Origin of the sequence: Halorubrum sp. ARQ200, from assembly GCF_005435115.1 — an archaeon.
GTDB classification, from domain to species: Archaea; Halobacteriota; Halobacteria; order Halobacteriales; family Haloferacaceae; genus Halorubrum; species Halorubrum tropicale.
In genome coordinates, this window is record NZ_SGTZ01000006.1 from 57,672 (window position 1) to 115,342 (window position 57,671).

Consider the following 57,671-nt stretch of genomic DNA (forward strand, 5'->3'; position numbering starts at 1 on the left):
CGGCGAGTGCGCCATCTGTCTTGGCTGTTGTTCGGTCAAGCGCGTACTCCGCGAGTCGACGGTTCAGCTGCCCGGAGAGGGGTTGAATCGGACCGTGGAGCTCCTCGTACCACTCCCGAACGACTGCGTCGAGCGTCTCGGCACGAAGACTGAGGGGGTCATGTGTCGTAACCCAATTGTCCTCAACTTCACTTCGACGAGCGTCGTTCCGGGTGATGTAGAGAACACTCCCGAGTGAATCCTCAGCAATCTCCGCAGCCCGTTCAAAAGCAGCCTGCTCTAAATGTGCATGCTGAGAACCAGTTAGGAGCGTAGAGGTCATCGAATACAGTCCTCAAGATATCGCTCTCACTTCATTTTTATTGGTTACTCTATGCGTCATTCGTCTTTAGTTAAGCTTGTCAGTAATACACTTGGTTAGAAATATGCCCGATAGTATTGAATTATACTGATCAACCGAGCCAAACATTGTATCCACTGAAATCAAGCAATAAACCGACTCTAGAAACACGAATTTCTCGCCGTAGCGGGAGTAAATCGGAAGAATTCGAACAGAACTTGAGCCAAGACAGCATTACTGAGAGTATTAACTAAAGACGAATGATTGGTTACACAGAAAGAACACTGACTCGAAAAGGACTCGAAAATCCTCTCGAAGTTGTTATGCTGTTGGGTCAGTGATGTTTATTTCGAGAGTTGCACCGGTATCGTCATCACTACCAGCAGTGACCGTGACAGTACGTGAATCTGCTGCCCCTGCGCCGACTTTCACGTTGCTTGGGGCATTCGCGAATGCGATATTACTGCCGTCAACGCTAAACCCAGTTGTGTCAAACGAGAGTGAGTGCTCGCCTACTGTCTCACTACCGTTCGAGTTAACCAGTGAGATCAGGTCCGCAAACTCTACGCTCGCATTCGCCAAGAGTCGGGTGTCATTCCCACCATTACCGGTTTTATCAAATCCGAACACAAGTTCCACGTCGTTTTGAAGCAAACTGACGTATTGACTCCCAAAAGCAGGGCTTGAGTAGTTATCACTGCTCGTTGGGAACAATCCAGACCCATCCGTGTTTAGACTACCGTCACTCTGCTTAACAGCGACTTCATCATAGCCGCCGACATCAATCAACACGTCTGCGAAATTCTCTGAAGCACCGAGTTCGGTATTCGCGATAACATTCACGTTAACTGTCCTGTCTGCGGACACGGTCGTGAAGGCACCCGAACCGAGGATGCCGCCACCTGCTAATGCGAGTCCGCCCATTGCCGCCAGTGTGTTTCTACGATTGAGATCCATGTGTATGGTCCGTGTGTACTTTCGGTAGTACTCATCTACCTATTGTGAACAGGGGATATTATTATTAGGCCGCATTACCTGCGCTAAAGCCCATCTTGAGGTAGTAAAGCCCATCTTGAGATGCTGAAAGGGATTCATAAATATACCCCCAGGGGGGCAATAGAAGATTATGCCTACAAACAGGCGAAACGTGCTAATCGGACTTGGAGCGAGCGCAACAGCGGTCGGCGGGATCTTCGGCTCGGGCGCTTTCACGAGTGTCGAGGCAGAACGGACAGTGGCTTTAGAAACCACTGGGGACGCAAGCGGGCTGGTCACGTTCGTTGGAAGCGATGAGGAGATCATCCAGAATGAGTCTGTTGGGGCCACCCCAAACAATGTCATCCAATTTAACCAAACCGCACTCAACGAAGTGGCGACCACCACGTATTCAAGCGTGCTTACGGTCACAAATAACGGATCAGAGGCTGTTGGACTGTCAGTTGACGACAGCCAAGGAACAGATCCCAACAATCTAGTTGGTAGCGCCCTAGATGTTCAAGACTCTAGTGGTAATTCGATTGTAGACAGCACTGGCAATAAAGCGATCAATCTAAGTGCCGATGGTGGCTCGAAGACCTTGTCTATAATTATTGATCTCCAAAACAATTCTACGGCAGACCTCAGTACGATTGGCTCAATTGTTTTTGCCGCTCGAACCAGCGACTCTGCCTGAACAGTTCCAGGCAAGTATTATTCCGAAGCCGCAGACGGCGTGACAAATAAGGACACATATGAAGCGATCCACACAAATCATAATTGTACTCACAATCTGTGCTCTAGGAGGTGTAATAGCGACAGGTGCGACCCCATCTAGTAGCAGCGGCAATCCTGTTGACCAAATCAATGATAGTGATCGGACGCTGATTAGTTTAACGCCGGCTGATTCACCAAACGGCGATGAGTACGCCAGCATTACGAATGGAGAGCTGGTTATTTCTGTTGATACAATTACAAATGTCCAAACAGACTATGACACTCTATTCGTGGTTACATTTGCTGGAGTAGATGGATCTACTGACCCAGCACAGGTGTGGATCAACAGTTCAACGGAGCAGATGGATTTCTACCGGATGGATACGAAGAGCACAATTACTGATGAAAACAATACTGTCGAACTGGAGCCCGGTGAGTCTGTTGAGGTGGGGATGAGTGTTGGTGGAGACGAACCTGTAGAGAGTAGTTTCACACAGACCGTGACATACAACGCGAAGATCCCCAGTACTGATGGTGGCGATGGGAGTGATGGTGACGATGGTGGCGATGGGAGTGATGGTGACGATGGTGGCGATGGGAGTGATGGTGACGATGGTGGCGATGGGAGTGATGGTGACGATGGTGGCGATGGGAGTGACGGGAGTGATGGTGACGATGGGAGTGACGGGAGTGATGGTGACGATGGGAGCGACGAGAGTGATGGTGGCGATAGTGAAACAGAGCCACCAGTTGAAGAACCGGCAAGAACCATGATATGGTATATCTTGCCGCTGGTAGTGCTCGTAGGCCTCATCATGTACTATGTTGTGGCCAGCAGGCGGAGACGTGATCAAGATGAAGACGCCTGAATTGAATTTGGCTCCGGCTCAGGTAAACTGAGTTGGATAATAAACACTTGTCCGCTAAAAATCACATCCGTTGATGCTTCGAGATTATATAAGCAATTTACTGATCGTTATTGTGGTTATAATGACATTGCTGCTTGTTATCGGGTCTATACTGGGCCAACCAATACTGCTAAGTTTCGTCACGTCGGATAGTATGTCCCCAACTCTTAATGAAGGAGATGGGTTTGTCGCCATCCCAGCGCAGGTGTCTGGAGAAGTCCAACCCGGCGATGTTGTGGTATTTACCGCTGAGGAACTTAGTGGCGGGGGACTCACCACACATCGAGTCGTGGGTGAAACCAGCGAAGGATACATCACAAGAGGTGATAATAACCCATTTACCGATCAAGACAGCGGAGAGCCACCGGTGTCCGATCAAGATGTCGTAGCGACAGCCCTCCAGTTGAATGGCCAAATTATGGCAATTCCTACACTTGGAGCAACTATTCTTGAAATACGGACGACACTATTTGAGGTATATTCTGCGGTTGCAGACACACTCGGAGTTCGAGGATTAGATGATTCACGCCAAACTGGAACGGTGCTCGTAGCCATAGGCTCCATTATATTTTTGATTAACCTAGTTGGCAGTGTATTCACCAAACCGGGTCGAGACCGAACCAGAGACCGAAAACGAAGCAGAGAGACACAAGCGAGCTTCTATTTTACTATCCTCTTATTAATCCTCATCGTACTTATCCCCGCAAATGCAGCAATGTTACTTCCAAGCACAACTCATGAGATACCAGCTGGTGATATTGCTGATAAGAATAACATCAAGCCGGGAGAAATTGTTGATATCCCCGTGTCTGCGTCAAATGAAGGATTAATCACCGTATTTGTACTGCTTGAAACGTCAGATAATGCGAAAATTACTGATCAAACACTAGAAGTTGCTGGTGGAAAAAAGGCTACAGCGACTATATCTACGCCTGCCCCAAAATCCTCAGGAAAGCAAGTGGTAGTGGTGTCAGAAAACCGGTACTTGTTATTGCTACCAGCAGATGTGATTGTGTTGCTGTATGAAACTCATCCGCTGGCTCCGGTTGGAGCAATTAATTTGATGCTAATACTTGGTATCTCTACATTCACTCTCGGTATAGCCGGATCAAGTAACCGGCGCAAACGGGTAACTAACCGGGACGTTTCATTACGCTACCGAGTGAGACGGTATCTCCGAAAATTATACAGATAGTCTGACCGCCCTTCTTGTCGAGCTTGAAGCCAGACTGACTGTAGGTGAAACTGCGGAACTCTCGTGGCGGTTTCCACGTGAGTTGACCGACGCCGTATCCGTTCTCTTTGAGTTTGGAGAGTCCTTTGAGGTTGTCGAACAGACGCTCTACGACGGTTTGGAGAACTTTCGAGTACACGTCTGAGAGGCCGTCCCACCACTTCTTGACGTTGGGAAGTTCCGACCGTAGCGTGGCCATGGACGGCAGTTCGCTGTGTTCGTCTTGGTATCCCCGGCGCGAGGAACCCCCAGCGTTCACGCTGCGAAGGATGTTATTAATAAGAAAGAACAATTACTCTTGAGACTCTAGCAGTATTTATATGGATAAAACAGAAGACAATACCACACAGCAAGTACAAGCTGCGACAGAGATTCTCTCTTATAAGTGGCATGCCGTGGTAATTAAAATTGTTAAAGATTTAGATGGGGCGAGATATTCAGAGATTAATTCTAAAATTGACCAGATATCATCGAAAATGCTTTCAGATGCGTTATCTGAACTTACTGATCGAGGAATATTAAACGAAGTAAAAAACGCTGGTGAGGACAGCGGAGTCAATTACGAGTTAACTTTAGAAGGCAGGCATTTTGCTAAGGTGCTGGGAGTGCTGATCCAATGGCATACACTATATAATGAGCAACGTCCGTCCATTCTCATTATAGAGGATGATCCGATGGCATCATCGGCTCTATCAGACTATTCATCAAATCCGTTTAACGTGCGTACCGTCTCACGTGGCGAGGATGGTATTCGGCATTATACTAAAGATACTGACTTAGTCATTCTTGATCGCAAGTTAGATGACATCAGTGGTGATACGGTAGCTACAAAAATAAAAGAAAAAGATCAACACGCACTGATACTTGTTGTATCCGGTATTGACCCGAAAGATAATATACTAGATCTGCCGGTTGATTGCTACCTGAAAAAGCCCGTCAGCAGAACTGAGCTAAGAAGTCGTATCAGCGACATTCTTAACAGACAGGGTCTAGAGCTGGAACAGCGGGAGTATCTCGCACTGAGATCAAAACAGTCAGCGCTCATAGAAACGCATGGTGCGTCTGCACTTGGTCTTCAGTCATATGATAGGATTGAACAACGCATCAACAATATTGAGCTGTCGGAAAATATGATAGAGATACTAGAAGCAAATATGTTAGATAACCAGGAGAATTAAGTTATGTCGCTTTTTGGCACTTTTTGCTTGCTCAAGCGCGGGAATTTCTTCTTGATTCTCCCTGAAATATCAAATATCAAACATAGCTGAGACCCTTCCAGCTTCAGCCCGATAAGGATATCAACAGAGACATATTATATGAGATTGCCACAACAGATACGGCCGTCATTGGTAGATATCCTAATAATCGCATATAGACTGCTGGGAAGTTTGAACTAGTACAATAAGCAGCTGCGAACTCGGTCACGAGAGAGACCATGAGAACTGCTGTCAACGAGAGTAATAGTAGCCCTCGAATAGTCCCAAACGCGTTTATCGCGGCCAAGGCGATCGGATTCAACTCTACAACACCAGAGATTGTTAGAGCGTGAACTGTAATTATCACATCCAGTATTTGAGTAATTATAACTGCGCTAATTCCAAGCATACGCTGGGCTCCTCCGATCTGCTCAGCAATGTCCTCAACCCTATTCAAACGCAAATATTCATTTTTGATTGACATGTGGCCGTAATAATTGGTTATTTGCCATTTCGCCGAGCAGCGTGGCTATTCGACGAGTTAGCGATTGCTCGTGGTAACCCAATGTCAGGGTTCCGTTTCTGACCCGGGGAGTTGCCATCAAACGACTTTATTATAACCTGCTTGTCCGCGGTTAACAGCACAACCATGCTTTGCCATTTGAAACGGAGTGTTCCCGCCGCTGGCGGATTACGTAAAAATTTGTTAATAAGATCTCCATTAATATAGTCAGAAAGAGTAGGTAAATTGGTCGGGTCATTTCCGGTATGATTAGCGGCTAGTGTAATGAGAAAATCCAAAGGTGTTTGTGAACCTTCTTCGGGGTAATCTTTTCTTGTGACTCTGGCCATACACTAGAATACGGGATACGTGTTAATGTTTTTATGCTATCAACGGGCAAAGCATATGCTTTAATCGAAGTAACCTGTTCCTCGGTAAAGAAAGAATCCCAGCGTTTGCGCTAGGAGCGACCTCAAAAAAGCTAAGTTGAATTTTCAACCCTGAGAGCATAAAACCTCAGCGGATGAATCCTCGTGGTTCAGCGCGGGGAAGATGTCACTCGAAGATGTTGCCGCCCTTGCCACCGGCACTGGACTTGCTTGTGTCGAACAATCTCTGTACCTCAGACTCGCTAAGCGCACGGCCGTACACCTTCGGTTCGTCTATTGCGTTAGTCCACCTGAATGACAGATTGCTGCTCCCGTCCACAGCATTACCAACCCTAAATGGGGCTAAGGTAGCGGTCGGCAGCCCTAACGCGTCGCCGGTGTACACCTCTTTCACCTCACCGGGGGGGTCAACATGATTACCTCCATTAAACGCCGTATCGTCAATTGTCCTGTACACCCTGTTTTTCGGCGTGGCATTCTCGTCGTGAGCCCACACGATGTGTTGCCAAGCGGAGCCATTCGGATTCCACCTGGCTACCTCCTGTTCCTGTCCGTCGACAGATATGAACAAAAATCCTTTTCCACTGCCATTATTTTTTTCTCTGATAAACATTTGTAATCCATCTGTACCGGTTCCCGTCTTATCGAAGAGCATCTGATCGTTGTTCGCGGCCTCGGAGATGTTCGTTCCGAACGCAAATCCATATATCGATAGTGTGAATGCGCTGTTATTGATAAAGTCATACGCAGCGTCGTCCGGTATTTCAAGTACGTGAGACTGCTCCCTTATTCTAGCGATTGTCTTCCGATCAGGGCTGTTATCAACTTTCCCAGTATACGTGGCGTTGTTACCGATGATTCCGTCATCAGTGACTGGTTTCTCAGTCACCGTATTCTCGGCTGAACCACTTATACTATCGAAGTTCCAGTAGGAGCTCTGTAAGTCGATTAGGAGATCGACTGTTTCGGATACCGTGACAGACTGGCTGGATCCATTTGCCGAGATATCGAGTTGGACCGTCGCCGTATCACCGAGACTCGCTTGAGGATTGACATCGCCAAAGACCCCAATACTTTCTCCCGCAGAAACAGTGGTTGGTGATCCGGTGCTCGGGTCGACGCCCGTGATTAAGTCAATTCCAGTATTGTTATCCGCGTATCCAGTTACTTCAGCAGAGACGTCAGCAGCATTGTCGAATGTGTTCGTGACCGATAAGAGCTTCACAGCCCCACTATCGGCTCTTACTGCCCGCACGCTGTCTATCGTCAGGGCGTTTTCAGAGACACCGACTTCTGGGTCTTTGTTCCGAGCTGTAAAGACAATCGACTCAACCGAACTCAGGTCCGCAGTAGGGTACTCACGAAGGTTGACAACCACTGAGAGATCTTTTGACCCACCATCAGCCGCTAAAGTAATTGCAGCTGTGCCATTGTCATCAACAATTGAATTATCGCTACTATCCCTGATGTCGAGTGCAGTCCCAACCAAGCTGTTTGGGTCTATCCCTTGAGAACTGTCTACCGACAACCCGACATCTTGACTCCCGTTGTTCGTGACCGTAACAGCGTTATTAAAGATGGCCTCTGTCTTCTCGTTGAGGGCTGTCTGCTTGAGTTTGATCACGTTATTCGAATCGGACCCAACAACCTCGTCAGAAACAATATCAGTATTATTACCTGTGAATTTTATTAGTGCACTTGCGTCGCCAACAGCCCCAATATTGACTGTCCGCCCAGCTTCGACAGATGAGAACGCACCCGAACCGATAACACCACCAACGCCTATTGTGGAAATACTAAGATATGTGAATACTTCACGTCTGCTTGGATTCATCTTGATTATAGTAGAGAGCCTACCGGTCTTATTTATGACCCACATACAATCGTTAAAGCTGGGCTTTAGCTGGACGTGGCTCTGTTTAATATATTTCTTGACGCCTTCCTCACCCTTCACAGTAGTTGCCGAACCTAGCTGAGACTCTTGACGCTGGGCTCCATTGGTCGAGAAATGATCCAGACAGTTGAGGCGAAACAAGCGTGTCGTGCTGCTTCACCGCTGCTGTATCCACACTTAGAATTCGGTGTGAAACCATGCGTAGAGTACACGAGAGAGGATTTTATTGCTCTGATAGGGTGAAAGCCTGCTAAGTCCCCAGCGTGCGTGAAGAGGTACCGAGGTGGTTAAAGTCGATGATTCAACAGCGTCATAAGCGTAGTGTTCAGATAAGCTGGTTCCATGCGAAAGCGAACGATCTGAGCCACTCGTCAACAGTTTCTGCTTTGGCGTTGTTAAAGCAGTTTGAGAAACTGGTAGTTCTGCGTTTTACCTCACGAAAGACACGTTCGACGCTGTTCCGATTTCCATGTCGTTCGTATCTGAAATCGAGGTCATGTTTGCGACAGGCTCGCTGGAGTGAAGCTGATCCATCTACGAGAACTGTTGCGTCATCTATATCGTGTTTGTCACGGAGATCAGAGAAAAACCGATCTGCGAGAGCGTTATTCGTCGTCGGCTCAAGCTGTGTATGAAGCAGATCGTTCGTTTCCGGATCGACAGCAGCGTACAGCCAATATTGTTCGTCGTCAAGCCGAATCACAGTCTCATCAACCGCGACGTGATTCGGGCTCCGACCAGATTCTGGCTGTAGATCGGCTTTGTGAACCCAGTTGTGAACGGTGGATCGCGTTCGTTCAACACCGAATATTTTAAAGAACAAACAGCATTCAGAAGCGATGATTCTGCCAAATGAAGCCGAATACTGAGCTTCATCAACAGCCGCGGTGTTGCCTCTCGCTCCACAAACTCTAAGTTGATCTCGTCCAAACAGCCGTTGAGGCGGTCGTTTTCGGGCAGTCGGGTTAAGTTTGACGTGAATTGTGGTAGACGGCGAGGGCTTCGAGCCAATTTTGAGCTGTCTCTAGCGCGACATTACTGAAACTATTCACAAACGCTGATGTTCGTCGTTCTATTTCCCAAAAGACGCGTTCGATAGCATTCCGATTTCCATGTCGAATGAGTTGAAATCGATAGCCGTCTTCAGCGAGAACTGATCCGAGATAGTCTGCGTCATCGACGAGAAATACCACGTTATCGAGCTGATAGCGTCGGTGGAGCTCGGTGAGAAACCATCGCGTCATCTGTTTATTTCCGGTCGGATAGAGACTCACGTGAAGGATCTCGTTCGTAACCGGATCAACCGCGCCGTACAGCCAGAACTTCTGGCCGTGGAGGCGGATTATCTTTTCGTCAACCGCGAGCTGATCCTCTGAGACGGTCGAGATCGGCTGTATATCGGTTTTATAGACCCAGTTGTGAATAGCGACGTGACTCCGATCGATCCCAAACCTTTCGAGATGTTTACTTACCTCGCGGAGCGACATACCGGCCAAGTGACAGCGGATCCCTACTTCAATTGCCCAGCGCGGAGTTCGATCTCGCTCCACAAACGACAAGTCGATCCAAGCGATACGTTCGCTGAGGCGGTCGAATTCTGCCATAAGCACTCGGAACTCGTCCGCCTCATTCTCTAACTTTACGCGACCTTTCGGGCATGAATCACTTTGAAAACGCACCGCCTCACATTTCAATCCTTATCTGAACACCGCGGCGAGGATGACACTGCCTTGTGCGTAGGCCATCCTACGCGTTCTCTCCTAAATCCGGCGCGGCGTCGGCCCACTCGTCATCGTCGCCGTAGGCGTCATCGCCGTACTCGGTCTCGATCTGCTGGAGGCTCACTACGTTCGCAATCTCCGAGGCTGCGACGTCCTCGGCAACCGCCCAGTAGGAATCGACCTTCTGAACGAGGTCTTTCTCTCGGAGTCGAGAGAGGGTCTTGTGGACACTAGAATACGGTACGTCGGTCAGTTCTGTCAGTTCCTTCGGGCTGAACCCCATATCGGGATGGTCGAGCAACACTGTAAGCAGTTCGTGGGCGTTCGTCCCCGCTTTAACCGGCGGCGTGTCTTCTCCGCTGGAATCGATTCTGATTGGCATTACTGTCTGTCTATGTCAAAATTTGTCTGAGAACGTCATAAAGTTATTGCCGTTTGATAGGGATTATCGTAGCCACCCGGACTGTTTCGTTCAGCTCGTCAGTTCGCGTGTAACAGTCCCCACACTGAACTCTATGAAATTCTACGATAATCCCTATGAGTACACTCGTGATCAAAATCCGTACCGTGACTGCGTTTCTTTCGTAGTTTTCATCGACCGGCTGTTTCAGTCGAGAATATGACTAAAAATTAACATTTTAATAAATATCACTTGTCTATAAGTTCAACGCTTGTTATCTCAAACCGTGTTCCGCTGTCTGTTCCGTCAACAATGCGAATCTGCCAATCGTGAGCAGTGGCGATCTGCTTGACGATGCTCAGTCCGAACCCTGTACTATTCGTCGACCGCGAGTAGCCGGCCTCGAAGACAGCGTCGCGCTCGTCGGATGGAATCCCCGGACCATCGTCCTCAATGTAGAACCCGTCGTCTAGTTCTCCAATCGTCACAGTCACATCTTCCCGGCCGTGTTCAACGGCATTCCGAAACAGGTTCTCAAAGACCTGTTTGAGGCGGCTTCTGTCTGCCTGAACATCTCGATCGATAGTAGAAATCAGTTTTGCCTGATTCGTCTCAACGTTCTCCCAGCACTCGTCGGCTATCATAGCGAGATGGACTGGCTGAGCGTCGGTTACTGCTTTCCCTTCCCGGGCTAGCGTTAGGAGCTCATCAATCAGCGTCTCAATTCGGTTGAGCGCCCCTTCGAGATCGCCGAGGTGAGCGCTGTCACACTCTTCGGCTGCCAGTTCGAGCCGCCCGGTGGCGACGTTCAGCGGGTTTCGGAGATCGTGTGAGACAACACTCGTGAACTCTTCGAGCCGCTCGTTTGCACGCTTGACCGACTCACGTTCGCTGATGTCGATATACATCGCTACCGTTCCGATGACCTCTCCGTTGGCTGTCCGGCGCGGAACCGCACGCAGAAGCGCTTCGATGACCTCCCCATCGATAGTCAGTAGCTCGCGTCTCTCTCTGGTAAACTGTCCGTTAAGTGCCTGGCTGTACCCCTCCGATTGCAGTCTTTCAGCATATTCGGGCGTGTAGAACTCCGCGAGTTCACTGTCGATTATCGTATCCGCATCGTATCCAAGGGTCTCGGCGAACTGGCTGTTACAGTCATCGATGATCGGTTGGCCGTCCTCGGAGCGAGTAAGAATCGTCATTACCGGGGCCTCCTCGAACAGCGTTCGATACTGGGTTTCGTATTTCCTCGCCAATTGCTCCATTTCCTCAGTTTTGTGTTCCAGTTGCTGTTCGTGTTTTATTTGTTCGGTAATGTCGGTTGAAACACCGGCGAGCTGCGACGGGTCGCCGTTCTCGTCTGTAATCACGTCGAGGCGTGCCTGCACCCACCGCACACCACGGTCGGGATGGTCGATACGGAACTCTTGTTCGCGTGGCCAGTCGGACGTTTCGTCCTGCTGGGCTTCCATCTCCGCAAGTAACTCGTCCTTGTCGTCGGGATGGACGTGTCGGAGCCATGCCGTCGGGTCGTCGTATGCCTCTTCCGGGGTGATCCCGTAGATCGTTTCCACTGCCGGATTCACGTACTCGGTTTCGGAGTAGTCGGTCGGCAACAGGAAAAACGCGTCCTCAACGTTGCTCGCGAACCGCTCGAACCGTTCGCGGACCATTCGAAGCTCCTGCTCGCGCTCCTTGCGCTCGGTGATGTCTTGAAACGTCCCTTGAACGGCGATGAGTTCATCATCCTCATATGCCGGCTCTCCGAGCGCGCGAACCCAGCGCACGTCGTCGTCGACTGTGACGATCCGCAATTCCACGTCATACGGTTCGCCATCGGATGTTAGACGGTCGACAGCCTCCCGAATCGTGTCTCTATCGTCGGAATGATAGAACTCGATGGCGTCTTCAATTCTCACATCAGCATCCGGTGACAGTCCGTGGATCCGATACACCTCGTCCGACCACCACAGCGACTCAGACTGCAAATCAAGTTTCCATCCACCGATATGTGCGACTTCTTGTGTATCTCGCAGGAACTGACGGCTCCGGTCAAGTTCCTGCTTTCGCTGCTTGCGTTCTGTTACATCACGATATAGCCACAAGTGTGCCTCCCCCTCGGGCAGGGTGTACGGCACGTAATCGCGTTCGATCACGCGACCGTCTGCGAGTGGAAGTTCCTCGTTTTGAACCGGCTCTCGCCGTTCGATTCGGTCGGCAATCGATCGCATGAACCCCTCTGAACCGACGAACAGATCCGCGAGTTCTTCAGCCGCCGCGGCGCAGTCGCGTCCGACGAGTTCCTCGCTGTCCATCGGGACGCCGAGCGTGTCCCCTAACTGGTCGTTTGCCACGAGCACCTCGCCTTCCGCGTCTTCGACGAGTACGCCCATCGGCAGCGTTTCGGCGATCGTTCGGAGAACGGTATTCGTCCGTTTGAGCTCGGCTTCCCGTTCTTTGCGGTCAGTGATGTCGAAGAAGGATGCTACCACTCCGATCGGGGTCCCGTCGCCGTCCGTCAGGTGGCTGTTCACCCCGCGGGCGTAGAACGTTGACCCGTCCGCCCGAAGGGCTTCGAGTTCGTCCTCCCGACGCCCCCGTTCCGTGACCGTCTCCAGCACGGACCGCGCTTGCTCGGGATCCTTCCACAGCTCTGTGGCTGGACGTCCGATCACGTCGTCTTTATTTTCATACCTCCATAGATCGAGGAACGCAGGGTTCACATCGATCAGTTCGCCGTCGAGATCCGTTATTGCGATGCCGCTGAGCGCCGACTCGTACGAATACTTGTACCGTCGAAGCATCGCTTCCCGCTCCTTCCGCTCGGTAACATCACGCAGAATCCCGACGGACCCCTCGAAAGACTCCCCGTCGTACGGGAGGACGCCCATATGATCCTCACAGACGATCGGCTCACCCCGCTTTGGCTGAACCTCGATCTCGAACTGCACGCTGTCGGGGCCGTCCGACGAGAGAATCCGCCCGAGGTTGGTTTCGGAACGGTCGACAGCCTCCGGCGATTTGATGAGTGCCGGTGACGCTCCGACGACCGTCTCACGGTCGTATCCGATCATCTCGACGAACGCGTCGTTCACGTATTCGAACGCTCCCGTCTCGTCGAGAACGTAGACCGGGTCGTTGAGCGTCTCGACGACCGTTCGAAATCGGTCGAGTTCGACTTCCTGTTCCTGTTCCGCGGAACGATCCCGGACTGAACAGATCAGCTCACCGGTGTCGGTCTGTGCAACGGTGTGGTCTTCGCGAAAGGTCGTTCCGTCAGCCCGGAGGCCGATTGTTTCACCGCTCCAGTAGCCGTCCGCAGCGACCGTCGGCATAATCACATCCTGTGCGATTGCTGTCTCGCCGTCGGGACATGTCAGCTCCCAGTTTTTCCCGTTTATCTCACTGGGTTCGTGTCCGTATATATCCGCGTACGCCTGATTGACGTAGATGTACTCGCCGTCCTCACTGAGGATGCTGATGCCTTCCTGTGCCGTTTCGATGGCGTCACGCTGGCGCTTGCGTTCCTTCTCTGCACGATGTCGCTGGACGGCGTTTCGCAGTCGGTTCGCCAATACGGCGTACTGGTCGGTCCCACTCTTTTTTTGCAGATAGTCCGTCACGCCCGCAGAGATGGCTTCACCGGCGATCTCTTCGGAACCTTGGCCAGTGAACAGAAGAAATGGCAGGTCAGGGTACTTCTTGCGGACGGATTTGAGAAATTCGATCCCGTTCTGGCCAGGCATATCGTAATCAGAGATTACACAGTCGAAGTCGTCGTGAGAGAGATGCTCTAATCCCTCACTGGCACTCCTCACGGTCTTGACGGTGAAGCAATCGTCCTCCCGTTTCAGAAATTCCGCAGTCAACTCAGCGAGGGCTGGCTCATCGTCAACGTGGAGAACGCGGATATTCATTCCACGAGTCATACTCCAACTTCACAACCAGTCATAATAATACCACATCCACAGATGAAGATCAGAATTCTGTCACGTGGTGTCTTTACGGAGAATCAAGGAGAAAGCCTCGCGCTTCAGCGCGGGGATGAATCCGACAACTCTTCTCTAATCCACGGTTCGATGGGACGGCTGGATATTCCTCGCTACTCCGCCCCGAACCTTCAAGTTAGTTTGTCTACATAGGTTACGTATGGCGAAACAGGTCGTCACACGCACCTATACTGCTTCCATTCGGAACCAGTCACAGGTACAAGACGACCTTGACGCCCTCGGGTTCGCAGCCTCGAAACTCTGGAACGTTGGACGGTGGACATGCAGCCGGATTTGGGACGAAATCGGTCACATTCCAACTCACACCGAACTCACCGCGTACCTGAAGAGCCACGAACGCTACGATGACCTGCACTCGCAGTCAAGTCAGCGAGTCCTTCAAGAACTCGCTGAGGCGTTCAACGGCTGGTACGGAAAACTGCAAAACGGAGACACGAGAGCGAACCCGCCCGGCTACCGCAAACACGGCGACGAACACCCGCGTTCGACGGTCACGTTCAAATCTGCCGGCTTCAAACTCGACACTCAGTACAACCGCGTCCGGCTCTCCCAAGGGTCGAACCTCAAAGAGTATTGGTCGGATTTCATCCTCTGTAAATTCCAAACACGACCTGACGTTGACCTCTCCACTGTGGAGAACGTCCAACAAGTGAAGGTAGTTTGGACAGGCGATGAGTGGGAACTTCGCTTCGTCTGTAAGGTTGAGATTGATGTATCTGGGCCACCTGACGAACAAACCGTCGGTATCGATCTCGGCATCAACAACTTCGCCGCACTCGCCTACGAAGACGGTCACAGCGAGCTGTACCCGCTGAACTGTCTGAAGCAGGACGACTACTACTTCAGCAAGCGACTCGCTCGCTGTGACGATTCAAACTCTGAGCAGGCTACACGGTTGAATCAGAAGAAATCGAGTCGGCGCACGCACTACTTCCACACCCTCTCGAAACACATCGTTCAGCGGTGTGTAGAGGGGGGTGTAGGAACGATTGTGATCGGTGATCTCTCGGGCATCCGTGAGGCGAAGAACTGGGGCAAGCACGGCAATCTCGACTTGCACTCGTGGGCGTTCGACCGCTTCACGAAACTGCTCACCTACAAAGCCGAGATGGAAGGAATCACTGTCGAGGAAGTGTCTGAGCGCGGCACGTCGAAGTCGTGTTCGTGCTGTGGTCGCAAGCGTGGGGCAAACCGTGTCGAGCGTGGATTGTACGTCTGTGACGAGTGCGGGACGACGGCGAACGCAGACGTGAACGGAGCCGAAAACATTCGACAGAAAGTATCTCCGAGTTCACCGAATCTGTCGGTGAATAGGAGTAACGGCTGGTTGGCACAGCCATCGACGTTCCTGTTTGACAATGAAACTGGCGCGTTCGCGCCTCAAGAACAGGTAACGTCGTAAACCACAATATCCCAACTCAGCGGCGCGGTGCCGTGGGAATCCTCGTGCTTTAGTGCGGGGAGGATGTCAATACGTATCGACATCAATTCGACCAGCCCTGAGTGGTTACATATAACGAGTTGTCTGTTAAGTGACTAACCCGTTAGTCGGAGCCGATGTAACGTCAATGGGCTGTCTACACTCTCTGTCTTACACTCACTTTGTGATATACTCCGTTCAACATATCCGTCCAACAGTAGCAGTATATCAAGTCGGTTGTGAACATCCGTATAGTACATCATTATGCTCTGACTGCCGGGACAAATCCGAGCCTGACGACCGTCCCACGGGGCGAGTTGTCCTCGATTCGAATCTCACCGTCGTACTGTTGCATAAACTTGTTTACAAGATATAAGCCGATGCCTGTTCCGTCTGCATCGCCCGAATACGCTTTCTCTATCACGCTTGCTTTCGTCTCAGCAGGGATTCCTGGGCCGTTATCGGCGATGTCGACCCATACGTACTCCTGCTCGGCATCGCCCTCAATCGTTGTCGTTTCGGCATCGGTATCACCAGCGGTTGAGTGGTGAACGTCGATCTCGATGCTCGGAGTATTGGTGTCGTTGTGATCGACAGCGTTCAGCAGGACGTTCCGTAGCACTGTTCCGAGGAACTGGTTGGCTTTCACCGACGCGTCTGATGCATCGCCAGTGAGCGAGACGGACGCCGATTCGTAGTTTTCTCTGAAGTGAGTGACTTCGGCGTCCAATACCGCGCCAAGTTGAACGACGTCGAGTTCTGTTCGCTCGTCTTCGAGTGTGCTGATTAGCTCTCCGACGGACTCGGTAAGGGTCACAATGTGATTGCTGGCGTCTTCGATACGGTCGAGTGAGCGCTGTTCGCTCGGAGAGTCCGCCTCCAGCGCACTCGCCCAACCAAGGATGATCGAGGCGTCATTTCGGATTTCGTGGCGGATGAGCCAGTTGAGGACGCTCAGCTCGTTTCGCTGCCGCTCGATCTGTTTCGTTTGGGCCTTCCGTGTCTGCGCATAAGTAACAGTTTTGGCCAGCACTCGAGGCGTGACGTGGTCCTTGATCAAGAAGTCCTGTGCGCCCTTATCGACGGCTTCAGTACCGAGCTGTTGATCACCGACGCTGGTGAGAACGACGATAGCGACGTCAGAGTCGGCGTCGACGACCCGGTCGACGGTTTCCAGCCCCGTCGAGTCGGGAAGGTTCAGGTCCAACAGGACGGCATCGTAGGTCTGCTCCCGGTCGGTGAGTTCTGCAAGCCCGGGCTCGAGCGATGTGACTCGCTCGACTTCCGTCGGAGTCGCAGTCGGATTGTCGACCGTGTCTGCCTGCAGTTCCTGTAACATTGCCGCGTACAACTGCGCGTCGCTGTCGTTATCCTCGACCAACAGAACGCGTCTCGTACTCGGAGTCATTATGATTACTCTTATAACCTACATATATAAACAACCAGTGCGTTTCGACACGTCACCCCACCTCGCGGGACCGGGTCAGTCGTGCGAAAAACCCGCAAATACCAGCAATCCGGCGGCGGTACTCAGGGAACTCCATCGGCTTGTTCAAATAGAGGTTCGCTCCGAGGTCGTACGATCGGTGAAGATCAGCGTTACTCTCTCCCCCGCTGAACACAGCAACGGGGAGTTGTTCGGGTGAGTACGACTGTCGAATCATATTTAAAACTTCGAATCCGGATCCGTCCGGAAGGTTGATATCGAGGAGCACGGCCTCGGGTCGCACGGTCTCACCGGTGCCCGCCGCATCGAGATGGTCGAGAAACCCTGCGATACTGCTGTACCGGGTTAGGTCGTAGACGCAGTCACTCTGCTGAGCCGCCGTCTCGATCATCATGGCGTCAGCATCGTTGTCCTCGACGTAGGCGAGTCCCCCGCACTGTGGGCCGGAGCTCGTGGTGGATCGGTTCGTCACGGCGGTCTACTCGTGTGTGATTCCACTGGCGTCGGTAAGGAGCTCGTCAATTGACTCGGCCTCTTCCAGTGAGCGCCACGCATCCCGATCTTCGAGTTCGTTCTGCCACTCCTCCTGCAGGTCTTCGAGGGTCGCGTCTGCCCGCTCGTACGCCGGCGCTGTCTCGACGGCCGGTCCGCGTGTCTCCCTGACGAACTGAAGTCGATGCTCTCGAGCCCGGACCCGTCGCCCGAGCGCCGACAGCTCATTCATTCGGTAGAGTGTATTGACGGCCTCGAGCACTCTTTCGCGCGTCGCCGGCTTGCTGAGCAACAGGTCGGCAGGGAGTTCGGTGGCCGATACGGACACATCCGCCGAACTCAAGAATCCTGTCGGGGGGGATATCCCTGCCTGTCGAGCGTTTTCGACGATCTTCTCCCCGGTCGTGTCCGGCAGGTGTCGATCGAGGATCGCAACGTCGATACTCTCGTCGAGCGCAGCACGGGCTGCTTTGCTATCAGTTGCCGTGACGACATCGTACTCAGCACTGAGCCAAGAACTGAGCAGCTCGACCTGCCGTGGATCGTCGTCAACGATCAGTACCCGCGGCAGCCCCCGACTCTCGACGTATTCACCATCCCAGTCCGCCGTGGCGTCGATGAGTGCGTAGAGATTCTCCCCGGCGGGGGTTAGTGTGTATTCGACACGGCGGGGAGACTCCTGGAGCACCTCCTTGTGAAGCACGTCACGCTCGATGAGATCGTCGACGTTGTTCGAGAGGACCTTATTCGAGATTCCGTCGAGCCGGCCTTTGAGCCCACCGAACCCCGTGGGCTCGTTTTCGTGAAGCTGAACGATGATCCGTGGTTTCCACTTCGTACTGAGTAGTTCGAGCGCCACGGAGTCAGCTGGGTTTTGATTCGGGTCGGAGGTCATGACTTGTTGTGACTGTCCGTTATCGGTAGATGCTGGGTGTTAGTACTGGTGAGCACATAACCTGAGGGTAACTCTTTTTTGTTACTTCGAGGTAACACGTATAAGTATTTGATGCCGGTGACCCTAGTCCCACCCGAGCGCGTAACTTCGAGGTGTTGGTATGCAAGTGCCTCACGCTGAAGTAATCCCACCTGAATGGGTGCAACCACAAAAGAGGATTCGTCTGGCTCGCTCGGTGGGAGTGCCTCGACAATCCTCGTCGGTATCGTCGTCGGAAGCGCTCTCGCGCTGGCTGCCGAGACGTATCTCGCCCGCTCGCTCGCTCCGGAGGTGTACGGTACTGTCGCACTTGCGTATACGCTCATTTACGCACTCGGGTTGCTGCTCGGAAACGGCATCGGTGACGCCATCGCCCGGACGCTGAACGCCCGGTCGGGTGAAGCCCCTGGAGCAGTCGTCAGCAGCGGTCTCGTCATTGCACTCACCATCGGTGGATTGCTCGTGACGGTCGGGTACATTACCCGTCGTCCGTTGGCCGAGGCGCTGGGCGAACCCGCTCTCGCCACGTACTTGCCGTGGCTCCTTCCGTTCGGCCTGCTCTACCCACTCGGGCAGGTGGCCTTCGGAACGATTCGTGCCGATACCGGCTCGAAAGTAGCCGTCCTGGTCAGGGATTTCGCCCCCCGACTTCTCGGTATCGGTGTTCTGGTCGTCACCGCTGCGCTCGGCGCGAGTCTGCTCGGAGCCATCGCCTACTGGCTGATGTTCCCGAGCGGTATCCTCCTGTTCGGGTTCGGCTATCTACTGTTCCGACAGCGAAATCGCACGGAACCGTTAGTCGCATACCCGGATGATGACACGCTGCGGACGGTGTGGGGGCATGCGTGGCCACTCGCAGCCTCGGCGTCGATGTTTATGCTCCTTTCGACGCTGGACGTGTTGATGATCGGTCTGTTCGCGACGTCCAGCGAGGTCGGCTTCTATCGGGCGATTCAGCCGCTCCGACAGTCAACGACGTTCGTGCTCTCTGCATTCAGCTTCGCCTTTCTCCCGCTGGCGACCCGCCGGTTCAGTGACGGACAGCTCGACAGTCTCGGACAACTGTTCACTACCTCGACGAAGTGGATCGTGACAGCTACCCTCCCGCTTGCCCTCCTCTTTGTTTGCTACGCAGAGTCGGTCGTGGAATTGCTGTTCGGAGGGGCGTACGCTCCGGCTGCGCCCGCACTGGCTGTTCTCACGGCCGGACTGTTCTTTCGGGCGCTCACCGGACTGGACGGTGATCTGATAAAGGCTGTCGACCGCCCCCGAGTCGAGCTGTGGACGGCAGCCGTCGGCGTCGGCGTCAACGTGATCGTGAACGTGTGGGCGATTCCACGCTTCGGCATCGTCGGCGCGGCCATCGGGACAGCGGTCGGCTACGGCGCGTACAACGCGCTCGAACTGGTTGTCATCTACCGGACAGTCGGCGTCCACCCGTTCTCGAAGGCGACGACGGGCATCGTGTTTATAACGGTGCTAGTGGCACTCGTGGTTCGGCTCGTGACCGGAAGCGGTGTCAGCGTCGTCGTACTGGTCGCCGCCGGTGGCGCCATTGGACTGAGTGCGGTCGGCTCCCTGTTGCTCGTCGGTGATCTCTCCGACGCCGAGATACAGGCTCTCGAGCACCTCGAACGCCGGACGGGGGTTCACCTCCTGTGGCTCGTCCTGAAACGAAATCTCGGAGGAACGAACACGTGACCCAACAAGATGTAGACACGGAGGATGGCGCAGCGGCCGCAACGTGGCGACGGCGCCTTACGAAGTGGGGTAAGCCAGTCATCACCACTTCACTCATCGTCCTCCTGGTTGGAGCGGCTGCGTTCCCCTCGACTGCGGTGTCGTCCGCACAGCCAGAGACGGACGGGAGAGATGCAGAAACCAGCAACGAAAGCGAGGGGCTGTTCGGCGGTATCAAGACCGCCGTGGATCCGGTCTGGTGCTGCGCGTTCGGCTGTTCAAAGCCTGTCGTCGTCTCGCAAACTGAAACGGTCGTCGTTCAAGAGAGTGCCCCGACTCAGCAGGCAGAGGCGCCGGGCGCCCCGGCTAACACGACTGTCGATACGGAAGCGAACGCGAGCACGAACGCAACTATCGAGGCAGGCGGGAGCGGCAGCGTCGGAGAGACAGTATCTGACACCCCGGCGGGGGAGGGCGCTGAAGGAGTCGAGGGAAGAGACGGTGGTCAGCGACCCGCCACATCGCCACGGATTGTCCAGGCCGTCTCCGGTGGAGAGACGGCTACTGCTCCGTGGTGGTGGTTCCTACTCGTCAGCTTGTTCGGGTTTGTTACGCTTGCACTCGTCGGTCTAGCGCTCTATCGACGCCTCGGCCAAACAGACCGTACTACAGAGTCGTCTCCGTATCCCGCGACGCTCCGACCCCGCGTCGTGCGAGGGAAGGCTCACTACACTGACGACGGAACGAAGACGGCATCTGCCGGAGCGGCTTCCTCCTCCGAACCCGCCCGCGTGCGACTCACCAAGGCGAGAGCCGCACTCGACGATGGCCGGACGGACCAGAGCGTGACGCTCGCAGTACAGGCACTCGCCGATGCGTGTGTGCACGAAGAGGAGATACAGGGCCACGCGGCACTGTTCACAGCATGGGAACCGACCGCCGCTGAGCTACCTACCTTCCCTGCGACACTCGATCAACTCCACGGAGACTACGAGCAGGCCATCTTCAGTCCACAGTCCGTCTCTGAATCGGACGCAATGAACTGTATCGAGACGGCCGAAGTCCTTCTGACGGGCAGTGACACGTAGGTTACGCCCGTGTGTTACTCGCAGCTCTACACCGGCGGTTAACTGTGGCGTGTGTCGTCGGAAGTATGAGCAGTCACCCGGGACCTGATACTGCTAACGACAGCCACCAGACAGCCGAGACCACCGAGTCGACCGTCCACGGCACGACCGAAGACCGCAGCCACAAGGGGTCTCCCACGACGGGCTTCGACGCCACCGAGCCGAACCACGTCATCCTCCTCTCGATCGACGCGCTACGTGCCGACCATCTCGGCTGTCACGGCCACCACCGTGACACATCCCCGACCGTCGACCGGCTCGCGGCGGACGGCATCAGGTTCAGCCGGGCGTACAGCCCGAGTTCACACACCCGCGAGGCTGTCCCTGCGCTCCTCTCCGGGCAGTACCCGAGCGTCGCTACCACCGACCGCTTCCGACGGAATACACAGACGATTGGCCACCTGTTACAGGGCACAACGGCTCGCTCGGCTGGTATCCACTCCAACCCGTTCGTCTCCGAAGGGTTCGGCTTCGGTGATGGGTTCAACCACTTCGACGACGACATGCTCGTAGGCGGCCACTGGCTGACCGCGCTCGCACAACGAGCCGTGGACAAGCTCCGTAATCGCCACTACGCGCGGGCCGAGACGGTTACCGACCGCGGTATCGAGTTCCTCCGGTCACAGGCCGTCGATGGCGGTCGGCCGACGTTCACTTGGTTACACTACATGGATGTCCACGGCCCGTACGAGCCGCCGGCAGAGTTCAGTCGCAAGTACGTCGCTGATCGCGTCACCGATGCCGAAGCGGCTCAACTATACAAACGAGCGATTGCCGAGCCGGATTCGCTCAGCGAGCGCGAGCAGCAACGTCTCATCGACCTCTACGATGCCGAAATCAGGTATCTGGACGCCAACGTCGACCGTCTGCTGGATGAACTCTCCCGACTCGGCATCAGAGACGAGACGCTCATCCTGCTGACCGCCGACCACGGCGAGGCGTTCGGAGAGCGTGGCTACTACGAACACCCGCGATTCCTGCCACAGGAACTCACGCACGTCCCACTCATCGCCACCGGCGCAGGGGTTCGCTCCCAGCAGACGATTCGCGCGCCCGTCAGCACGCTTGACCTTGCTCCGACGATCGCGGAAGTGTTCGACGTCGAGTACGCAGGCCCCGGCCGGTCACTCGTTGCGACGGCAGACAGGCCCGACTCAGACCGTGTCGTGTTCGCACAGGCACGCGGCGAGGGCGAGGACGCCGGTGTCCACCGGTATGCTGGCTATCGGGGAGGTGGTGTCGCCTACGCCGACGTGGATACAGAGACTGGCGAGCGAACGTTCGACGCCGGCATCCAGTGCAGTTTGAAGCGGGCTCTCAACGGACATATTGACGCCGACGGCTACACCACTGCGACCGATACTGGACGGTCAGAGAGAAGTGAAACAGAGCGGACGACGGAGAAAGATGCAGAAGACGATGTGGCCCACCGCCTGCGCGCGCTCGGGTACGTGGAGTGATTCAGATGGACATTGCATTCGTCTCCAACGTGGTGTATCCCGACGTGACGGGCGGCGCGGAGAAACGTATCTACGAAATCGCCCGCCGCCTCGCTGCGGAGGGGCATACCGTTACCCAGTACAGCAGGCACTACTGGGAGGGCCCCAAGCGCATCGAGCGCGAGGGAGTCACCTATCAGGCTATTGCGCCGGGGAAGGAGCTGTACGCTGGCGACCGGCGCTCGATTACGGAAGCACTCGATTTCGGTGTTCGAACGATTCCCGCACTCCGTGGGGCGTTCCGCGACCACGACGTCGTCCATGCGTCGATCTTCCCGTACTTTCCCGTTCTCGGGGCAGCAGTTGCCAAGGCGGCGGGCCGAGCGGACGCCGCGCCACTTGTGACGACGTGGCACGAGGTCTGGCTGGACTACTGGGAGGAGTATCTCGGGCGACTCTCCCCGTTCGGTAAGCTCGTCGAACGGTACACCGCACGGGTCGACCAACATCCCATCGCTATCTCGGAACTGACCGCACGGCGGCTGAAGCAGGTGGGCCGCCCTCGCGAGCAGACGCACGTCGTTCCAAACGGAATCGATGTGGAGGGCGTCCAAACGGTGGAAACGGCCACAGACGGCTACGACGTGCTGTACGCTGGCCGGCTCATTCCCGAAAAGAACGTGGACGTGACTGTCGAGGGGTTCGCTCGCGCCGCACAGATCAACCCCGACATCCGCCTGGGTATCATCGGTGACGGCCCCGAGCGCGAGGCGCTCGAACAGCTCGCAGCGGGGATGGCCTGCCGGGAACGTATCGACTTCCTCGGGTTCCTCCCGGAGTACGAAGACGTGCTGGGGCACATGCACGCTGCTGACGTGTTCTGCTCGCCCTCCGAGCGCGAGGGGTTCGGCATTACGTACATTGAGGCGCTCGCGGCGGGGTGTACGGTCATCGGCGCCGACCACCCGCGAAGTGCGGCCTCGGAAGTTATCGGAGACGCCGGGCTGGCCGTTCGGCCGACGACGACGGCGGTCACACAAGCCCTCTCGCGGTCGCTGTCAGGAGTTGCGGCGACAACGCGCCCCGAGCAGCGGGCCGCACAGTTCGATTGGGATCGAATCGCGGCGCAGACCCTCGACGTGTACCGGGCGGTGCTAGACGAGACTCCGACGTCTCAGCAGTCGGAGCCCAGTCGAGCGAGTGTCGAGTCCACGGCACTGTCGGACTGACACGAAACCCCAACCCGAAAGCTCGGTGACCTCAAGTATGGCCCGACCGATTAGGTATATAATTAACAACGATGGAACGAACATACGTCGCGACAGGGGACTCGACACACGAGGCACTCGCTGGGCTGGCGGAGACGGAGAACGTCACGGCAGTCTTCGCACTCGTCGCAGCGTCGACCACGAAGCATCGAGAGGAGTTGGCCACAGCCGGAACCGAGACTGATCTCGCACTGTTCGGCGGCATCTTCCCACAACTCATCGTCGACGGTGTCGCCCATGAGGAGGGGACACTTCTGCTCGGCTTATCCCAGGTACCCGAGGTGACCTATATCACCGGACTGAGCGATGCCGAGCGAGGTTACACCGACCAGCTCCCCGACCTGCTCTCGCGAGGATTCAAAACGGCGTTCGTGCTGGTCGATGCGTTTGCCAGCCGGACGGACGTGCTCATCCGCGCCCTTTTCAACACCTACGGCGTCGAACTGAACGTCCTCGGTGGCGGCGCAGGGTCACTCTCGATGGAACAACAACCCTGCCTGCTGACCGATGAAGGCTGGCACGAGGACGGGGCACTCATCGCCGCCACGGAAGCGAACGGGAACGTCGGTGTGCGACACGGCTGGCAGGAGTTCGCCGGGCCGTTCCGCGTGACCGACGCCGAGGGGAACGTGGTTACTCTCCTCGGTGACGAACCAGCCTACGACGTGTATCGCGAAGTCGTCGAACCCGATGCCGGTGTCGAGATAGGTGCCGACAACTTCTTTGAGGTAGCCAAGTCCTATCCGCTCGGATTGAGCCGCTTCGACGCGGAGAAGATCGTCCGAGATCCGTTCGAGCCGACAGCCGAAGGCGGGCTCCGCTGTTTCGGCGATGTGCCGCAGGGGTCTTTCGTCCACGTTCTGAAAGGCGAACCGGCGTCACTCATTGAGGCGGCATGCGAGGCTGCGGATGCGGCCCGGGCAATCGAGCTTCCCGGCGGTGGCCCCCGGTCGACGCTGTTTTTCGACTGTATCTCGCGGGCGCTGTACCTCGAATCCGAGTTCAAGCAGGAACTCGCCACCGTCGCGGACCGTAGCGACGCACCACTCGTCGGAGCACTCACTATCGGAGAGATAGCCAACTCCGGGCGTGAGTTTCTCGAACTGTATAACAAGACGGCGGTCGTCGGGGTCGTCGATAGCGTATGAGTGGCTCGTCACCGACCTCTCCCGAGCAACTCCAAGTTCTCTACGAGATTGCCCTCTCTATTGGTCGCGGAGAAACGCTCTCTGAGGTTGCACAGACGGCACTCTCGTCGTATCTCCGCCGGCTCAACTGCTCGACCGGCGGTGTCTTCGAGCGATACGAGGAGGATGGAGACGTTTCGTACCGGCTGATCGAGGGGATTCCTGCTACTCCGACGTACAACGACACGTTCGAGGCCGCGACACGGCACCTTGACAACGACGATGCGACCGATGCTGCCTCGTTCCGTGAGGAACTGCCACTTTCGGCAGGTGACGGGGCGGCACATTACTACATTTTTGACCTTCCCGGGTTCGGGGTGCTGGTGATAGTAAAGAACAGTGAACCGCTCACTCCAGGGACGATTGCTGCACTCGAGCCGCTGAACCAGAAGCTCGCGGATGCGTGTTGTAACCGGCGAGTCGAACAGGAGGCAGCACAGACACGTGAGACGCTCCGCGCCGTCCTCGATACGATCCCACAGGAGGTGGTCGTCAGAGATCGTGACGGGCGATATACGCTTGCGAACGAGTCCGCAGCCGCCGCGCACGGCGTTCGGGTCGAAGAACTGGAAGGGTCGACCGACGAGGAGCAGGCTCAGAGCAGCGGCGACCGAGACGTTCGGGCGACGGATATGAAGATAATCGAGTCCGGCGAACCGCAACGAATCGAAGACGAGGAACTCATCGATGCCGATGGGCGCACACGGACAGTTACCACGGACATCGTACCACTCGAACTCCCGGAGACGGAGCGGCAGGCACTCGTCGTTACGACCGATACGACCGACCGCACAGAACGCCAGGCTGCGTTGGAACGCCAGGCAACGGCGATGGAGGCGTCGATGGACGGCATCTCGATTTTGAATGCGGACGGTGAGTACACCTATATGAACGAGGCACACGCCGACATCTTTGGATACGACTCGACGGAGCTTCTGGGAGGGACCTGGCGACAGCTGTATCCCGACGACGAGATCGAACGAATCGAGCAAGAGGTGTTCCCGGTACTCGAACGTGAGGGCGAGTGGCGCGGCGAAACAGTCGGCAAAGCGCGCGATGGAACAGCGGTTCACCAGGAGATCACTCTCTCTGCGCTCGAAGACGGGGGGTTGGTCTGTACGAACCGCGACATCACTGAACAGAAACGGCGCGAGCAGGCTCTCGAGAGCCAGCGGTCCCGACTCCGTGTCCTGTTCGATCAATCGCCGGACAATATCATCGTTCACGACGACGAGGGGGCAGTTTTAGACGTAAACGAGCGACAGGTCTCGACACTCGGATACGACCGCGAGACGCTCTTAGGGATGAACGTCGAGGAGTTCGAAGTCAGACTCGAAATCGATGAACTCGAATCACTCTGGGAGGAACTGTCGGTCGGCGAGACGCTGGAAACGCGAGGACGCCACCGTCGTGCTGACGGAAGCGAGTATCCGATCGAAGTCTGGGTGAGCAAAACGGAGATCGAGGGCGAAACTCGTCTCATCGCCCTCGACCGTGACATCAGCGAACGGGTCGAGCGAGAACAGCGACTACAGACCCGTCGGCGACAACTCACGCGTCTCCACGAGGCGACTCGTGAACTGATGACCGCTGCGACACGACCCGAGGTTGCAGACAGCGCCAGCGAGACGGTACGAGAAGTGCTTGGCCACCCGCTACACAGAATTCAATTTTACGATTCTACCCAAGATGCACTCGTCCCAGTGTCAGTGTCCGACCGCGTTCAGGACGTCATCGGTGAGCCGCCCGCTATCGGCCCTGGAGACGGAGTTGCGTGGACTGCGTACGAGTCGGGCGAGGCCGATCTTCGCGCTGACATCCCGAATGACGACGACGTGATGAACCCGAAGACGGCTGTCCGGAGTGAACTGTACGTTCCACTTGGCGACCACGGAGTTATTATCGTTGGTTCGACCGAACCCGACGAGTTCACTGAGGCGGATGTCGCCTCAACCAAGATTCTCGCCGCGAACGTCGAGGCGGCACTCGACCGCGTCGAGCGCGAAACTCGGCTCAAGCGCACGAACACCGTTTTCCAGACGGTCCTCGATAATCTCCCGGCTGGGGTGCTCGTCGAGGACCCAGACAGGGACATTCTCACGGTCAACCAGCGCCTGCTGGACCTATTTGAGATGGATGTCTCCAGAGAGGCACTCGCAGGCGTGGACTGTCAAGCTGCTGCCGATGATCTCAAACATCGGTTCGATGCGCCGGAGCAGTTCCTCACTCGCCTGGACAGTCTTATCGAAACGCGTGAGCCAGTCACAAAAGAGCCGCTTGAACTCGCTGACGGGCGGACGCTAGAGCGGGATTACGTCCCGTACACGCTGCCCGACGGCGAGGCGAACTTGTGGATGTACCGAGACATCACGAGCCAATCCCGTCGAGAGACCGCCGTTCGCAACCTGCTCAGTATTACCTCCAGACAGGACGTAGGATTTGAGCAGAAGATACGGGAAGTACTCGAAATCGGTCGCCGTCGAACCGGTATGGAGGCTGCGTTCTTTTCGACGATAGATAGCAGCGCCGACCCCGACACCGGTGGCTTCCAGATCAGCGCCTCAATAGGTAGCGATCCGCAGTTCGACACGCGAGAGCAACAGCCACTCTCGAAGACGTACTGTCGAAAGACCGTCCAGACGGTCGATTCGGTCAGCGTTACCAACGCCGACGAAACGTGGCGTGACGACCCTGCATACGAGGAGTTCGGACTCTCCTGTTATATTGGTAGACGTGTCGAAGTCGACGGCGAGGTCTACGGAACGCTCTGTTTCACCCATCGTGAGCCCCGCGACGAGCCGTTCACCCAAGAGGAATTACAGTTCGTGAAGCTCCTCACGCAGTGGCTCAGTTTCGAACTCGAGCGGCGAGACCGCGAGGCCGACCTTCGCGAGACGCGCAAACAACTTCGACGGTCAAACGAGGAACTGGAGCAGTTCGCGTACGCGGCCTCACACGACCTGAAAGAGCCGCTCCGGTCGGTCAGCAACTACCTCACCCTCCTCGATGATCTCTACGACGAGGGCCAAACCTTCGACGCACAGGCGGAGACGCTCATCGAAGACGCCGTCGGGGCGACGGGACGGATGCAGTCGATGATCAACGCACTGCTCCAGTATTCGCGGGTAGATTCCCGTGGTGGTGCCCTCGAACCGACCCCGATCGATGCGGTCGTGGAGAAGGCAGAACTGAATCTTACGGTGCGGATCGACGATATCGGAGCGACGGTCACCACCGAGGGACTGCCGACGGTCAGTGGCGACGAGCGACTCCTCATCCAACTGTTCCAGAACCTCATCGACAACGGCCTGAAGTACAACGAGTCTGCGAACCCCCGCATCAGCATCGTGCCCGACAAGCCCGTCGCCAACATCGACCCACCTGAGCCGGTGGCACTCGACGGGAGTGTGTCGTGGCACCACATCCGTGTCGAGGACAACGGCATCGGGATGGACGCCGGCGTGGCCGACCGCGCGTTCGACGTGTTCGAACGTCTTGGTCGGACCGATGAGAATGGAACGGGGATGGGGCTGACGCTCTGTCAGCGCATCGTTGAGTACCACAACGGAGCCATCTGGCTCGAGTCAGCACCCGGTGACGGAACCGTCGTCCACCTCTGTCTCCCGGATGTCTGAGTAGCTTCCATTTAGCGGGTGGTTTTCACCATACACCCCCGCGTGAGGCTGAGGGTAACATCCCCAGATACAGACGCCCTGTTTTTGTTTGGGTATGTCGAAGCAGCAGACCCCCGAATACCCGTCTGGTACCGACGCGGCCACCCCAACTTCCGAGACACCGACCGTTCCCGACACGAGCGACACGAGTGCGGGTGTCAACGGATCGGAAGGCGGTCAGTTCACGCTCTGCGGCCCCATGTCTGCGATCGACCCGACCGTGTCGGTCGTTATTCCGACGCTCAACGAGGAGGAAGCCATCGAAGCGGTGCTGCAGGCAGTCTTCACGGCACTGCGGGAGCTCGATATCCCGAGCGAAATTATCCTGGCCGACTCCTCGACGGACCGCACGCCCAACATCGCCCGCAATCATGGGGCGATCGTCACCGAACCCGAACGCAATGGCTACGGTGCGGCGTATCTCGATGGGTTCGACACAGCACGCGGAGACATCATCGCAATGGGCGATGCTGACACCACCTACGATTTCACCGAGCTGCCGAAGCTCATCCGAACGATGCAGGAGACGGATGCTGACATGGTGATTGGCTCCCGCCTCGATGGCGAGATTCTTTCCGGTGCGATGCCACCGCTTCACCAGTACGTCGGTAATCCGATGCTGACGCGGATGCTGAACACGCTGTTCGACGCCGAGTTCTCGGACACACACTCCGGGTTTCGCGTGTTCACCCGCGAGGCGCTCGATGCGATGGACCCGCAGACGACCGGGATGGAGTTCGCCTCGGAGATGCTGATCGGTGCCGCCCGCGAAGACCTCTCGGTAGAGGAAGTGCCCATCACCTACCACCCGCGTGTCGGAGACGCGAAACTGGAGAGTTTCCGTGATGGCTGGCGACACATCCGTTATATGATCGGAGAGTGGGGCAGCAACGTCGCCGCCGTGCGGGTGCTCGCTGGACTGTTCGCCTGAACGTACCGACACAGACCACCCACCTCACACCGGCTCGCGCCGGGTCTACACCCCTCACAGTCCGATGCCAGACAATGTAGACCTCGCTATCGTCCTGCCAGCCTACGCCCACCAATCGACCGCCTGAGCGAGTATATTGAGGCCCTCGATACGCACCTCGATCCCGACCGAATACACGTTCCGTTCGACGGTATCCAAGACGGCGACCCGCAGCTTCGCCGGCTCGAACAGGCCGGGGCTACCGTCTCACCGTCGCCTGACCGACAGGGGGAAGGGAGCGGCGCTTTCCGGTGCGTTCGACCGTCTCGCTACCTCCTTCGACCGCTTGTTGTTTCTCGACGCCGACGGGAGTACCAGCGTCAAGTCCGCCGCCAACCTCGCTGAACAGGTCGGTGGCAGCAGCCCCACGCTGGCAATCGGCTACCGCCACCCACCACAACAGGCCGAGAGACAGAACCGGACTGGATATCGTCGCGTGTTCAGCAGTGGATACCGTCAACTCGCCCACGCACTTGTCGGTATCGACGCTCGCGACCCACAGTGCGGTGCGAAGGCGATGGATGCGAGTGTCTGGTGGCAACTTCGCCCGACGCTTCGCAACACCGGATTCGAGTGGGATACCGAACTGTTGGCTATCGCGGCGGCCGCAGGGATACCCGTCAGCGAACACCCGGTCGAATGGGTCAACCAGCCCGGAACGACAGTCCGGCTGACCGACCCTGTGCGGATGCTCGGACAGTTGTTCAGTGCCCGTCGCCGGGCGTCGAAGACACCACCTCGCAATCCCCGACCATCTTTGCAGACGCCGAGGCTGCGGGTCGCCGGCCTTGACTGATTTTTAAGGAGCGGTCGCACGTCGTCTCTCAAGAGTGCATGGAGGTCGAGGGCTGACGTGGGTCAGAGCTGGCCTCCGCTCACCGGCCGCGTGGCTCACTCTGCTCAGGCTATTGCTGTATCTCCCGGGGCTCGGTGGGTATCCCCTTCGAGGGTGGGACGAGGCGATTTACGCGACTGCAGCCCGCTACGCGCTCGAACGGGGGGACTATCTCGTTCCACACCTCTACTGGCTTGCGTCTAACGGTGAGATCGTCTACGAGCCGTTCTTGGAGAAGCCACCGCTGTCGATGTGGCTGATGACACTGAGTATGGGTGTATTCGGGGTGACCGAGTTCGCAGCGCGCCCCCCCCAAGCGCTCGCTGCGACGGCCGTCACGCCGGTGCTGTACCTCGGGACGCGCTCGTTGCTGGGACGGAGACGGGCGGCGATAGCTGGTGGCCTCTGGCTGACGACGACGTTCGTCGCGACGGGGAACAACGCTGCCCGCTTCGGAGGGACGGACGCGCTTCACACCCTCTTCGGAACGGTGTTCGTCCTCACGGTTTGGCGATTGGTCGGTGGGTTCGAGCCGAGTGAGCAAAGCCATGAGCTATCCCGTCCACATCACCGTCCACGGGTTGCGTTCTGGGCGGTCGGGGCAGCAGCCGGCATCACGCTACTCATCAAGGGGTTCGCCGCCGGGAGTTTCGTCATCGCTGTTCTCCCGCTCACCCTCGTCCACTGGCGCGTCTTCGTCCGGCACTGGCAGGCGACGCTCGAACTCATCGGTATCACGCTCTCGATTGCGGTGCCGTGGGTGTTGCTCGCGTACCTCCGCTATGGGGAGACGCTCGTTGATGAGTTGATCCGCGAGCAGGTACTTGCGCGGGCGACGGGCGACATCGCAGGGGCGGGGTCCGAGACGACATTCGCGTTCATACGCTTTCCGTACTTCCGCGAACTCCCCGCACAGTTCGACCCGTGGATCTATTTCCTGCTCCCGGCGGTCATCTGGAGCATCTGGTGCGGGGTATACCGCGGAGACGATCGCCGCGTTACGACCGACGGCTGGTTGCTCTGGTGGGGCGTCAGCACCGTCGGTATTTTCGTCCTGACCGGAAACCACGGGTGGTACCTGCTTCCAGCGTTCGTGCCCGGCGCGTTGCTGGTTGCTGGTCTGTTCGATGATGCGCTTACCGGGCGACTCGGGGCACTGGCTGGTGTCGCTGCGGGTGCGGCACTCCTGTTGCTGTATTCGTTCAGATTGGCCGGCACCTCGCCGGTGGCGAGTGCGAAGCCATCGGTACCGGTGACAGACGGCGTCCCGTTCGTCGTCCTGACCGTCCTCGGGACAGTCACGGTCTGTCTCTACGGAGCGTACACACACACCGATAGCGTCCTCACAGTGCCCGCCGCCGGGAAGAGAGTTCTCAATAGCCGGTGGAGCAAGCTATTGCTTGGGCTCGTTCTTGTCGTCGGGGGGGTTGCAATCGTCGGGACGCCCGCGAACACGGCGGGAGCCTCCTACAACGAACAGGGGGCGTTCGCGCTCGCGGTGAACGAGCAACTCGACCCCGGCGAGTCGGTGTATCTCACTCCAACGGCGACCGAGAGGCTCGCGCTGTTCACCTTCGGGTTCTACATCGACGCGCCGTTGGCAACTATCCCTGAGACGCCACCGGATGATGGGTACCTCGTGGCCATTGAGCCAGCCTCAGACAGAGTGACGCCCCCGACGGTTGCAGGTGGGGCCAATGCAGTCGTTGCTGTCGCGGTCGAACTCCCCGATGGGCAGGTACTAATCGCGTATGACCTCGGTGCGGTCAGCACGTCACCCTGAGTTTACCCCCCATCGTACGTCTGAGGTTACTGTAGCAGTACTGTCCGGTTTATCGCTATGTTTGAGTTCTATCGAATGTTTGTCAAATTTGGTGACACATAACCGAATTGTATAATAAACCTGGGTAAGACGCGTTCCCTAATGGGGTTTGAGCGCACAGATTCCTGCGGTGATGAGTTGCCACCCACATTTAATGGCGTCGAGCCGGGTTTTGATCCGCTCTCTTCGGTATCTCTCCCGCCCACCTATGATGTTGACCGATGGAACGCAAAAAACCAAGCTGTGGAACTCGGCGGTGAAATCGAATACGACGAAGAAACCGAGAAACACCTCTGGGCTCTGCGGCATTTTGAGTTGCGAATAGCCCCTGCGTGTGACGAGATTGCTGATTGGGACGCGTTAGATCAGCGTACACAACGAATGTACCGTGCCGGTATCTTGAAGGAGTTCGTTGGTGGGTACCGTGAACTCGAGGCCATCCTCGAACAGGGGGGTCCGGTTGCGCGTGAAGCCGGCTTCACCCCCCGCGATGGGACTAGCTATTCGACGCTTTCAGGGGCTATCAGCGATTTCGACGCCGAATTTCTCTCTACGGCTGCACGCTACAGTCACAACGCAGCGCTCTATGGGTTGACTACTCGGGGGCGCTCCTTCGATCGGGCTCCTGTATACCCCCCAAAGCCACGCGCCTATTACTTGGAAAACGATGAAGAGTGGACAGTTAGCATGGATGAAAAGCTGGACCAGGCAAGTCAAATCCTCGCTAAATATATTGCTCTGGTTGCCCCCTGTCTCCGGTTCGATCGTGATCGCTTTGCCCCCAACTACCAGTACTCAATTGGGGATATCTACCGGTTGTTCGCGCATCTCGCTATCGAGCAGTGTGCCGCAAAAAACGGAGCCGAACTGCTTGATTGGCTCTCTCCGTATGACACCCCATCGGCATCAACGCTGTCAGAGTACATCCCACGTCCAGGTACGCCCGGGGGGTACGAAGTAGAGGACCTCGAACGAAAATTTATCGACGCGACATGTCGCCTACTTAAGCGGGAAACACTGGCGTTATCCTCGCCAACCCACTTGGCCTTTGACCTCACAACTGTTGGCTGGTATGGAAAAGAAAACAGATGGGTAACTGGATCCATCAAAAAAGATAATACCACAGAATTTTGGCACTATGCTGTTTTGTCGACTGTTTCACCGGGTCAAAACTATATTTTAGGTGTCACTCCTATCAAAGAGCGAAGCGAAAAAGCCGAGGCCCTCGACCGGATGGTACGTTACCTTCGTGAAACCGATTCGTTTGAGTTCGGACGCATCTACATGGACAGCCAGTTGTTCCAAGCAGATATCGTCACGAAGTGCCGAGAACATGACTTACGCTGGATGATACAGGCTCCAGAGAATAAGGCGTACTCCAACATGGCGAAACGTGCCGTTCCTGGAGAGCCAGACAAAGTTACGGGCCTCACATTCACCGCGTTTAATGCGGAGTCGCAGACGTTTAACGCACTTATCGCTCCAATCCCCGAAGAGGAAGTTGGGCAAGAGCAAACCACACCGAACACGAAACTCACCCGCGACCCCGATCGTACCTCATGGGAGGGTGCCTCCGAGAAGAGCGGATCAAAAGCTGCTGACTCCGAGACAGACTCGACAATGAGACTTGATGAGTATGCGAATAGCATGCCTCCCGCCGAGACAACACCTGATACAGATAGTGATGCGGAAAATGGCGATAGTGACACACATACGGTCTGGATTACAGACCTTGATGTCGACGAACGGGACATCGAGGGTCTAAGCTATCAGTATCGAAACCGATGGAAGATTGAGACGGCCATTCGTCAGCTCAAGCATACCTTTCAGGGTCAGTGTCGCTCGTCGAATCGACTGGCTCGAGCAGTCTACTTCGGTGCTGCGCAGTTGTTTTATAATTTCTGGGTTGCGCTTAATCACGAACTCCCGTATCACCTCGGTGATCCGGCTGGGTTCAGGCTTACTGGTCTGGAAACGCTACACGCATTCCGCAAAGCCGATTTTTCACAGGGGACGACAGGAAATAACTTATTTATCTGACGGTGAATATTGCTCCAAACTGGCCACTACTGCTATGGCGCGCTCGACAGCCTAGGTTGTCGGTCACCGGAACCACTGAGATCGCCAAATTCCCGATGGTGTCATAGAACAGTTCATACACCCCGTTGATTAATTCGTGGATCGCTCAGTACAGAGTATATGTCGATTGATCAATCTTTCTAGATCGAGGAGGCCTGCAGGCACGAGTAATAGCCAATCTAAAATTAGCCTATTTTGAGATAGGCTATTCGGAAGTATTATTCTCCGTCCAGACGGAGAGGATGTATGGAACACTTCGTGAATCGAGATGACGAACTCTCTCGGCTGCGCGGATGCTACGAATCCGACGACGCCGAGATGGTCGTGGTTTTCGGTCGGCGACGTCTCGGGAAGACACAACTCGTCCAGCATTCGCTCTCGAACCGTGACGACGCAGTCGTCTATCAGGCCACGGAGACCACCTCCCAAATACAGCTTGACGAGTTCGTCGATGTCGCCTCCGAATCGTTCCCGGGGATCACACAAATCAAACAGAACTGGGAACCGCTGCTCGGATATCTGGGAGATCAGGGCGCAATCGTGGTTCTCGACGAGTTCCCCTATCTCATTGACGCCGACGAGAGCCTTCCCTCGGTCATTCAGCGACTGTGGGACCAGCGGCTCCAGAACACTTCGGGGACGCTCGTGCTGGTCGGATCATCGATCAGCATGATGGAGGAAGCGACGCTTCTTGGAAACAGTCCACTGTACGGACGATTCACGGAACGACTCGACCTTCAGCCCCTTGATTTCGCTGCCGCACAGGAGTTCGTACCGGACGAGTATTCACCCGAAAAGCGGATTTTCGCGTGGGGGATCTTCGGTGGCGTTCCGTACTATCTCGATGGCGTCGATCTCGGACAGAACCTCGGAACGGTTCTCACCGAGGAAGTGCTCTCCCAGAAGGGATATCTCCATAACGAACCGGAGTACGTGCTCCGCACCGAACTCACGGACCCGAACCGATACTTTGCGATCCTAACCGCCATCGCTGCTGGAAAGACGACGTCGAACGAGATCGCTCAAGCGATAGGAATCGATGGGAAGCAGATATCGACGTACACACAGAAGTTAGAGCGTCTGCGTCTCATCGAGCGGGAGGTCCCGATCACTGAAGAGAAGGCGAAGTCACGCCGGGGGCGCTATCGAATCCTCGATCCCCTGTTCCGGTTCTGGTTCCGTTTCGTCTACGGCAAGGAAGATCGATACGAACGGCTCGGGGAGAATGCCTACGACGCGGTCATTGAGCCGGAACTTCCGGATTTTGTGAGTCACGAATTCGAGAGGCTTTGTCAAGACGCACTCCCTAGCCTCTACCCCGACGAAACGTTCTTAGATCTCGGGCGATGGTGGTACAAGGAACACGAGGTTGACGTCGTCGGGTTCACCACGGACGGGACGATGGTTGTGGGAGAATGTAAGTTCACGAACGCACCGCTTGATTACGGAGCTCTCGCCTCGCTTGAAGACCATGCCGCCGAGATACGCTGGACGCCGGACGGCGATGAGCGGGCCACTGAGTACGCCTTATTCACCCGGAATGGTGTGACCCAGTCTGTTCAGGAAGCGGTGTCCGAACGCGATAACATACAGTTGTTCGAGCTCGGAGATATTATCGAACACGCGTAGGGGGCCATCAAACCCGAATAAGGAAAGAGGTTCGATAGCTGATGATCGGAATCGAGCGAGTCATAGAACCACCTAGTCGATTCGATAGAAGCAACGTAAGAACGCCTATAACGCCTGGTTACGTTCTAGAACTGTTCTTGGTGATTTGGTGGAAAAATGTCTTTTCTGTGCCACCCCACTCTATAGGCTGAGCAGGCCGAGTGCCTCGGGGCTTGACCCGAGGCAGTTCACTACAATGTTGCTAGCGTGAGTCGTTGAAGTCGTACTCGGCATCCGCGGCCGGGACGTACGCATCGTTACCGTTGCGATCTGGCACGTAACACGGGCTGTTGCTACTGGCATAGAATACGGGCGCTTCGACATCGCGGGTGGACTGCCGCATGAGGATGGGTGGCAGCGGGCTTCTGAACTCACGCACGGAGGGTTCTCGCCGCGTACGAAGCGTCCCCCGCGGCGGCCGGTGTTCAGTAAGCGGGGGCAGTGAGTCTGCAGAGAGATCCTCAAGCGTGAGGATCCGGACATCAAGCATTTGAGCAAGCGCCCACGCCCGGTTCGTGACGCCCCACGCAACAACGAGGACAGGCATCGCCCGCGCGAGCAGCGCTCGGTGGGAGATGTCGGCGACTGCTTGCCGCTCGACGAGTCTCGTGTGCCAGTCTTTACACTCGGCGACGAGGTAATCAGCCGGGTCGTCTTGGAGCGTTTCTCTGCGGGCGACGACATCCGTCTCGAGCCCGAACAGGTACTCGTTCCGCATTGTCCGGTAGCCCCACCGCTCGAAGGCTTCAGCGGTCTCGCGTTCAAGCCAGCGGCCACTCGTCGGGTCGTGCTCGAGATCATCGTCGACTGGCTTGTCGCGATCGCCGAGGGCGTCGAGTTCCGCAGAGAGCTCATCGAAGAGGTCACTCATCAGTGGACCCCTCCGTGGCGGCAGCGCGCACAGCGGTGTGTTCGAGTGCCGTTGCGATGGCGCGGGCTTCCGTGGGGGTGAGCTCGGCGAAGGTAACCCCCCAGCTGCCGCCGACGCTGAGCGTGAGTTGGGAGGGGTCCTCTTCACAGAGTGCGACTTGGATATTCGCTTCTTCTTGGGTGAGCGGGCGGTCACGGACGACGTCGGTTTCAAGATCGATTGCTGGGCGGCTCACGCCGTTTCACCCCTTACCTGCCACGCGCGGCGTGCTTCGAGCGCGCGGCGGGCCGCCTCGGTGAGGCTGTACTCGTTGGTGCGCCTGTCGCGCGCCTTCTGGGCGACGAGGTCGCACTCGACGAGCGTGTCGAGGTTCTGGTAGAGGCGGCTGTGGTTGATCTCCTCGCCGTAGTAGTCAGCGATGTACGTCTTCAGGGCCTTCCCCTTCCGGGCGTTCTCGTGGGAGAGCGCCCAGAGGAGATCGCGCTGGAAGGCGGTGCGGTCCGCCAGCGCGTCGCGGTCCGCGACAGACTCCGCGCTCATGAGCCGTCCTCCGCGCAGGCGTAGCAGACGGGCACGCTGCGCTCAGCGTCGAAGCCGTCGGCCGGCGCTGGGCAGATCGCGCAGACGCCGTTGGTTTCGCTCGATTCTCCGGTTGTCGCGCAGGGCTTAAGCCCCGCAGTTGCCATCGTCAGCATGGTTCTGTGGTTTCAGCACAGAACCCGACCCGGCTGGGTGTTCCAGCACCGCAGCTGGGATTCCTACATTTCATCGCAAGCCGAGAGTTCGTCACTCGGGCTCCGTGAGCATCATTTTATGCTATAAGCATTTATAGTTGCTGAATGGTTTCTGTAATGCTACAATCAACATGGATTGCTATTCGGTCATAATACAGCGAAGGGCAACTGGGTTTCCTTCATGAGACATTCTGGAGACTGGATGACCCTTGTCGATGATAGGGTTCTTGAATATCTCTTTGAACACGAGTCTGGTTCTCCGGCTGAGATGAAGCGCGAAGGCCCAATCAACTACTCACGACAGTACATCGACAAACGGTGTAAACGGCTAACTGAAGAGGGTCTAACTAAACATTTCGGTAACGGGATATACGTCATCACTGACGATGGAGAGGCGTACCTCGATGGGCGACTTGACACGCAGGAATGGCGCTACATCGATGACGACGCCAGCGAGGTCACCGCCAGCAACTCCGAAGAGGTCCCCGGTGAGTCGAACGGAGGAGCAACCTGAATGTGTTCGTTCGTCTCGTGGATGACTCAGTTAGATGAATGAATTCTTGAGCAGTTGGCTTCGGACGGGGCCGTGACTTCGTAGGAAGTTGGTTTCGAGTTCAGCGGAACCGTGAGCCCCGGTCGCGTGACTGAGCGCTGTAACACGTTGGTTGACGCCGAGCTTGTCGTGCGCGAAGACCGTGATATTAGCTTCGATCGCGTGAATATTTACTGGTCGATTCCACTCACATTCCAATAAATATCGTGTTCCCCACTCACTTCATTTCTGGGGTAATCTACATATATTTCCAAGTTTTCCAAGTTGTGTCTCACTATTGTGTCGTCTGGACGGAATTCCTCTACGAGATTTAAGCTTTCACCAAATCGGCTCTATTGAAATCTTATTATTCAGATAAATCCTCGCCTGAAACAGCTGGTCGGTGAGAATTGCGTATCAATCGACAATTCGCCTCAATAGCAACAATACTACGCAGAGTGAAAGGAGTATTAGGCTTTCCCTGAAAGACAAAAAAGTGGTAAGATTGAGATATCCGATAACAGTGAGGAACAGTGGCGTTACTAGATAAGCCGTCTCGAATCTCGTTAAATCAATCATACATAACATCAGTACTTCACAAAGCCGCTTAGTTAGAACGTCTGCTTGCTGAAGGTGTGTCTACGACCCAGCAAGCAGACGGTGAGATCTATGAGGACCAGCTTCTTAACTTTCTCGTCAACCGCCTTGACGAGGAAGTTCCGCTCTCCTTAGCGAATAATGCTCAAATCACTTCTGAGGACATCTACGAGGTCCTCGTCGGCGCTTGCGCCGACGGGACCTCTGTCTCTACGCTCTGTGCTTCGAGCCAGAACGCACCCGCTGCGAACACGACCCTCTACCACCTCCGGACGAAGTTCGAGCCGGATCGGCTCGAACGAGTCGCTAACACGCTCCTGCGGAAGAACCTTGATGAACTGCTCCCCGAGCAGGTGGAGGTCTGCGCAGACCTCCACCTGCGGCCCTACTACGGTGACGAAGACGACACAGACGGCCTCTATCATTCGGTCGCAAAGCGTGGAACCACCGCGTTCCACGCCTACGCCACACTCTACGCGCGTGTGAAGAACAAGCGTTACACGCTGGCGGTACGCCGTCTCGAAGACGGCGATACCGCCAGCAGCGTCCTCGCTGAGTTCCTCGGTGTGCTCGACGGCCTTGACGCCGAGGTCAAGGCCGTCTACCTTGATCGTGGATTCTACGACAGCAAGTGCCTCACGCTGCTTCAAGCGCACGATTACGCGTACGTGATCCCGATCATCCGGTGGGGTGAGACGATTCAGAAAGAACTCTCGAAAGGATGGAGCCGCGTCACTCAGCACGACCTGACAGGAAAACTCGACGGTCATAGCTGGACCGTCGAGTTTCCCGTCTACATCGACTGTACGTACCTAAACGCGAAGTACGACGAGAACGGCGTGGCGCGTCACGGCTACGCCGCTGACGCGCCGTTCATCGGCTCACCACGCGACACTCGATACCACTACAGCAAGCGGTTCGGTATCGAGTCGAGCTATCGCTTGTTTGAGCAAGCGATAGCGACAACAACAACACGAGATCCAACGGTACGGCTGCTGTACGTCGTGGTGAGTCTGCTCTTACAGAACGTCTGGCGGTACCTCCACTACGAATATGTGGCGACGCCCCGCCGAGGCGGGCGTCGCCTCTGGTGGTGGCCGTACAAGGAGTTCGTCAATATGATTCGACGTGCTGCGTGGACGGCCCTCGCGGTGCGTCGGGCCGTCCCCACGAATCGGCCACCTGACGACCGATTTCACCGCTAACCACCGACCGAGCAAGCCAGCGGAGTGAGTGGCGACGCTGTCGCGTCGGCGGCTAACCGCCGCCGACAGCGACAGCTCTCCATCGATCCGTCTGTGATTCTCTCGTCGAGACCGTCAGTACAACCGCTTCGACATAGAACTCAGACCGCAGAAACAGCTATGCGAGGATGCTTTGTGAGGTACTGAACATGGCTTTTGATCTCTACATATAATTTCATTCGTTCATGAATGTAGCCAGCTAGTGGAACTCGATCAAAGGTGAACCTTTGTATCGAACGATAATTTCTTCTCCTGTACTGACCGCAATTGGGCAGAATATATCACTTGCTGAGGATTTCGATAGAGGCGAAATCCCTTATCACCTCGGCGATCCCGCAAGATTCCGGCTACCGGTCTCGAAACACTACACGCCATCCGCGAGGCCGACTTCGAAATGGGTGAACAAGGAACAATCAATTAATCTGATAGGTACCCAACATAGCATCAAACTGGTCACTACTGGTAGTAACTGGTCATACACGGGCAATAGTAGGGTATGGTTGTGACGAACGTACCGCGCCGGCGCTCCGGGGTGAAAGCTCTCGTTACACTCGGCAAGCGAGTACTCCTCACCCGCGAGCGTCGGCGTGACGGGTCGATATATCACTCGCTCCCCGGCGGCGGTGTCGAACCAGGGGAGACACCTCACGAGGCGCTGGCCCGAGAACTCAGCGAAGAACTCGATTGTGCGGGAGCAATCGGCAAACAGGTCGGCTCCTGTTCATACCAGCACCGGAGTATCGATGCGACGACGCAGTACGACCTGTATGCCGTCACGTTGGAGGATGTGCCGACGCCTGATTCGAGTGAGGGCATCGTGGGAGCGAAGTTCCACGACCCGGCGGCGCTCCCGGAGTCGGTGCTCGAACCACTCGCAGAGGCAGTGGGTCGGCTCGGGGCGGGAACGGCATCGCAGCGTTTGACATCCTCCCCGCGCTGAACAGTAGTTGCCGAACCTGACTGAGACTCTTCAGGCTGGGCTGTGTTGGTCACCAAATGGTCCAGACAGCTGAGGCGAAACAGGTTTGCCGTGCTGCGTCGACGGTGCTATTTCCAGAACTCGAATTCGGCGTGAAACCGTGTGGGAAGTACACGAGAGAGGATTTCTTGGAAATCCTCTCTCGGATTGCTTTTGATCAGGAGTTCGCAAATACGGGTGGGAAGACGCTCCAACTCGATCGTGACGAGCACGTCGATATCACAGCTACGGCTCGAAATTCGCTCGCTAAATCGCTGCTGTATCACTTGCGCAATCTCTCTACAGACGCCATCACCGACCAGTTCGATGGCGTCCGAGATCGAGTGTTCGAAGTCCTGCGGTCTCAGCGCCGACTTCCCGTGTTCGTCGATGTTGCCATCGATCTCCACGAGTGGCGCTTCTACGGCTCTGCCGACACTGACCACGCCCTAACCACGTATCCAGATCTTGGAACGAACAAAGCGTTTTGCTTCGCAACACTGTGTATCGTCGCTCCTCGCACGCGATTTACGCTTGCGGTGGTCCCGATGGACGCGAACGGCTTTCGCGCCAAGCGCGACGCCGTTCGCTCCTTGCTCGAAACAGCCAAACAGTACGTCTCCATTCGACACGTCTACCTCGACCGTGGATTCTATCAAGTCCACGTCGTCGCAGAGTTAGAACAGCAGGATGTCGAGTATATCGTGCGTGCGCGTCCGAGTAGTGGAATGAAAGACCGTCTCAGCGCCGACGCTGAGACGGTTGCTGACGAGTACACGATGCAGCGAAAGCGCAAACCAACAGCGTCGGTAGATGTCACAGTCTTCGCGGTTCCGCACCGCACAAGCGAGGACGAGCACGTCTGGTTCGTGACAAATTTAGACGTGGATTCATCGACAGCGAGAGCATACGCGGCGGCGTTCCGCCGCCGCTGGGGGATCGAAACGTCATATCGCCAGCTCGGCGATTTCCTCCCGAGAACGTCATCGCCGACGTTCTCGGTACGACTGTTCTACTTTCTGTTCGCGGTGTCGTTGTACAATCTGTGGGTGTTAGCCAACGTCTTAGCTTCAGCTGAAACAGTTCCAGAGACACCGCTGATCTCAACACGAATTTTCCGTAGATTCGTTCTCTCGACAGACTACGGCTGAGTTCACATTCGAATCTGACCGGGATGACCGGTGAGTACGCCTTATCACGGAGAGGTATCGCTTGGGAACGCCGCTAGCGCGGCGTTCCCTCACTCTCTCACTGGATCTGTCACAGCGAAATCCGCTACAATCGTGAAATGCGCGAACTCAACGGCTCGGTCAGTACGGAACAGGATTTGATTCGGCAACTACTGTGAAGGGCGAGGATTCCCACGGCACCGCACCGCTGAGTTGGGATGGTTACGGTTCGTAGCCGCCCGGTGTGGACAACTACTGGCTGTGCCAATCAGCCGTTACTCCTGTCCCGGCATGGGATTCAGAGATACTTGCTTACCGCCCCCCGTGTTCCGGCACAGAAAGGGTGCTTTCTACCTAGAATCGGGGAATCCCGATATTGTCCGATTAGCAGGGCGGACGTGCCGCCTCGGATACCTATTAGTATGGCGTCTGGTTAATTAAAACATCCGTTCAGTACGTCGAGCGTGGTTTGTGTAGGGGGTGGTCGGATTCATCCCCGCGCTAACGCACGGGGCTTTCTCCTTGATTATCCGTAATTGGACGTCGATCGACCCGGTGCTGAGCGACTGACGGCACCTCGCTGGGACACCTCAGGGTAGACGATGCGTGGTACGTCGGGGTTACCCGGGGGGTGTACAGGGACTGGTCGCTATACGGTGTATGGAAGATACCCTCCGCATCGGTGTGAATGCCCGGACGTTCTCCGTTGACGAGCCGGGGGGTGCGGTACAAGCGGCCGTCCAGATGGTGCGGGCACTGGCCGCCCGAGACGATACCGAAGTCGTTCTGTTTGGTCACCCCCGGGTGAAGCGACACTTCCCGGACCTTCCGCTGGATTCGACGGGCTGTGTCGTCGACTCGCAGTTCTACGGAGCGGTATGGGAGCGAGCAATCCTCCCACGGCGGGCCTCGCTCGCCAACATCGACCTGCTTCTGGCCCCGAACGGCAACGGGCCGGCTCACGAGACGCCATACCCGACAATCGTGTGGGTACACGACGTGAACGCGATTCACGGCCACTCGGCAGGTATCCACCGACTGTATCGGCGGGCGACCGTCCCGCGAGCGGTGGCGGCAGCGAATGCAGTCACGACCATTTCTGAGTTCTCGAAACAGGAGATCGTCACCCACCTTCCGGTCGAGGAGAATGAGGTACACGTCATTCACAACGGCTTGGCTGAGCCGTATCTCGATGCGGCCCGGGCAGAGCTACCCACGGAGTCACCAGTGTCGGCGCTGGTTGCGGACGGAGGGGAGCCATCACCCGATTGGCCTGTCGACGAGCTTCCGGAGCAGTACGTGCTGTTCGTCGGGTCGCTCAATCCACGCAAGAACGTCGCGAGGTTACTCAAAGCGTTCGCACGGCTGAAACGAGAGACTGAGTTGCCACACGAGTTGGTGATGGCCGGGCCGTCTCCGAAGCAGATCTTCCAGCAGATCGACATTGACGCTGCGACTGAGCGTGACGCGGCGATTACGTCTGTGGGATTCGTCTCCGATGCAGAACTACGCGGGCTCTATCGAGAGGCCGACTGTTTTGCGTTCCCGTCGTTGTACGAGGGGTTCGGGCTGCCTCCGTTAGAAGCGATGGCGATGGGGACGCCGGTCGTGACGAGCGACGTTGCCTCGCTTCCGGAGGTCTGCGGGGACGCCGCAGTCTACGTCAACCCGGAACAGACCGGTGATATCGCTCGCGGGATCGAAGCCGTGTTACAAGATACACAGATCGCAAGGAAATGTCGTGTCCGTGGCCGTAACCGCACCCTACAGTTTACCTGGAAAGCAGCTGCCGACCGATTTGTGACCGTCGCACACGACGTGGTTAGCGGATGAGACTCGGCACCAACCAACGGCTGCAGTCTGGAGCTCACAACACTCTGAAATGAGACACGGAACAGAGGTACCCACCAACCGAATATAGAATACGGATTAGTTCTTTAATATGTTTCAACCAATTATAATTTTTATATTCCGTCTGAGTCCATCATTAGTTTTCTACGATGCCGTCCTTGGCGTCAGCGTGAGTAATGACCCACACCCGTGAATCGCGTCGGACTACGTTTCGCCGGGTTGCTCAACGGTCATATGTTCAGTGGCCGACGTACGATTCGACATCGCTGTATGATCGAACGTCGCTCGCGGGACTGGAATCAGATATCCGAGTAGTCGTAGAGACGTGGTTCGATCACGATAGTCACGGCTCCGTCGAGGAGTTCGTCTGTGTACTCCCGCTAGCCTACTTCCGGTTCAGTGCCCACGACAGGTATGCGGGGCCGACCCGCTACCAGATGGACACCCTCTTTCGGGTGTTTGTATTGAAACAACTCCACGGGTGGGAACACGAAACAGCACTCGTCGACTACCTCGGGACCCGTCCTGACCTCTGCGAGCAATTGGGGTTCGGGACGATCCCGGACCAATCGACACTGTGGCGAAGTTGGCACCAGAGATTCACCGCTGACCTCCAGGAGACAGTCGAGACGGCGGCACGAACGATCCTCATCAAAGCCCAGAATGCGGGTGTTGCGGTTCCGCGTGAGCCGGCACGAAAGCTCCGATACTACGGGAACGAGTCTGATGAGTCAGACCCGGACGATCAAACTACGTTGGAGCAGGCAGAGAAGATCACCGACCACGTCAGCCGCATCGTTTTTCCGGCATTCTCACTGGATCGAGGTGAGGGCTGTGAGATTCACGAGAACGCCTACTGGGATCTGCAGACGTATCTCGGACTTCGTGAGCGCCTCGCGGCCAACGAGGGCGCTCGCAGCTTCACCTACGAATCGACTCGGGATCGGACGCCGTTGGGCCACGCCCACCGAGAGCACATTCGTGACCTTTCAGTATCAGGGATCCGCGAGATGTACCGACAGGCCGTCAACAGGCTCCTGAGTGAAGTCGCGGAGACAGAGGAGTTCTTCCGAGCCGGAATCGTCGCAATCGATATCACCGAGGCTGACCCCTTCACCGGTGATAGAACGGGCCACGAAGACGAAATCATCGGGACAAAGGAGAAGAGCGACGAGTACGCCTATCAGTGGGCCAACGTCCAATTAGTAGGGAATGCCGTCCCAATCGTGCTTGACGCACGGCCAGTTCGGAAGGGGGAATCCCGCTTGGAAATCGTTGAGAAGCTCTTGGATTCAGCTGAGGAGATGGTTCACGTCGATAACGTTCTGATGGACCGGGAGTTCGACAGCCAGCACATCCTAGAGATGATCAGCCAGCGCGGGCTCTCCTATGTCGTTCCGAAGCGGATGCAGACCAGCGAGAAAGCCCAGGCCAAGCGGTTGCTCAAACACGGGAAAGATCGCTACGAGACCGACCGGAAGCTCCACCTCGGGAAGAACGAGTGGCACGAGACGACGCTGGTTTACCGTCGGAAAGAGAACGCTGAGCACGATGACCACCGACAGTACTCAGTGTTCATGTCGAATTGCGGGAGCGGACACCTCACTGAGTACGGCTACCGTTGGGAAATCGAGAGCGGGTACCGGTCTATTAAGCGGTTCATGGCTGCGACGACGTCGAAGGATTTCGGGCTGCGCTTCTTCTACTTCGCGTGTCTGCTGTACTCGATCTGGCGAGCGGTTGATTTGCTTGTGCAGGTTGAATTGACTGGTGAATATGAACACTCGCCGATCGTGACGGCCGATAATACCCTGACGCTGCTGAAGAAGGAGACTGGAATCGGGTAGAGGGACACACTCAGTCTGGTTAGCGCGCGGTCTGAGTGGCTACGCTGTTGGGAGTCGCGAAAATTCGCCTAAACCCGCTGTAGTCTCAACTTCCCTCGGCCCGGCAGTAGTTGAGACTGGCGTTCTCAATGCATACGGTCCTCGAATCTCTTTGTGGCTCTGAGTACTCGTCACCCACTATTGGCTTCGTTATTATCGTCGCTTTCACATCGAACACATGTCACGGTGAGTGATGAACACCCCTTCAAACATATTCATCGGTCGAGACCCCTTCGAGAACACGAGCGAGGAAAGTCTCGAGACCGTAGTTGTGGACGCTGGTAATTTCACAATACAAATAGTACTGCTAACAGTGAGATCTCGACACGAGATACAACGGCCACAGAATTAGATGAGTCTAAACTCCATTTTCGATGGAAACTTCTATACCTTTAGTCCCATCACCGACTAGCCAACGATGGACGACACGACGCAGTCGAAATCGAAGCACAGTCTCTCGCGCAGAAAAGCCCTCGCTGGCGGTGCGGGGCTCCTCGCCACCGGTCTCGCTGGATGTACGAGCATGGGCGGTGGCAACGGCGAGGGGGCGAACGGGGACGGTCCCACGCTCACCGTCGCGTCCTTCTTCAGTTTCTACGACTTCGCACGGAATATCGTCGACGGGACGCCACTACAGGTCGAGAACCTCGTGCCGACGGGACTCCACGGCCACGGCTGGCAGCCGAGTGCCGAAATTACCCAGCGCATCATCGAGTCGGACGCGTTCCTCCACGTCGGTCCGGGCTTCCAGCCGTGGGCAGACCGCGCGATTCAGACGCTCGAAGACGACAACATCGACGTGCATCTCATCAACGCCCGCGAAGGCGTCGACCTGCTCCCACTCGCGGAGACGCTCGACCCCGAAGAGGAGGGTGTCGGCGAAGGGCAGGGGCTCGACCCCCACTTCTGGCTCGACCCCGAACGGGCGAAGACGTCGGTCGACAACATCGCCGAAGGGATGGCCGAAATCGCCCCGGACCACGAAAGCGCGCTCATGGACAACGCCGAGACGTACAAGGCAGACGTTCTCGAACAGGTCAGACAGGATTTCCAGGCCATGTTCGAGGCGTCCGACCGTGACGTGGTGCAACTGGCCGCGCACAACGCTTTCCAGTACTGGACCGACGCCTACGGAGTCGAGATGCGCCCGATCGTGACGAGTCTCGCCGCCAGCGGCAACATCCCCCCCGAAGCCATCAGAGAGGCCCAGGAGGTCATCGAGGAGAACGACATCCGCTACATCGCCAACGGCGTCTTCGAAGCCCGCCGCCCGGCGGTCCAACTCATGGAGGAAACCTCAGTAGAGGGGTACTTCCCGGTGACACCGTACGCTGGCGTCCGCGAGGACTGGGTCGAGAACAACTGGGGATACAAGGAGGTCGCCTACCAGATCAACAAACCCACTCTCGAAATCTGTCTCGGTAACAAGACCCCCGAGGAAGCCGGCCCCGACGGCTGGACAGACCAGTGGATGAACTTCGAGTGATTGTTCAATGAGTACACAGAACACCACGAGTTCGGCAAGTGGTCGGTCCAGTCGTGAGCCGATCATCGAGCTCTCCGACGTCGACTTCGGGTACACCGCCGCGACGGTCGTAGAGGACATCTCGCTGCGGATCGACCCCGGCGAGTACGTCGCGGTCGTCGGTCCCAACGGCTCGGGGAAGTCCACGCTGATGAAGCTGATGCTCGGACTGTTAGAGCCGGACGAGGGGTCCGCCCGGCTGTTCGGCGAACCCTCGCACAAGTTCGACGACGGCTCGAGGCTCGGCTACGTCGCACAGCACGCCAGCGCCTCGAAGGAGATGCCGATCACCGTCCGCGAGGTCGTGAAGATGGGCCGGTTCCCACACGTCGGCTTCGGTCGCCTCTCCAGCGAGGACTGGGCCATCGTCGACGATGCGCTCGATACAGTCGGGATGAGCGCCTTCGCCAACCGCCGGGTGACCCAGCTGTCGGGCGGGCAGCGCCAACGGGCGTTCATCGCTCTGGCCCTCGCCAGTGAGGCCGATCTGCTCGTGCTCGACGAACCGACGGTCGGCGTGGACGCCGAATCCGTCGAGGCGTTCTACGAGCTGCTCGAAGCGCTCAACGACGACGGTATCACCGTTTTGCTAATCGAACACGACCTCGGGGCGGTCACGGACAACGCCGACCGAGTCGTCTGTCTCAACGGGGAGATCTACTTCGACGGACCGACCGACGAGTTCGTCGAGAGCGACGCACTGTCCCGTGCGTTCGGTGCCGCCGCCGCATTGGGTGATCGTCGATGAGCGGGACGGTGGCTCCGGTCCCGCTCCAAGCGAGCGCGCTCGACACGGCACTGGCCCCGTTCTACTGGATCCTCGAGGTCTGGTCGGGCTTGATGACGGAGCTATACAACGCGACGGGTATTGAGATACTCCAGTACGCCTTCATGCACCGGGCGCTACTGGTTGGCCTCTGTATCGGGGTGATGGCCCCGCTCATCGGGACGTTTCTCGTCCACCGCCAGCTGGCACTCATCGGGGACGCGCTCGCACACACTGCGTTCGCGGGCGTCGCCGTTGGACTGTTCCTGAACGCCGTCATCGACTTCGGTGTCACGCCGTATCTCACGGCTGTCGTCGTCGCGATGATCTCGGCGCTGTTCATCGAGCTCATCTCCGAGGTGACCGACGCGTACAACGACGTGTCGATGGCGATCGTCCTCTCGACGGGCTTTGCCCTGGGGACGACGCTTATCAGTATCAACGCCGGTGGGCTGGCTGTCGGCGTCGACCAGTACCTGTTCGGGAACCTCTCGACGGTCACCTCCCAGAGCGCGGCACTGCTCCTGGTCCTGTTTGCCATCATCGTCGCAGTGGTCGGAATCACCCGCAATCAGCTGTTGTACGTCACCTTCGACCAGACGGCCGCCGAGGTGTCGGGACTACCGGTGAAATGGTACAACCGCGTCGTGGTGATGTTGACCGCGATGGTCGTCGTGGGCGCGATGCAGATTATGGGGGTCATACTCGTGGCCGCGATGCTCGTCGTGCCCGTCGCCGGCGCGTCGCAGGTCTCTCGGAGCTTCAACGAATCGATACTCGTGTCAATCGTTCTCGCTGAAATCGCGGTCCTGGCCGGGATCGGTATCTCGTACTACGCGGGGACGATCGCGGGCGGGGTCATCGTCCTCACGGCGGTGGCGATCTACGCCGCCGCCGTCGTGCTCGGAAAACTCCAGACGGCCTTCGGTGAGGAGGAGACCCCTGAGATGGGAAGTATCGACATGGGGGAAGCCAGACCGAGTGACGACTGACGACCGCTTCCACGACGAACCCCTGCGGTGACCCGCGAAGTAACCGTTTGATCATCCCAGACGAAATGAGTTCATCCGATTCTGACACCCCAGACGCGCCGGAGTCGTTGCCAGCGATCACGCCGAAGATGGAAGACTATCTCCGTCGCATCTACCGTCTCGAACAGGAGGCCGACGGCCGGGTGTCCAACTCGGAAATCGCCGAACGGCTCGGTGTCGCTCGATCATCGGTGACGAGTATGCTGGGTACGCTCTCGAATCGGGGGCTGATCGACTGGGAACAGTATCGCCCGGTTCGGCTCACGACCGAGGGCGAGGAACTCGCCCTCCGAGTGGTCCGCAGACACCGGCTCGCCGAGACGATGCTCGCGGAGCTGTTCGGGTACGCGATAAGCGAAGTCGACACCGAGGCCGACATCTTGGAACATCACCTCAGCGAGCGGCTCTGTCGAGAGATCGAACGGAAACTCGATATGCCAGAAACCGACCCACACGGTGATCCAATCCCCGACAGTAACCTTGACCTCCCTCAGTCAGAGAATGTTACCTCGCTAGTTGAAATTGAGGAATCGGCGAGTGTAGAAGTCACGCGGATCTTGACGCAGGATGACGAGGTACTAGAGTATCTCGTTTCGATCGGGCTGGAACCGACTGAACGCCTCCACCTCAACGAAATCACACCGATTGGAATGATGGTCGTTACTATCGGGGACGCAAGTGAACAGACAAGTCTTCCAAGAAGACTGGCCTCACAGATACTGGTTTCGCCGCTGGATGACCAGTAACTCATACAGTGGTCGCGGATCACGAGTCTCGACGCACTGTCTTTCAACGAATCGCCCAACAGCCGTACGTGGAGTGGCCAGCTTATGACTCGACACCGCTGTACGATCGAACCTCGATCGCCGGGTTAGAATCGGATATTAGAGTCGTCTCAGGAGTCTGGTTTACGCACCCTGATCATAACTCACTCGAAGGGCTCGTCTGCGAACTTCCGATAGCCTACTTTAGATTTGGGGCACACGACTGCTACGGAAGTTCGACACGCTACGAGATGGCCACCCTCTTTCGACTGTTCGTGCTGAAAGAACTCTACGGGTGGGAGCACGAAACATCTCTCGTAGAATACCTCGATAGCAACTCCGGATTCTGCGAACGCCTAGGATTGGGGTCGGTCCCCAATCAATCGACACTGTGGCGCAGCTGGAACGAGCGCTTCACGCGAGATCTCCGCGAAACGGTCCAGAAAGCGGCTCGAACGATTCTCATCAAAGCGCAGAACGCGGATGTCGCTGTACCACGGGAGCCAGACCGAACCCTTCCGGATCGAGGCGACGACGCTACTGGATCGGACCCTGACGACCAGGCCCTCCTCGACAAAGCAGGGACGATTACAAAGCACGTCGATCGCGTCGTTTTCCCTGCGTTCTCGCTCAATCGTGGTGAGGGCTGTGAGATCCCCGAGAACGCATACTGGGGCTTACAGACCTATCTCGGGCTCCGAGAGAACTTGGCAGCTAACGAGGGTGCTCGCAGCTTCATTCACGAGTCTACGCGTGATCGAACACCGCTCGGACACGGTCATCGCGACCAGATTCGTGACCTCCCTATCGAGCAGATTCGCGAGATGTACCGACAGGCGGTCCGACAGCTCATCGACGAGGTCGCAGAGACGGAGGAGTTCTTCCGCGCAGGGATCGTCGCCACCGACATCACCGAAGCTGACCCCTTCACAGGCGACCGCACGGGTCACGAGGACGAGATCATCGGGACGAAAGAACAGACCGACGAGTACGCCTACCAGTGGGCGACCGTCCAGTTAGTCGGCAACGCCGTCCCGCTGGTCCTCGATACCCGCCCGGTACGGAAAGGCGAGTCACGACTAGAAATCGTCGAGGACTTGCTGGATTCGGCTGAAGGGCTCGTCCACGTCGATAATGTCCTGATGGACCGCGAGTTCGATAGCCAGCACGTCCTGGAGATGATCAGCCAGCGCGGGCTTTCGTACGTCGTTCCGAAGCGGATGCAGACTAGTGAGAAGGCTCAGGCCAAGCGATTGCTCCGGCGTGAACAAGACCGACACGAGACCGACCGCAAGCTCCATCTCGGCAAGAACGAGTGGCACCAGACGACGCTAATCTACCGCCGGAAAGAGAACGCTGAGCACGACGACCACCGGCAGTATTCGGTGTTCATGACGAATGGGGGCAGTGGTCATCTCACGGAGTACGGGTATCGGTGGGAAATCGAGAGCGGCTACCGATCGATAAAGCGGTTCATGGCCGCCACGACATCGAAAAACTTCGAGCTTCGATTCTTTTACTTCGCGTTCGCCTGTCTGCTGTACTCGATCTGGCGGGCAGTCGATCTACTCGTCCAGGTCGAGTTGACTGGCGAGTACAAGCACTCTCCGATGATTACAGCGGACAACACGCTGACGCTGCTGAAGAAGAAAACTGGAATCGGGTAGTGAGGCATGCTGTTCTGGTTAGCGTGCCGTCTGAGTGGCTACGCTGCTGGAAGTCTCGAAAATCTGCCCATATAGTTGAATGTATGACAAACTTAGTCGCGAGGAGAACCATCTGGGGCAGTTTTCGCTGACCAAATCGGTCAAATTCACGCATTACAGTCCCTCTAAACCCGCCGTAGTCTCAACTCCCATACCCCTGATTTAGTATAGCGCTATACAATATATGTCTGGAAGCCTCCGTCTTACCCCCTATTTTGCTAATTTGCTTTGTCTGTACGAGACAAAGTAGTCAGCAGAAGTATTAAGGAATTGGTGAATAAGCTCTATCTGTCGCAAATGGCAGTCTTAAAATCGGCACACCCCCCAGATGCCGGCCTTTCACCGGGTGAGACCGGTGAGTGACACAATCAACTGGAGTCGCATGTCGCTCGACGAGCTGGTCGAGTTCTACGAGACGGAGATTGCTGACGAGATGTACCGCGCAGGGATGAGCCCCGCGACGGAGCGCCCCTCGTACGAGTGGCTGGCCGACCACGGCTACAGCGGAATCGCGTACACCCTCCGGGAGCATCACAACCTAACGCTCAAGCAGTTCATCGTCGAGGAGGTCGGCGTCGACACCGACAAGGACGATGAAACTCTGGGGTACGAGTGGGAGATCAGCGACGAGGAGACCATCGAGCGCTTCGAGACCTACCTTCGTGACCGCCAGCGTCGGCAAAACCTCGCTGACAGTACGATCCGGTCGAAGCGCACGCGGCTCGCACGGTACGCCCGCGAGTACGAAGCGCTCCACGGCGCGGCCCTGCTTGTCGACCGCGTCCAAGACCCCGATACACAGCCGGAAGAGATCAAGCGCGTTCTTTCCGTGTTCGATGTCTTTGACGACGAGCTCGCGAGCAACGACTCGAAGGCGAAACACCACTATGACGTGAACGACTGGTACGTGTGGCTTCAGAACCGCGCGATTGCCACGTACAATCCAGCCGCGACGGTCGCAACGTCGTTCGGGGGGTGGAATACTGACACCGAGGACGGGGAGACGAAACCCGCACTACGCGCCGAGCAGCTCCGAGAGATACTCACTGCGTGTGACGTTCAGGCCGACCGGCTCCTCGTGGTTGCGCTCGGTGCGTGGGGACTCCGGCGCGGGGAGGTTGCGGCGCTCCACGTCTCACAATTCATTCCGAACGCTGAGCCCCCGCGTATCGAGTTCGACGAGCGGAAGAACGGGCCGTCGTCGGTCCAACTGCTGTACGGCGTCGACGACTACCTCGATCGCGTCGAGGCGCTCGATGAATCCGGCTGGAACGGCTATCTGTTCCCCTCGAACGCTGCCGAGTCAGGGCATATCGCGCCGGGGACCGTGAACAATCGATTCGAGCGACTCGTTGACGACGCCGACGTGACGCTCAGGGGTGACCGACCGACGCCGCACGCCTGTCGACGCTTCTGGTACAACGCGTATCAGGACGCGATGCAGAACCTCCAAGACCAGGTTGCTCCGGTGGCCGACGATCAGGGGAGTTCGTCCGCGGCAGTCGTCGTTGACAAGTATCTGAGCGAGGACCAGGCCCGCCGCGCCCGTCGCGACGCCATGCGCGAGCGGCTGGCAGAGGTTTTTGAGGTGCGATCATGAAGTACATCCGATTCGACTCTGAGCACGTCGACTTGACGCTCTTGATTGGAGGTGACGACGCTTACGATGACGTCTCCGAGAACCCGGTTGGACGATTCCGGGACGGTTTCACGTAGGCACCTCGGTAAACCACCCCTTCGAAAAGACGAGATCAGCTCACACGGCCTTCCGTTTTCAGCACGATAGCACACAGCATGTCAGCACAGTCTTACAGTAGCACAGATAATCGGTACCCATGACAATGGACATCGAAGAGTTCGAGAGAACAGAAGACGGAGGGAGCAACCTCTCCACTAGCGAGGCAATTGTGAAGTTCCTCCTTGAGAATAGCGAGCAAGCATGGAAGCGTGGCGAGATCGCTGAGGAGATCAACCGAGATCCGAACACCGTCGGAACAAACCTGAGTCGGCTGAAAGATCGAGGTCTTGTTCGCCATCGCAAGAATCATTGGGCGATCACAGACGACCACCACCAGCTCGTTGAAGCGGTCCGGTTCTCGAATACACTCTCGACACTCAACGAGACGGTTGGCCCGATCATCGAGAGCGAGGAGGAGGCAAAAACGTGGAGCAATGCCCAACCAGAACGGGCGCATCCAAGCGTTAGTGACGTGGATGAAGCCACGGAGACTGAAGGGGACAACACCGACGATAAATAAACCCACGCCCGCTTAGCTGAAAGTAGGCGCTAAGCCCCCTTCCTCAGCGAGCGCCGACCGAACGGGAGGCGCGAGCAGGGAGGGGATACAGCGCCGCACAGTTCTCATACACGATTCAGTGGCCAGCAGCTGGATGGGTATCGTCGTCTCGATCGGTATCAATCGGTTCGTAATCGTAGTCCATCCCCACAGGAGTGAATCCAGGAACGTAGCTGAACCGTTTGCCAGGCTCTCCATAGAACATCGCGGGGAGAGTGCCCCGATCATCACGAGCGTTGTAATGTGGAGGCCATTCGTTGAGTTCAGCCGACGGCTTGTACACTTGAGGCGCAGGAAGCGCACCCCGTTCAAGATCCCGCAGATCGAGAACTCGAACTTCGAACTGACGGGCGAGCTCCTCAGCCCGAGGTGTGATCTCGGTTGTGTGGCAGAGGACCGGCATTGCCCGGCAGGCAAACGCGATCGTACAGAGCCGGAAGATCGTCGCGGGGGTGATCGTGTCGCTTGTCCAGTCTTTACACTGAGCGACAATCCAATCAGTTGGCTGCTGTTGTTTTGGCTTCCGGTTGGCGACGACATCGACCTCGAGGCCGAACAGGTGCTGGCGCGTCTCTGCTCGATACCCCCACCGCATCAACGCGCTCTGGAGCTGATACTCAAGCCAACGCCCATCGCCAATCCCACGCCCAGCCACGTCTGCATAGACAGATCGGTGAGTGGAGAGTTTCTCAAGCTGCGTGGAGTTGTCCGTCGACCCCTCAGAAAGTGCGTCTTGAAGAATGACGATGTGGTCTTGAATCGTCTCGAGTGTTTGCTCGATCGAATACTCTTGTGAGGAGTGGTCGTACCCCTGAATGGAGAGATCCTCAAGCAGTCGATCGAGACGCAGTTCGATATGATACAGTGCCTGAGCAGGGCCATCCCACGTCACCACCTCATGATCGCCTTGAGACGGGGGATGCTCTGTATCCCCAATCTGTCGACGGATCGTCTTGAGCGCGTAAAGCGCGAGGAACAACCGTCGGCGTGTGGTGACAGTTTGGACGGTCGTAAGTGTCTCCTCTTCTGAGAGAGCATCTCGGAGTGTTTCGATAGCCTCGATGAGCTGGGTGAGTTCACGATCGAACCCCGGCGGGAGCGAGAGTGGGCCGTCAGTCATTGGGAGAGTGGACTAGGGGTGAAGTCGTGGCGAGTCAGTGCGGTTTCTGAGAGCGGTTGAAGCGTTGGCTGTCCGTGGTGTCGGAGATGGTGGTAAAACTCGTCTGTCGTCGCGGGATACCACTGTGGGCTATCGCGCTCGCGGTAGCGGAGCTGCCCGTCGACGAAGACGACCACGCCCTGTTCCGTCGTGGCCGACGCAGCGAAGACGAGCGCCGGCGGATCCGGACGCGTCCAGCAGTCACGGATCCACTCGAGCATCGTTTCGAGCGGTGTTGGGTCGACCGGGTCAGGGTACTGTGCGGCTGCTGGCGCGCGGATCGCGACGTCCTCAACACGGACAGTACCACAGGAGCGCCACTTCGCGCCAGTCCACTCGAGTTCACGGCGTATCCAGGACTCGCCAGTGCTGTCGGGTTCAAACCGGAGGCGTCGGGGTGGCGCACTCGGTGGGTTCCACTGAAGCAGGCACGCGCCGTCGTCAGCGAGCGTAGCGTCATCGCGACGGCGGCGAGACGCAAACAGTGCGGCGTCTATCTGTGCCCGTGCCCGCCGCAGGGTGGCGAGTGGATTGCCGCCCGGCATCGAAACGATGTCGTCACCGTCGTTGACCGCCTCGAACAGCCGGTGGAAGTTGGAGTCGATCTCTCTGAGCGTCTCCAGTTCGGGCTGGTAGTCAGCCATTAGGCGTCCTCCGAGTCCGGCTTATAACAGGCAGTCTGAAGCCGGCGGATGTATTCCGCAAGCGGTTCGGTGGCGTCCGTCGGCGTCACAGTTTTTGACCGGTCATCATACGTCACGGCACCGCTCTGGTCGAGCGTCTCGAGATGGGTTTGGATCAGCGAGACGTATACCGAGGTCCGTTTGTCACTGCCGACCTTGCTGGGATCAATCCCATGTTCGATGGCCGCGATCTCAACAGCCAGATCGCCGGCAGAAATCTCTCTGCGTGACTGTGAGAGGGAGAGTAAGACGCGACGGCGGCGGCTGTTCGCGATTGCGGTGAACGCGTGGTCTGGATCCATCGGGATGGCGAATGAGGCCGATTCGTCGGTTGGTGTGCTCACTCGGATCGCCCCGCGGATGGACGGATATCTGTGGTTCGGTGGTGAGAGCGCGGGGAGCCATCACGGGTGTACTGTACGACGTGGGATGTCAGAAGGCCAGTGTCGAGAGCGACACGCTGAGACACAGAGTTATCACTCCTGGCCCTGTTTGGGTTGCTTGCTGTCATTGGATGGCAGCACGACTCCTCCGGCGGTGTGACGCCGGAGGGTTTCGTCAGGAATCGTGCGTCTACTGTTGAGAATCGGTTGTGACTTTTATATGAGTGTCACAAATTGATAGTCGCGTATTTGGTATCTTGAGCGCCTCTACGGTTGATATTAGCTTGTATCCTTAATCACCTATTAAATCACACTTCACCCACTATGGTGGGTAAAAACCATCCGTCACTGGGCGGCTCTTCTCTATCTACATTATGGCACGAGTAGGCTAACAGGCTCAGGACTTGAACAGGCCTCTGCCACAAGGCCGCTGACAGCCCGTGAGGAAGAGTTGACTGCCTACACGTGGAATGGGGCTACAGTCACCTACCGAATGCCACAGCGAGTCCAGCAGCCCGATTTAGAATTGATGGCCGAACTCAACAAGCATTCGGTCAACCTTGGTACTGATCTGCTCTATCTTGGTCCGCTGGTGACAATTGTGCGCCTTCTTTGAAGGAGAAGTTCATGTCCTCGCGTCTTGGGTATGTTGTAGTGCTCTACAATCTCATCGATGAGGTCAATTAAGTCGTCCCCTCGGACACGTCCCCACATCCGTTCTGCCGGCCTCGGCTACTCCCCGCCGACGTGCCACCACTCGGCTCCGTCCTGATGGTCGCTGCCTGCGGCAACCGGGGGGAGAACTATCGCCTCTCCACACTCACCTCTCTCCACCACTCCCAGTGGTTCCTCGCTTGCCCCCACGCGCCGGAAAGTCCCTTGCTGTAGCTGTCCATCCGGTGCTGTCGATCGCCGCTTGGTTCTGTCCCATCGCCTGGGTGGTCGTCGACGCCGGTCTCCACACCGGAGTGTTGATGGGTGGCCTCCTGCTGCTGGTCGACGTCGGTCATCGCGCCTGTCCGGGTGCGCCAGCCGGGGTCGTCTTCGCTCGCTGTCCGATGTCGTCCTGCTCGCGTGGGTCACCCCCTGTCCCGTACTCCTGAAGACGTCGTCTCAGGCGGTCGAATCTGCGTCGAAAATCCAGTATCTGATTTCTGATATAGAATCTCAGATTCGTTCATCGATCT

General features: G+C 56.8%; 46 protein-coding genes and 2 pseudogenes (1 of these 48 only partly in view). 29 read left to right on the forward strand and 19 right to left on the reverse strand.

Going from position 1 to position 57,671, the window contains the following annotated elements; genetic code table 11:
• Together EXE50_RS09555 and EXE50_RS09560 are read right to left on the reverse strand one after the other, a co-directional pair.
• A protein-coding gene (locus EXE50_RS09555) for a PD-(D/E)XK nuclease family protein (RefSeq protein WP_241982662.1) crosses the window boundary here: on the reverse strand, window positions 1-322 show its 5' portion. Its footprint begins 2,879 nt before the window's first position; only the first 322 of its 3,201 coding nucleotides appear in the window; it begins with the start codon at window positions 320-322; its stop codon lies beyond the left edge, outside the window.
• Between the two features lie 339 nt (window positions 323-661).
• Window positions 662-1,297, reverse strand: coding sequence for a hypothetical protein (locus EXE50_RS09560; RefSeq protein WP_137704928.1), 636 nt, complete (start codon window positions 1,295-1,297; stop codon window positions 662-664).
• 277 nt (window positions 1,298-1,574) lie between these two features.
• Here EXE50_RS09560 and EXE50_RS09565 point away from each other — a divergent pair, with 277 nt between their 5' ends.
• The 3 genes from EXE50_RS09565 to EXE50_RS09575 all read left to right on the forward strand — a co-directional run bounded on the left by EXE50_RS09565 (window position 1,575) and on the right by EXE50_RS09575 (window position 4,135).
• Window positions 1,575-2,012 carry a hypothetical protein gene (locus EXE50_RS09565; RefSeq protein WP_199241423.1) on the forward strand — a complete coding sequence of 146 codons (438 nt, stop codon included), beginning with the start codon at window positions 1,575-1,577 and terminating at the stop codon, window positions 2,010-2,012.
• 58 nt (window positions 2,013-2,070) lie between these two features.
• On the forward strand, window positions 2,071-2,901 hold the full coding sequence (locus EXE50_RS09570; protein WP_137704930.1) for a hypothetical protein: 831 nt from the start codon (window positions 2,071-2,073) through the stop codon (window positions 2,899-2,901).
• A gap of 73 nt (window positions 2,902-2,974) precedes the next feature.
• Entirely contained in the window at window positions 2,975-4,135 is a 1,161-nt protein-coding gene (locus tag EXE50_RS09575; protein ID WP_137704931.1) for a signal peptidase I, read from the forward strand.
• Here the strand turns inward: EXE50_RS09575 and EXE50_RS09580 are convergent.
• Window positions 4,131-4,403, reverse strand: a pseudogene (locus EXE50_RS09580) (RNA-guided endonuclease TnpB family protein); the annotation flags it as partial. The gene EXE50_RS09575 and the pseudogene EXE50_RS09580 sit on opposite strands and share 5 nt — an antisense overlap.
• 91 nt (window positions 4,404-4,494) lie before the next feature.
• Here EXE50_RS09580 and EXE50_RS09585 point away from each other — a divergent pair.
• Window positions 4,495-5,352 (forward strand): winged helix-turn-helix transcriptional regulator, encoded by an 858-nt coding sequence (locus EXE50_RS09585; protein ID WP_137704932.1) that lies wholly within the window; start codon window positions 4,495-4,497, stop codon window positions 5,350-5,352.
• A 103-nt stretch (window positions 5,353-5,455) separates the two neighbouring features.
• On the opposite strand, the gene EXE50_RS09590 is transcribed toward EXE50_RS09585, so the two are convergent.
• The 7 genes and pseudogenes from EXE50_RS09590 to EXE50_RS17450 all read right to left on the reverse strand — a co-directional run bounded on the left by EXE50_RS09590 (window position 5,456) and on the right by EXE50_RS17450 (window position 14,205).
• A complete protein-coding gene (locus EXE50_RS09590) occupies window positions 5,456-5,854 on the reverse strand; it encodes a hypothetical protein (RefSeq protein ID WP_137704933.1) in 399 nt (132 codons plus the stop codon).
• Between the two features lie 17 nt (window positions 5,855-5,871).
• Window positions 5,872-6,222, reverse strand: coding sequence for a HalOD1 output domain-containing protein (locus EXE50_RS18010; RefSeq protein WP_158293666.1), 351 nt, complete (start codon window positions 6,220-6,222; stop codon window positions 5,872-5,874).
• 205 nt (window positions 6,223-6,427) lie between these two features.
• Window positions 6,428-8,215, reverse strand: coding sequence for a hypothetical protein (locus EXE50_RS17445; RefSeq protein WP_199241424.1), 1,788 nt, complete (start codon window positions 8,213-8,215; stop codon window positions 6,428-6,430).
• Between the two features lie 265 nt (window positions 8,216-8,480).
• Window positions 8,481-9,115, reverse strand: a pseudogene (locus tag EXE50_RS09605) (IS6 family transposase).
• Between the two features lie 5 nt (window positions 9,116-9,120).
• A complete protein-coding gene (locus EXE50_RS09610) occupies window positions 9,121-9,759 on the reverse strand; it encodes an IS6 family transposase (RefSeq protein ID WP_137704934.1) in 639 nt (212 codons plus the stop codon).
• A 142-nt stretch (window positions 9,760-9,901) separates the two neighbouring features.
• On the reverse strand, window positions 9,902-10,258 hold the full coding sequence (locus tag EXE50_RS09615) for a MarR family transcriptional regulator (protein ID WP_137704935.1): 357 nt from the start codon (window positions 10,256-10,258) through the stop codon (window positions 9,902-9,904).
• 266 nt (window positions 10,259-10,524) lie between these two features.
• Window positions 10,525-14,205, reverse strand: coding sequence for a PAS domain S-box protein (locus tag EXE50_RS17450; protein WP_199241425.1), 3,681 nt, complete (start codon window positions 14,203-14,205; stop codon window positions 10,525-10,527).
• Window positions 14,206-14,425: 220 nt separating this feature from the next.
• On the opposite strand from EXE50_RS17450, the gene EXE50_RS09640 reads away from it, so the two are divergent.
• Window positions 14,426-15,688 (forward strand): RNA-guided endonuclease TnpB family protein, encoded by a 1,263-nt coding sequence (locus tag EXE50_RS09640; protein WP_137704936.1) that lies wholly within the window; start codon window positions 14,426-14,428, stop codon window positions 15,686-15,688.
• Between the two features lie 280 nt (window positions 15,689-15,968).
• Here EXE50_RS09640 and EXE50_RS09645 read toward each other — a convergent pair whose 3' ends face one another.
• From EXE50_RS09645 to EXE50_RS09655, 3 genes are all read right to left on the reverse strand, one after another.
• A complete protein-coding gene (locus EXE50_RS09645) occupies window positions 15,969-17,087 on the reverse strand; it encodes a hybrid sensor histidine kinase/response regulator (RefSeq protein ID WP_206750612.1) in 1,119 nt (372 codons plus the stop codon).
• Between the two features lie 79 nt (window positions 17,088-17,166).
• Complete coding sequence (locus tag EXE50_RS09650) at window positions 17,167-17,625, reverse strand: response regulator (RefSeq protein WP_137704938.1); 459 nt, start codon at window positions 17,623-17,625, stop codon at window positions 17,167-17,169.
• A 6-nt stretch (window positions 17,626-17,631) separates the two neighbouring features.
• Window positions 17,632-18,540 carry a winged helix-turn-helix transcriptional regulator gene (locus EXE50_RS09655; protein ID WP_137704939.1) on the reverse strand — a complete coding sequence of 303 codons (909 nt, stop codon included), beginning with the start codon at window positions 18,538-18,540 and terminating at the stop codon, window positions 17,632-17,634.
• 195 nt (window positions 18,541-18,735) lie between these two features.
• On the opposite strand from EXE50_RS09655, the gene EXE50_RS09660 reads away from it, so the two are divergent.
• The 11 genes from EXE50_RS09660 (at window position 18,736) to EXE50_RS09710 (ending at window position 36,289) form a co-directional block, all read left to right on the forward strand.
• A complete protein-coding gene (locus tag EXE50_RS09660) occupies window positions 18,736-20,280 on the forward strand; it encodes a lipopolysaccharide biosynthesis protein (RefSeq protein ID WP_137704940.1) in 1,545 nt (514 codons plus the stop codon).
• The gene (locus EXE50_RS09665; protein WP_137704941.1) at window positions 20,277-21,347 is read left to right on the forward strand and encodes a hypothetical protein; all 1,071 of its coding nucleotides are present in this window, start codon (window positions 20,277-20,279) and stop codon (window positions 21,345-21,347) included. The genes EXE50_RS09660 and EXE50_RS09665 overlap by 4 nt, the downstream gene beginning before the upstream one ends.
• 65 nt (window positions 21,348-21,412) lie before the next feature.
• Window positions 21,413-22,846 carry a sulfatase gene (locus EXE50_RS09670; RefSeq protein WP_137704942.1) on the forward strand — a complete coding sequence of 478 codons (1,434 nt, stop codon included), beginning with the start codon at window positions 21,413-21,415 and terminating at the stop codon, window positions 22,844-22,846.
• Window positions 22,847-22,851: 5 nt separating this feature from the next.
• Entirely contained in the window at window positions 22,852-24,054 is a 1,203-nt protein-coding gene (locus EXE50_RS09675) for a glycosyltransferase family 4 protein (RefSeq protein WP_137704943.1), read from the forward strand.
• A gap of 71 nt (window positions 24,055-24,125) precedes the next feature.
• A complete protein-coding gene (locus EXE50_RS09680) occupies window positions 24,126-25,241 on the forward strand; it encodes an FIST signal transduction protein (protein WP_137704944.1) in 1,116 nt (371 codons plus the stop codon).
• Window positions 25,238-28,915, forward strand: coding sequence for a PAS domain S-box protein (locus EXE50_RS09685; protein WP_137704945.1), 3,678 nt, complete (start codon window positions 25,238-25,240; stop codon window positions 28,913-28,915). Before EXE50_RS09680 ends, EXE50_RS09685 begins: the two co-directional genes overlap by 4 nt.
• A 94-nt stretch (window positions 28,916-29,009) precedes the next feature.
• A complete protein-coding gene (locus EXE50_RS09690; protein ID WP_241982663.1) occupies window positions 29,010-29,885 on the forward strand; it encodes a glycosyltransferase family 2 protein in 876 nt (291 codons plus the stop codon).
• Window positions 29,886-30,021: 136 nt separating this feature from the next.
• Window positions 30,022-30,720 carry a hypothetical protein gene (locus tag EXE50_RS09695; protein WP_137704946.1) on the forward strand — a complete coding sequence of 233 codons (699 nt, stop codon included), beginning with the start codon at window positions 30,022-30,024 and terminating at the stop codon, window positions 30,718-30,720.
• 34 nt (window positions 30,721-30,754) lie between these two features.
• Entirely contained in the window at window positions 30,755-32,542 is a 1,788-nt protein-coding gene (locus tag EXE50_RS09700) for a glycosyltransferase family 39 protein (RefSeq protein ID WP_137704947.1), read from the forward strand.
• 141 nt (window positions 32,543-32,683) lie between these two features.
• A complete protein-coding gene (locus EXE50_RS09705; protein ID WP_137704948.1) occupies window positions 32,684-34,621 on the forward strand; it encodes a transposase in 1,938 nt (645 codons plus the stop codon).
• Between the two features lie 285 nt (window positions 34,622-34,906).
• Window positions 34,907-36,289, forward strand: a complete 1,383-nt coding sequence (locus EXE50_RS09710; RefSeq protein ID WP_137704949.1) for an ATP-binding protein — start codon at window positions 34,907-34,909, stop codon at window positions 36,287-36,289.
• A 241-nt stretch (window positions 36,290-36,530) separates the two neighbouring features.
• Here the strand turns inward: EXE50_RS09710 and EXE50_RS09715 are convergent, their stop codons facing one another.
• Window positions 36,531-37,199 carry a restriction endonuclease gene (locus tag EXE50_RS09715; protein WP_137704950.1) on the reverse strand — a complete coding sequence of 223 codons (669 nt, stop codon included), beginning with the start codon at window positions 37,197-37,199 and terminating at the stop codon, window positions 36,531-36,533.
• Window positions 37,200-37,430: 231 nt separating this feature from the next.
• The gene (locus EXE50_RS09725) at window positions 37,431-37,739 is read right to left on the reverse strand and encodes a helix-turn-helix transcriptional regulator (RefSeq protein WP_137704952.1); all 309 of its coding nucleotides are present in this window, start codon (window positions 37,737-37,739) and stop codon (window positions 37,431-37,433) included.
• Between the two features lie 375 nt (window positions 37,740-38,114).
• Between EXE50_RS09725 and EXE50_RS09730 the strand changes: the two genes are divergently transcribed.
• The 13 genes from EXE50_RS09730 to EXE50_RS09800 all read left to right on the forward strand — a co-directional run bounded on the left by EXE50_RS09730 (window position 38,115) and on the right by EXE50_RS09800 (window position 54,220).
• Window positions 38,115-38,447, forward strand: a complete 333-nt coding sequence (locus EXE50_RS09730; RefSeq protein WP_137704953.1) for a phage repressor protein — start codon at window positions 38,115-38,117, stop codon at window positions 38,445-38,447.
• Window positions 38,448-39,100: 653 nt separating this feature from the next.
• Window positions 39,101-40,267 (forward strand): ISH3 family transposase, encoded by a 1,167-nt coding sequence (locus tag EXE50_RS09735; protein WP_137704954.1) that lies wholly within the window; start codon window positions 39,101-39,103, stop codon window positions 40,265-40,267.
• Between the two features lie 535 nt (window positions 40,268-40,802).
• The gene (locus EXE50_RS09740) at window positions 40,803-41,246 is read left to right on the forward strand and encodes an NUDIX hydrolase (protein WP_137704955.1); all 444 of its coding nucleotides are present in this window, start codon (window positions 40,803-40,805) and stop codon (window positions 41,244-41,246) included.
• Window positions 41,247-41,302: 56 nt separating this feature from the next.
• A complete protein-coding gene (locus tag EXE50_RS09745; protein ID WP_137704956.1) occupies window positions 41,303-42,415 on the forward strand; it encodes a transposase in 1,113 nt (370 codons plus the stop codon).
• Window positions 42,416-43,093: 678 nt separating this feature from the next.
• Complete coding sequence (locus EXE50_RS09755; RefSeq protein ID WP_137704958.1) at window positions 43,094-44,266, forward strand: glycosyltransferase family 1 protein; 1,173 nt, start codon at window positions 43,094-43,096, stop codon at window positions 44,264-44,266.
• A gap of 194 nt (window positions 44,267-44,460) precedes the next feature.
• The gene (locus EXE50_RS09760; protein ID WP_137704959.1) at window positions 44,461-46,131 is read left to right on the forward strand and encodes a transposase; all 1,671 of its coding nucleotides are present in this window, start codon (window positions 44,461-44,463) and stop codon (window positions 46,129-46,131) included.
• Window positions 46,132-46,588: 457 nt separating this feature from the next.
• On the forward strand, window positions 46,589-47,656 hold the full coding sequence (locus tag EXE50_RS09765) for a metal ABC transporter substrate-binding protein (RefSeq protein WP_137704960.1): 1,068 nt from the start codon (window positions 46,589-46,591) through the stop codon (window positions 47,654-47,656).
• Window positions 47,657-47,663: 7 nt separating this feature from the next.
• Window positions 47,664-48,443 carry a metal ABC transporter ATP-binding protein gene (locus EXE50_RS09770; protein WP_137704961.1) on the forward strand — a complete coding sequence of 260 codons (780 nt, stop codon included), beginning with the start codon at window positions 47,664-47,666 and terminating at the stop codon, window positions 48,441-48,443.
• Window positions 48,440-49,453 (forward strand): metal ABC transporter permease, encoded by a 1,014-nt coding sequence (locus EXE50_RS09775; protein ID WP_137704962.1) that lies wholly within the window; start codon window positions 48,440-48,442, stop codon window positions 49,451-49,453. Before EXE50_RS09770 ends, EXE50_RS09775 begins: the two co-directional genes overlap by 4 nt.
• Before the next feature lie 65 nt (window positions 49,454-49,518).
• Window positions 49,519-50,238, forward strand: a complete 720-nt coding sequence (locus EXE50_RS09780) for a metal-dependent transcriptional regulator (protein WP_199241428.1) — start codon at window positions 49,519-49,521, stop codon at window positions 50,236-50,238.
• A 68-nt stretch (window positions 50,239-50,306) separates the two neighbouring features.
• Window positions 50,307-51,923 carry a transposase gene (locus tag EXE50_RS09785; RefSeq protein ID WP_394347755.1) on the forward strand — a complete coding sequence of 539 codons (1,617 nt, stop codon included), beginning with the start codon at window positions 50,307-50,309 and terminating at the stop codon, window positions 51,921-51,923.
• 487 nt (window positions 51,924-52,410) lie between these two features.
• Window positions 52,411-53,562 (forward strand): site-specific integrase, encoded by a 1,152-nt coding sequence (locus tag EXE50_RS09790; RefSeq protein WP_241982665.1) that lies wholly within the window; start codon window positions 52,411-52,413, stop codon window positions 53,560-53,562.
• Window positions 53,563-53,797: 235 nt separating this feature from the next.
• The gene (locus EXE50_RS09800; protein WP_137704965.1) at window positions 53,798-54,220 is read left to right on the forward strand and encodes a winged helix-turn-helix domain-containing protein; all 423 of its coding nucleotides are present in this window, start codon (window positions 53,798-53,800) and stop codon (window positions 54,218-54,220) included.
• Between the two features lie 115 nt (window positions 54,221-54,335).
• Here the strand turns inward: EXE50_RS09800 and EXE50_RS09805 are convergent, their stop codons facing one another.
• The 4 genes from EXE50_RS09805 to EXE50_RS09820 form a co-directional block, all read right to left on the reverse strand.
• Window positions 54,336-55,379: a restriction endonuclease gene (locus EXE50_RS09805; protein ID WP_137704966.1), complete on the reverse strand. Its 1,044-nt coding sequence runs from the start codon at window positions 55,377-55,379 to the stop codon at window positions 54,336-54,338.
• Entirely contained in the window at window positions 55,376-56,062 is a 687-nt protein-coding gene (locus EXE50_RS17750) for a hypothetical protein (protein WP_241982666.1), read from the reverse strand. Before EXE50_RS17750 ends, EXE50_RS09805 begins: the two co-directional genes overlap by 4 nt.
• Window positions 56,062-56,403 carry a hypothetical protein gene (locus EXE50_RS09815; RefSeq protein WP_137704984.1) on the reverse strand — a complete coding sequence of 114 codons (342 nt, stop codon included), beginning with the start codon at window positions 56,401-56,403 and terminating at the stop codon, window positions 56,062-56,064. Before EXE50_RS09815 ends, EXE50_RS17750 begins: the two co-directional genes overlap by 1 nt.
• 884 nt (window positions 56,404-57,287) lie before the next feature.
• Window positions 57,288-57,494 carry a hypothetical protein gene (locus tag EXE50_RS09820; RefSeq protein ID WP_137704967.1) on the reverse strand — a complete coding sequence of 69 codons (207 nt, stop codon included), beginning with the start codon at window positions 57,492-57,494 and terminating at the stop codon, window positions 57,288-57,290.
• Window positions 57,495-57,671 lie beyond the last annotated feature (177 nt).

Bases quoted from the DNA above. Each gene is read 5' to 3' on its own strand.
- EXE50_RS09560 (WP_137704928.1), bottom strand. From the start codon at position 1,297: ATGGATCTCAATCGTAGAAACACACTGGCGGCAATGGGCGGACTCGCA.
- EXE50_RS09570 (WP_137704930.1), top strand. From the start codon at position 2,071: ATGAAGCGATCCACACAAATCATAATTGTACTCACAATCTGTGCTCTA.
- EXE50_RS09575 (WP_137704931.1), top strand. From the start codon at position 2,975: ATGCTTCGAGATTATATAAGCAATTTACTGATCGTTATTGTGGTTATA.
- EXE50_RS09585 (WP_137704932.1), top strand. From the start codon at position 4,495: ATGGATAAAACAGAAGACAATACCACACAGCAAGTACAAGCTGCGACA.
- EXE50_RS09590 (WP_137704933.1), bottom strand. From the start codon at position 5,854: ATGTCAATCAAAAATGAATATTTGCGTTTGAATAGGGTTGAGGACATT.
- EXE50_RS18010 (WP_158293666.1), bottom strand. From the start codon at position 6,222: ATGGCCAGAGTCACAAGAAAAGATTACCCCGAAGAAGGTTCACAAACA.
- EXE50_RS09610 (WP_137704934.1), bottom strand. From the start codon at position 9,759: ATGGCAGAATTCGACCGCCTCAGCGAACGTATCGCTTGGATCGACTTG.
- EXE50_RS09615 (WP_137704935.1), bottom strand. From the start codon at position 10,258: ATGCCAATCAGAATCGATTCCAGCGGAGAAGACACGCCGCCGGTTAAA.
- EXE50_RS17450 (WP_199241425.1), bottom strand. From the start codon at position 14,205: ATGACTCGTGGAATGAATATCCGCGTTCTCCACGTTGACGATGAGCCA.
- EXE50_RS09640 (WP_137704936.1), top strand. From the start codon at position 14,426: ATGGCGAAACAGGTCGTCACACGCACCTATACTGCTTCCATTCGGAAC.
- EXE50_RS09655 (WP_137704939.1), bottom strand. From the start codon at position 18,540: ATGACCTCCGACCCGAATCAAAACCCAGCTGACTCCGTGGCGCTCGAA.
- EXE50_RS09660 (WP_137704940.1), top strand. From the start codon at position 18,736: ATGGGTGCAACCACAAAAGAGGATTCGTCTGGCTCGCTCGGTGGGAGT.
- EXE50_RS09670 (WP_137704942.1), top strand. From the start codon at position 21,413: ATGAGCAGTCACCCGGGACCTGATACTGCTAACGACAGCCACCAGACA.
- EXE50_RS09675 (WP_137704943.1), top strand. From the start codon at position 22,852: ATGGACATTGCATTCGTCTCCAACGTGGTGTATCCCGACGTGACGGGC.
- EXE50_RS09680 (WP_137704944.1), top strand. From the start codon at position 24,126: ATGGAACGAACATACGTCGCGACAGGGGACTCGACACACGAGGCACTC.
- EXE50_RS09685 (WP_137704945.1), top strand. From the start codon at position 25,238: ATGAGTGGCTCGTCACCGACCTCTCCCGAGCAACTCCAAGTTCTCTAC.
- EXE50_RS09690 (WP_241982663.1), top strand. From the start codon at position 29,010: ATGTCGAAGCAGCAGACCCCCGAATACCCGTCTGGTACCGACGCGGCC.
- EXE50_RS09705 (WP_137704948.1), top strand. From the start codon at position 32,684: ATGGGGTTTGAGCGCACAGATTCCTGCGGTGATGAGTTGCCACCCACA.
- EXE50_RS09710 (WP_137704949.1), top strand. From the start codon at position 34,907: ATGGAACACTTCGTGAATCGAGATGACGAACTCTCTCGGCTGCGCGGA.
- EXE50_RS09715 (WP_137704950.1), bottom strand. From the start codon at position 37,199: ATGAGTGACCTCTTCGATGAGCTCTCTGCGGAACTCGACGCCCTCGGC.
- EXE50_RS09725 (WP_137704952.1), bottom strand. From the start codon at position 37,739: ATGAGCGCGGAGTCTGTCGCGGACCGCGACGCGCTGGCGGACCGCACC.
- EXE50_RS09730 (WP_137704953.1), top strand. From the start codon at position 38,115: ATGAGACATTCTGGAGACTGGATGACCCTTGTCGATGATAGGGTTCTT.
- EXE50_RS09740 (WP_137704955.1), top strand. From the start codon at position 40,803: ATGGTTGTGACGAACGTACCGCGCCGGCGCTCCGGGGTGAAAGCTCTC.
- EXE50_RS09745 (WP_137704956.1), top strand. From the start codon at position 41,303: ATGGTCCAGACAGCTGAGGCGAAACAGGTTTGCCGTGCTGCGTCGACG.
- EXE50_RS09755 (WP_137704958.1), top strand. From the start codon at position 43,094: ATGGAAGATACCCTCCGCATCGGTGTGAATGCCCGGACGTTCTCCGTT.
- EXE50_RS09760 (WP_137704959.1), top strand. From the start codon at position 44,461: ATGACCCACACCCGTGAATCGCGTCGGACTACGTTTCGCCGGGTTGCT.
- EXE50_RS09765 (WP_137704960.1), top strand. From the start codon at position 46,589: ATGGACGACACGACGCAGTCGAAATCGAAGCACAGTCTCTCGCGCAGA.
- EXE50_RS09770 (WP_137704961.1), top strand. From the start codon at position 47,664: ATGAGTACACAGAACACCACGAGTTCGGCAAGTGGTCGGTCCAGTCGT.
- EXE50_RS09775 (WP_137704962.1), top strand. From the start codon at position 48,440: ATGAGCGGGACGGTGGCTCCGGTCCCGCTCCAAGCGAGCGCGCTCGAC.
- EXE50_RS09780 (WP_199241428.1), top strand. From the start codon at position 49,519: ATGAGTTCATCCGATTCTGACACCCCAGACGCGCCGGAGTCGTTGCCA.
- EXE50_RS09790 (WP_241982665.1), top strand. From the start codon at position 52,411: ATGAGCCCCGCGACGGAGCGCCCCTCGTACGAGTGGCTGGCCGACCAC.
- EXE50_RS09800 (WP_137704965.1), top strand. From the start codon at position 53,798: ATGACAATGGACATCGAAGAGTTCGAGAGAACAGAAGACGGAGGGAGC.
- EXE50_RS09805 (WP_137704966.1), bottom strand. From the start codon at position 55,379: ATGACTGACGGCCCACTCTCGCTCCCGCCGGGGTTCGATCGTGAACTC.
- EXE50_RS17750 (WP_241982666.1), bottom strand. From the start codon at position 56,062: ATGGCTGACTACCAGCCCGAACTGGAGACGCTCAGAGAGATCGACTCC.
- EXE50_RS09815 (WP_137704984.1), bottom strand. From the start codon at position 56,403: ATGGATCCAGACCACGCGTTCACCGCAATCGCGAACAGCCGCCGCCGT.
- EXE50_RS09820 (WP_137704967.1), bottom strand. From the start codon at position 57,494: ATGACCGACGTCGACCAGCAGCAGGAGGCCACCCATCAACACTCCGGT.